Consider the following 57,671-nt stretch of genomic DNA (forward strand, 5'->3'; position numbering starts at 1 on the left):
TCGGCGCCAGGCTGGTGCCGATCAACAGCGCCAGACTGAGGGTAAGCAGACCGGTCAGCAGGGTGCGGAACATATCCCCCCGACACACGGCGGTCACCAGTACAAAGGCAAAAGGCAAGCCGGTAAGAGAAGCGAAGGGCAGGAACTGATTTCCCGGTACGATGGCAGCGAGAACCAGCATCACCGGGATCATCAGCATGGAAACTGACAGCGTTACCGGATGGCCGACGCTAACCGCCGAATCAAGACCAATGGTGATTTTGCCAAAAGATCCTGCCCGTGACTGGGCAATTTCCTGAATTCGCTCACTGATTGGGTAAACCCCTTCCATCAGCATTTTTGCCATGCGAGGAATAATTGTCATCACGGCTGCCATGGTAATGGCAGTTTGCAAAATTAGTTTGACTTCGATACCGGCAATAATACCCAGCAGGGCACCAATGATTGCACCGAGGGACGCAGGATCACCGAGAATTGACAGCCTTTTTTGAATCATTTCGGTATCAATTTTAATATCCCGCACCAGCGGAATACGATCAACGATGGTATTCACCAGCCATGCAGCAGGGACAAAAGAGACTGAAAAACCGTGAGGCACTGAAATAGACGGCAGGTTGAGGTATTTTTCCACATCGCCACTGGTCCGGTCGGCAATGACCATGGTAATGATACAATTTAGCGCTGCGGCAAAAATACCGAGCCACAAATTATTGGTGATAATGGCAACCAGAGAGCCGGTGAAAGCATGATGCCACAGGTTCCAGATGTCTACGTTAAGAATCCGCGTGGTTTTGGTATATAGCATCAGCATATTAATGGCAACGCACACCGGGATAACCAGCGCCCCGACGCGTGTTCCCATGGCCACAGCAGCAGCGGCTGGCCAGCCGACATCCAGAACCGAAAAGTTAAATCCGAAACGGTCAACAATGGCATGACTGACCGGCGTCAGCGAATCAATCATCAGATTGACGGTAATACTCAGACCAATAAAACCAATCCCTACCATCAGTCCGGCTTTAATGGCTCTTGCCAGCGGAATACGTAATATAAGTCCGAGAATGATAAATATCATTGGCATCATCACTGATGCCCCCAGATTGACAATGTAATCGATAATAAACATTGCTTAGCCCCCGGCGAGAATTAATTCTTTTACGTTACTGAATACTTTATCTGCGCCGATGCCAGTTAACAGTGGCAGTGCGTTTACTACCGGAATAGTAAGTGAAACTGGCGAGGTGGAAACGATAAAGTCGACATCATCACGGGTTTTTGCTTCCGCTACGGTTCCCTGAGAAATACGTACCTGACTGAGTAAGTTTTCTTTTTTTAGAAAGTCCTGCAGTTTATTGAGTGCAATGGTACTGGTCGCTACGCCGGCGCCACAACAAATCATAATATGTTTCATATTGGTATCCCCTGGTGTTTGTTGCACAGATTAAAGCATGCAAATGAAAAGCGAAGTGTGATCTATGTGTAATATTACACACTGAGTGCACAATCAGAGTTGGATGCTTTATCGGTAAAGAGGCGGTGTGCGTAATTTTTAGTGATGCCGCAGCTGGGAGCTCGATGTATCTGCATCCTGCATATGGTTGTTGTCCGGGACGGATGTCAGCAGCTTGCAGTGGTGAGCCAGTAGCGACAATCTGCCTTATTCTGACCCGCCGCGCGACAGAAAAGCGCGCCTGAAGAAACCCTGATCAGGCGCTTTACTCAATACCAGGATGACCATGCCGGAGCCTGTTACTGACCGGGTCCGGCAGCGACTCCCCTGTAGTGGCTGTGGCGCCGGCTAAATCACGCCCTGTGCCAGCATGGCATCTGCTACTTTAACAAAGCCGGCGATATTTGCGCCCTTAACATAGTGGGTCTGTTTGTCGCTACCGCCATGTTCGACGCAGGCCTGGTGAATATCCAGCATGATATGTTGCAGCCGGCTATCCACCTGATCCGACGTCCAGCTCAGGCGGGTGGCGTTTTGCGCCATTTCAAGACCAGAAGTCGCGACGCCGCCGGCATTGGCGGCTTTCCCCGGTGCGAACAGGATCCCTGCTTCGAGAAAAGCCTCGGTTGCCAGAATGGTTGTTGGCATATTGGCACCTTCTGCCACCGCCTTTACCCCGTTGGAAATCAGCAATTGTGCTGCAGGCAGGTCCAGTTCATTTTGTGTGGCGCAAGGCAGAGCGATATCGACCGGAACATGCCATGGTTGTTGTCCGGCCAGATAGGTGAGCTGACGCTCGCGTGCGTACTCCTGTAGCGTGCCGTGCTGCTGATTTTTTATTTGTGCAAGATGGGCAAGTTTTTCTGGCGTAAATCCAGCCTCATCTACCACCGTGCCGCCAGAGTCTGAGGCGGTAATCACGCGGGCTCCCAGTTCGGTTGCTTTTTCGATAGCGAACTGTGCCACGTTACCCGCACCGGAAACGGCAACACGGCTGCCTGCAAAACTATTGCCATGCCGGTTTAACATCGCTTCGGTAAAATAAATCAGTCCATAACCGGTTGCTTCCGGGCGGATCAAACTGCCGCCAAAGGATAATCCTTTACCTGTGAAGACGCAGGCTGTGTTGTTGGTCAGTTTTTTCATCATGCCGGCCATAAAACCCACTTCACGGCTACCCACGCCAATGTCTCCGGCAGGGACATCGGTATCCGGACCAAGGTGACGATGCAATTCACTCATTAGCGCCTGGCAAAAGCGCATCACTTCAGCGTCACTTTTTCCTTTTGGATTAAAGTCTGAACCGCCTTTTCCACCCCCCATGGGTAAGGTGGTCAGGGCATTCTTAAAGGTTTGCTCAAAACCGAGGAATTTGAGTATCGATAAATTAACTGAAGGGTGAAAACGCATGCCCCCTTTGAAAGGGCCGATTGCTGAATTGAACTGTACGCGCCAGGCCCGGTTTACCTGTACCTGACCATGATCATCAGTCCAGGCAACCCGAAACTGAATGAGGCGCTCTGGCTCTATTATTCTCTCCAGTAACGCTTGTTGTTGATATTTTGGGTGCTGCTGCAGGAATGGCCACAGCGAGGTAAATACCTCGCTGACGGCTTGTTGAAATTCAACCTGGTGTGGATCCCGCTGCAGGATGGTGTCTAAAAAAGACGCCATAGAGGTAAAGTCTGTCATGACAAAGTCCTTATGTTAGTCAGAGTAATCCTGACATTAAGCAGGTGTTTTTTTATAGTCAGGATTAGATGTTGTGTCTTTCTGACTATATCATCGCTGCCTGATGTGACAATAGGGAAATGAAAATATGACTTCCTTAAATTTCATTGTTATTCACCTGATTATTGAAATAATTCCCTCTTATTTTTCCTGAATTGGTTATTGCAGGGGTGTTATTTGTATCTAATTGACAAGTAATGTTTTATTGTTTTATATGCATATCGGTTTTATTTAAATTCCGTTATTTTATGGAACTGGTCTGCGGTTATTTATTTGTTATCCGGTGTGATTTTTCTTAATTAAAAAAGAATGTTCAGTTTTTTCTGTTAAAGCCAACAAAAAAGCCACCCGGGAAGGGTGGCTTTTTCTGCGATTAACAAGCTTAAATCTGGTGGCCCCTGCTGGACTTGAACCAGCGACCAAGCGATTATGAGTCGCCTGCTCTAACCACTGAGCTAAGGGGCCGAGGCGCGGGATTATAAGATAACTGTGCCATGCAATCCAGCATGCTGCAGACTGGTTGCTGTTTTTTCAGGCAGATGGCCGCATTTTATTCGCATAATATGCGGCAACATACCAAAAGCAGAACAACGCTGGCGTGTTGGATATCGTCACTGACACGCTGGTCGGCCAGCTCCCTTCAGGAGGGTTTCCGGGCTGAGGGGCTGCAGGGATAGCGGCCAGTCATTACCTGGGACCGGAATAAGGTGCTTCACGGTTTTGTCTGGCGGGGCCAGCACTTCCTGTGTTTATCCCGAACGCGGGATCGGTGTATCTGTGTCATTTTACTGACATTATGGGCAGTTATAACCCTGGTTGACCCGGCATTTCAGTAGCAGGCGCTATGGTTTAGCCCGTAAGCAATGTAAAGGTAGATGCATTATTTTCGAGATTTTCTTGATAAATCTACGCGCGTAGATATAATTACAGATAAGCAATCATTGCGGATCTACGCTGCTTGCGTGACTGATTCATGTTTTACATACTCTGTGTATTGATAAGAAAAGTTACTAATTAGACGGGAAGTTAACGTCATTTCATACAGAGTATGCGCGGATACCAACACCAGGGAATCCTCTTCTGAACCATCAGTCGGGTCAGTAAGCACATGTTTGCCGCGATGTTTGCTCCCTATTCAAATGGGACATGACCAGCGCAATACATACACGTATGCCTAAATGCAGGGATTGTTATCATGTCTGAAACACACTATTCAGGTGGCTCGGTATCTGACGCTGCCGCCGATGTTCAATTAACTACACCCCAAGGCCACAAAGACTTTTTACGTGCCACCTTCTCATGTTGGTTAGGTACGGCGATGGAATACGCCGATTTTGCCTTGTACGGATTGGCTGCCGGTATCATTTTTGGCGATGTATTTTTCCCCGACGCGTCACCGGCAATGGCCTTGCTGTCCAGCTTTGCGACCTGGTCGGTAGGCTTTATTGCCCGGCCTATTGGTGCGTTGTTTTTTGGCTGGTTAGGGGATCGTAAAGGGCGCAAGGTTGTGATGGTTGCCACCATTATATTAATGGGGCTGTCCACCATGCTGATTGGCGTGATTCCCAGCTATCATTCAATCGGTATCTGGGCACCGGTTTGTCTGGTGCTACTGCGCTTTAGCCAGGGTTTTGGTGCTGGAGCCGAACTTTCCGGTGGTACGGTCACCCTGGCAGAGTATGCGCCGACCAGACAACGCGGACTGGTATCCTCGGTGATTGCACTTGGTTCTAACAGCGGCACGTTGCTGGCTTCATTAGTCTGGCTGCTGGTGGTGCAAATGGACCCGCAACAGCTGGTTGATTGGGGCTGGCGTATCCCCTTTTTATGCAGTGCGCTAATAGCGCTGGTGGCAGTATGGATCCGCCGCCATCTGCGAGAGACCCCGGTATTTGAACGTAAAAAACGTCAGGTCGAAGCCCTGCGTAGTGATTTACAGGCGCGACAGGATCATCAGGTGGACGATGTTAACTGGTGGAAAAATAAAGCATTTTGGGTAATGATTGGCCTGCGTATTGGTGAGAATGGCCCCTCTTATCTGGCGCAGGGCTTTATCATAGGTTATGTGGTGAAGGTATTGTCTGTAGATAAATCCGTTGCCACGACAGCAGTTTTTATCGCCTCATTACTGGGCTTTGCGATTATTCCTTTTGCTGGCTGGCTTTCCGACCGTGTTGGCCGCCGTATTACTTATCGCGGCTTCTGTCTGCTGCTGATGCTTTATGCTTTCCCTGCTTTTATGTTGTTAGATTCCCGGGAGCCGGCAATTGTTATTCCCACCATTGTTGTTGGCATGGCATTGGCTTCTCTCGGCATCTTTGGCGTACAGGCCGCCTGGGGCGTTGAATTATTTGGCGTAACCCATCGCTACACCAGGATGGCGACAGCCAAGGAGCTGGGATCGATTCTATCAGGAGGAACGGCACCGTTGATAGCGGCCGCATTGCTTTCATGGAGTGGCCACTGGTGGAGTATTGCCAGCTATTTCGTTGTTATGGCCGCCATTGGCTTTCTGACTACTTTCGTCGCGCCGGAAACCCGTGGACGGGATCTCAACTTACCTGAGGACGCAATATAGCCGCAGGCTGATTAGCGATAAGGCAGACAGAGATTGGCGAAACAGGGTTCAGGGCGGGCAACGCGCGCCGATGTTGCAAGAGAGGCCGGTACTTCGGTTGCCGTGGTCAGTTATGTAATAAATAACGGCCCGCGTCCGGTGGCGAAAGCAACGCGTGAAAAAGTATTACAGGCAATAAAAAAGACGGGTTATCGTCCTAACAGCGTTGCCCGTGCACTGGCCTCCGGCACCACCAAGACTTTTGGCCTGGTGGTGCCGAATATTTCCAATGTGTTTGTGGCGTCACTGGCGCATGCGCTACAGCAGGAAGTGCTGGCAAAAGGGCAGGTGATGTTGCTTGGCGATGCGGGTGACAGTCGCCAGCGTGAATTCGAACTTATCAATAATTTGCTGGAAAGACAGGTCGACGGGATTATTTATATCAGCGTGGATCGTCACCCTTATATCGACCTGATTCAGCAGACCGGCACGCCGCTGGTGATGCTGGATCGGATAAATCCTGGTGAGCATCAGGTCAGCGTGTTGCGGGTTGATGAACGCGCGGCGGCCTGTCAGGTGACAGACCATTTGCTAAGTCATGGTTATCAGCAGGTTGGCATCATCAGCGGACCACCGGAGATGTTGAATGCACAGGACCGTGTAAAAGGCTGGTGTGATGCCATGAAGGCGAATGATTTGTCTGTGAATGAAAACTGGATTTTTCCGGCCCCTTATACCCGGGCTGGCGGCTATCAGGCAACGAAAAAGATGCTGATGCTGAAACACGCTCCGCGGGCACTGTTTGCCAGCAACGAGCTACAGGCAATTGGCTGTGTGCGGGCGCTTGCGGAGGCCGGACTTCGTGTGCCGGAAGACGTTGCGCTGGTTTGTTTTAACGGGACCGAACAGTCAGCCTTCCACGTACCTTCGTTAACCACGGTGCGTCAACCGGTGGTGGCGATGGCGCGTGCAGCGTTTGAAATGTTACAAAACTGGACGGCTGAGCCGATGCTTCGTGAATTTGCTCATCGTCTTGAGATCGGGGAATCCTGCGGCTGTTTCGCGAAGAAATCAGCCCAGCAACAGCCAGATAATTAATCTAATAGCTAAAGATGAAAAGAATTATTATTGATTGCGATCCGGGAAACGGTATTGCGGGTTCCAATGTGGATGACGGTCTTGCGTTAGCCCTCGCTATTGCTGCGCCAGAAATTTCACTCGATCTGATTACCGTTGTCGCCGGCAACACCCCGGTTACAACCGGCTATAGTGTCATTAAAGATTTATTATCCCGCCTTAAACTGGATATTCCAGTGGTTCGGGGGGCCAGCTGTGCTGAGGTTGAACCTGCCGCGCCCTGGCGTGAAATTCTGGATAATCGTCTGCTGGACCCGGCCTTAAAACAATTGTGGCAGGGTGTGCGCCAGCCGCAGCAATTTACCGCCGGAGAAGATACTGCCGCCGATGCGATTGGTCAGCTTATTTGTGCAAATCCTGGCGAAATAACGCTGGTCGCCATTGGTCCATTAACCAATGTGGCGGCGGCGCTGGCAAAATACCCACTAATGGCGCATGCAGTGAAAGAAATCGCCATTATGGGCGGTGTTTTTGCCCTTGATGGTTACATCAAGGACACCAATTTTGGTTTCGACCCGGAGGCGGCATGGAAGGTGCTACACAGCGGTGCCAATATTACGCTGGTGCCTATGGATGTCACTACCCGCACGCTGATGACGCATCAGGATTTGCAAAGGCTGGCCCGTATTGATCATCCGCTTGTACAGTTTGTCTGTGAAACGATGCGGCCCTGGATTGATTATTCGATAGCCCAGCGTCATATTCCAGGCTGCTGGATTCATGATGCGCTGGTGGTTGCCTGGTTGCTGAACCAGCGGGTCGCCACTGCCGCTGATTACTATGTTGATGTTGAACTCCGTCCTGGCCCTACACGAGGAAAATCATGGCGCTACCGTCCACCCTTGCGTCTTAATGTGGGTATTGAAGAGTCGGTCAGCAGCCTGATCCACGTTTTACAGCAGGTTGATAATGGCCAGCTGATTGCCATGCTGGAACACTATTTTTCCGCGCTGGTGCCCGAAAAATAGCGCGCTGAAATAGTTGCTTACTGCTGGAAGCGAACGCTGACAATTGTCTACATTAGCATCTGTTGTTACATGCTATAAGCAAAAGGTTAACATCCTGATGGTTATTGTGCCGGCAATCCCCTGGGGTTTTCGGTCAATGACCTGCCTCGTCGTATAATTAGCCTGTGCCTATGAGTTCAGGCATATAAACAGGACAACCTATGTTTAACTGGACCCCGACTCAACGCAACGTCGCTTCGGCTTGCTTTGCGAGCTGGATGCTGGACGCGTTCGATTTTTTTATTCTGGTGTTTGTATTAAGCGATCTTGCCGATAATTTTCGCACTAATATTCCTCATGTTTCGCTGGCAATTATGTTAACTCTCGCCGTGCGGCCGCTGGGCGCATTATTATTTGGGCGGCTGGCAGAGAAATATGGTCGTCGCCTAATCCTAATCCTGATGCTGAATATTATCTGTTTTACCGTGTTTGAATTGTTATCCGCCTGGTCACCGACCCTGGGCACTTTCTTCGTTTTCCGGATCATTTACGGTATTGCTATGGGGGGCGTGTGGGGAGTGGCGTCATCACTGGCAATGGAAACAATTCCGGATCGTTCCCGCGGGTTGATGTCTGGTATTTTTCAGGCGGGGTATCCTTCCGGCTATCTGCTGGCGTCTATTTGCTACGGCCTGTTTTATACTCTGGTCGGCTGGCGCGGGATGTTTCTTATTGGTGCGTTACCGATTCTGTTGCTGCCGTTTATTTATTTTAAAGTACCCGAATCCCCTGTCTGGCTGGCAGCAAGAGAGCGTAAAGAGAGCGTCGCTCTGATGCCGCTGATCCGTAGTCACTGGAAACTGTGTCTTTACCTGGTCATTCTGATGTGCTGTTTTAACTTTTTCAGCCATGGTACCCAGGATTTATATCCTACTTTCCTGAAAGTTCAGCATCAGTTTGATCCCCATACGGTCAGCCTGATTGCCATTGCCTACAATATTGCGGCAATGCTTGGCGGCATATTGTTCGGGGCGTTATCGGAGAAAATTGGCCGCAAAAAAGCCATCATTCTGGCATCGGCGCTGGCTCTGCCGGTTCTGCCGTTGTGGGCATTTTCCAGCGGGTCGCTGATGGTGGGAATTGGCGCGTTTCTGATGCAATTCATGGTACAGGGCGCCTGGGGGGTTATTCCGGGTTATCTTACCGAGCTGGTACCCGCTAACGCCCGCGCGGTATTACCGGGATTTGTCTATCAGCTAGGGAACTTGCTGGCTTCAGTTAATGCGACGCTTCAGTCCACGGTCGCGCAAAATCATAACGGTGACTATGGTCTGGCGCTGGCGCTGGTTGCCGGCACGGTGGCAATACTTATCTGTATTATCACGTATTTCGGACGTGAAACCCGTGGCGTAACGATATCCGGTCAGTCTGCCGGCTAAGTCTATGATGCCCGGCATCGGGCCGGGCATGGTTTTAGCGGCTGCTAAATTCAACTGACTGGCAAACGTCAACCCAGCGAGCGTGGGTAAGTTCAGCCAGCCGCTGCGGGCTGATACGCACTGCGCTATTCACTGAACCGGCAGCAGGCAGGACTTCATCAAAGGCTTGCAGCGAAAGATCACAGAGGACACTCAGCGGATTTTCCAGGCCAAAAGGACATACGCCGCCGACCGGATGGCCGGTCCAGTTAACCACTTCATCTACGGTCAGCATACGGGCTTTTGCCCCCAACACGTCTTTTAATTTGCGATTATCCAGGCGGGCATCGCCACGGGTGACCACCAGGACCACGCTATTTTTTACTTTTAGCGACAGGGTCTTGGCTATCTGGCCTGGGGAAACACCATGCGCGCGGGCCGCCATATCGACCGTTGCCGTACTTTCATTCAGTTCAATAATGGTAATGTCAGGGGCGTGTTCGGCGAAATAGTCGCGCACAGACTCCAGGCTCATACGGTATTCTCGGCTGTAAAGCTGATAAAAGTGCCACAATGTAAGTAAAGTGTAAATAATTACTCTGTGCCTGCTGATTGCAGGGTGCAGTCGCCACAGCGCTCAATGCCCGGGATGCGGTAGCGCTGGCAGCAGCTGCGTCGCTGCATTATACCCTGGCGTGGAATGACGGTGCGATAAAGCGGGTTGTTGCCACCGCCGGGTAACGTAGTACAGAAGAACAGCATATGTTCCAGCTCAGCACGTTGCGTCGCGTCAGTCGGTGCCAGTATGTCAGCCAGCAACCAGTGCATCAGAAACCCGGTATTATTCCAGATTAGCCTGGCATTAATATCCCCCAGACGCTCAATGGCCTTGATGACCGGCATCAGATGGCGCTCAATCAGGCGCCCGAGGCGACAGGCGGGACTCATAAAGCGGGCAGTCTGGTCTTCCTGTACCTGACACCAGAACGCCTGTGGACGCCCGGTTTCATGAAATGTCAGATGCAGACATCCTGGGTGGCAGTCAATGGCGCGTTCTTCCTGCAATAGCATCAGCATCAGCGGTGGCAGGCAAAGGCCAAAATACCACTGTGCCCAGAGTGATTGCAGGGGTTTTGCCTGTTGCTGAGCCTGCGGATGATGACGATAGAGAAAGTCAGCATACCGCTGACAGTGATGGCGGAAAGTGGCCGGTTGTGACCAGTGCGCCAGCGTCATGCAACCCTGTGGCACCGCCTCGCAGAACCTGAAGGTGTCCAGCATTGATGGTTGTTGTGATTTAAGTTTTTGGTGTAATGACGCCGCCAGCACCGGATCATGCTGAACAAAAATCAACGAATCGTTATGCTGATTAAGCTGTTTTTGGTTGACGATAGCCATATGACCCTGTGTTATCCGGCAGGTAAGATAAAGATAAACGTAAAAAGAATGATAATCGTTATTGATTCTATCTAAGGGTTGCGATGGCAACAAGCACAAACATCTGCGGGCAAATCAGCGGCAGCATGATGTGCCTTAACGCAATGACCGGTTTCAGAGTGAGCCCGCTGTTTCCGGCTGACGCAGACTGGTGAGTTCCAGCTCGCTGGCGCATAGGATAGTGTTGCGTCCGCGGCTTTTTGCCTGGTATAGCGCCCGGTCGGCATGGGTTACGGCGGCATCAAAGTCATCGGCCAGCATGGGTGCAAAGCCTGCACTGACCGTCACCTGGGTGGAGACTTCTTTATTATTCCGATGGGGGATTTCCAGTGCCAGCACTGATTCGCGAATGCGTTCGGCCAGCTTGCGGGCAATAGCTTCATTGACGTTAGTGAGCAGCACCAGAAATTCCTCGCCGCCATAGCGGGCGACAATATCACGTGAACGCACGGCGTCACGAATTGCTGCAGAGACCCGAATAAGCGCCTGATCGCCCATCGCATGCCCATAGCTGTCGTTATAAGCTTTAAAGTGGTCGATATCCAGCAGTAGCACAAAGTGACTGCCACTGTGATTTTCGAGGATATTATTCAGGCGATTTTTCAGGCCACGGCGGTTGTACAACCCGGTTAGCGGATCAAGCATGCTTAAATCACTGAGGGTTTCTTTTTCCCGGTAAAGCTGGCGTAGCAGCTGGCGGGTAAACTGGTCGCGGCGGCGCAGCATGACGTGGTGTAGTGCAAAACCAATCAGCGGCATGATAATGATAAATAGCAGCATCGCCATGTCATTTCCGTTGTCCAGCAGCAGGGCAGTGACGGAAGCTGGCGTGATGTGCAGGCAAAAAGCCAGCAGGTGATCTCCCAGCGCAATCGCAACGATAAAGAACACGCTGAGTAAACTAATCAGTAAAAAGCTGCCGTCAAAATAAAAGGCCAAATCATTTTTGAGATAAATCTGCCATGCCCAAAGCAAACCGATAATAAAAGCAACAATATTTAATAACGGAAATTTCCATTGCGGCAATAAAATCATCCATAAAAGCAGGCCGCAGCATATAACACTTATCAGTAAAACCGGCTGTGTCAGTGAAATATGCAGCGTACTGTGCAAACGCAGCATACTAAATAAAGAGGTGGCAAGATTCAAAAAGAGAAATAGCATCAGCGATAGCCGATGCTTGCTATGCAGCAATTCATCGTAACTTTGTATTTTCATTTTATTTCTCATGGCTACTTTGAAAAATCAAAGCATTACGCCCGGCCGGTTAAAATATAAATTCGGCTGGAAAGTTTAGTGACGTAATTATTTAAAGCAGTAAGTGCAATACTGGTTAAATTTAACACTTTCATGACGGGCTGTCATCAGTCAGCCACGCGCTTCACCTGCTGGTAGCTAAATGATATAAATTAGCATATGCTTATGGTAATCATTATCATTTTGGTGCATGTCAGACACTGATGAATGTCCGGTCAGAGGGGGAGCGCAATGCTGGCAAAAACGCTGGAAAGTGGCTGGGGGGTGATTGTACCGCTGCTGGCTGTACCTTTACTTGCTTTGCTGGAGATCTCTTTTGAAACCTGGCGGCTGTTGATTGGTCTGGGGTTGCTGATGACCGCTGGCATGCTTTTCCACCCGCGCTTGCGTCATTATATGCTGTTGCCTTCGTGTATGGCACTTGGTGGGGGATTACTGACTATTACGCTTCACGCCGCTTCACTGTAACCGGTACTCGTCGGACGGGCGCTGGCATAAGGGATGATGCTGAGGGAAATCACAGCCTGTCACGCGAACAAACAAGCCGTGGTGCGAGGGGGGGGACTTGAACCCCCACGTCCGTAAGGACACTAACACCTGAAGCTAGCGCGTCTACCAATTCCGCCACCTTCGCACTGTTCTGTAATTTAAGATTGTATCGCCGTCTGGTGCGAGGGGGGGGACTTGAACCCCCACGTCCGAAAGGACACTAACACCTGAAGCTAGCGCGTCTACCAATTCCGCCACCTTCGCACAGGTGCAAAGCGATAGCAATCTGCGTGGTTTTGGTGCGAGGGGGGGGACTTGAACCCCCACGTCCGTAAGGACACTAACACCTGAAGCTAGCGCGTCTACCAATTCCGCCACCTTCGCTTACCGGCAATATTTCAGTATTGCAACCACGGAGGCGCATTCTAGTGTTTTTACCGGGCGCGTCAATGATTATTTCGTTATGGCGATGAGAACGCCGCAAAAAACATCAGGGTAACAGAATGGCAGCATGGCATTATCTGCGCCGGATGCTGGCGTGGTTGTCATCAGGTTTCTGGCCGGTGGTACGGGCTTTTTTTGCCGCCGCGCCATAGATGGCACTGTACACTTTAAAACGTCCGGTTTGCGCCAGCACCTGATGCTGACCAAAGGTTTCATCCAGCAACTGTGCATAGGGCAAAAAGGCGTTAGCGACAATACGCAGTTCGCCGCCGCTATTAAGGTGTTTTACTGCGCCGCTGATAAGGGTTTGTGCAGCGTCAAGACTGGTCTTAAGCCCATCATGAAACGGTGGATTTGATAAAATCAGGTCAAAGCGGCCGGAAACGTCACTGAATACATTGCTGGCAAATACTTCGCCTTCAATTCCGTTTGCCGCCAGGGTCGCTTTGCTGGCACTGAGGGCCATTGCACTGACATCGCACAACCATAAACGTACTTTCGGTGAATGGCTGGCGAGAACCGCCGGCAGTACACCGGCACCGCAGCCGACATCCAGCACCTTACCTTTGGTATGTGGCCGCAGCGTTGAAAGTAGCAGCGCACTGCCGCTATCAATCCCATCGTGGCTGAATACCCCCGGCAGCGTGTTAATCGTCAGGCCATTGAGCGTGTAGTTATGCCACCATGCATCAGCGTCGAAGGTTGCCTGTTTTTCCAGCCTGCCATGGTACAGTCCGCAACGGCGGGCGCCGTCAATTTTAACCAGGGGTGCAAAAGGTGAGCACAGCTGTTCAGCGCTGCGCACGCCGCTACGATTTTCGCCAACGATAAAAATATCACTGCCGATCGGCAGCAGTGATAGCAGATTATGCAGCTGATATTGTGCTTCGGGTTTATTTTTCGGCCAGTAATAGATAAGCGTATCACAGTCGCTGAGGGTTCCGGCATTGGCTGTCAGGCCATATTGTGCATGTTCACCCATCAGGCGGTTCAGTCTCTGCCAGTGATGATATTGTTGGCTGTATGCCCGGCTTAGCGTGGTGGTTAGTTCGCCGGGCAGGCTATCTTGTAAATCGCCGGCAAATAAAACGCGGCGTCCGGTAAATTCATCACTATGGCGCAGGATCACTTCACTGGCCGGGGAATATGCTGACATCAATGGCTCCTGTGTAATCAGAGCGGCGATTATAGTGGTTTGTTGGCACAGATTCGACGGGTTTGCTAGCATAGCCTCGCATTCGTTGTTTGGGCAGGAGAGATTGTGTCGGTAAGACGAGACTGGTTATTACAGCAGATGGGGATAACCCAGTACCGCCTGCGTCGCCCTCAGGCGTTGCAGGGTGATATCGTTGTGACAATTCCGCCTGCAACCCGGCTGCTTATTGTCGCCTCAGTCCCGCCTGCGCAAAGTGAGCCGCTGGTGGCTGATGTGCTGAAAAGCCTGATGCTGACGCCACAGCAGGTATTCACGCTGACGCCAGATCAGCTGGCGATGGTAAACGACATCAACGACTGCCCGCGCTGGTATCTGGGTATCCAGGCGACAGAAAACCACAAGGTAGCGCTGCTCACGCCGGCGCTGGACACGCTTTATTACGATGCCGGCGCCAAACGGGCGCTCTGGCAGCAAATTTGCCAATATGAACAGCATTTCTTTACTGACAGCCGCCGATCTATCGCGGGCGTTTGACATTGAACAACGCAGCCATGCTTTTCCCTGGAGTGCGCAAACCCTGCAGGCTAATCAGGGGGAACGTTTTATGAATTTTCGCCTGGATTGTGATGGCGAGATGGCTGCATTTGCCATTACGCAAGTGGTCCTTGATGAGGCCACGTTATTCAATCTGGCCGTGGACCCGGTCTACCAGCGCCGTGGTTTTGGCCGCCAGCTGTTGAGTCACCTGGTTTGCGAGCTGGAAAAGCACAATGTGATGACCTTGTGGCTTGAGGTCCGGGCTTCGAACCTGGCCGCTCTGGCACTTTACCGCCAGCAGGGGTTCAATGAAGTGTCGTTGCGACGCCATTATTATCCGTCTGCAAACGGGCGTGAAGACGCCGTTGTCATGGCGCTGACATTGTAATTATTGACCGACAGGATATAAGCCATGCTGACAAACTGGGACTGGATCCTTTTTGATGCTGACGACACGCTGTTTCATTTTGATGCTTATGCCGGTCTTCGGCAGATGTTTCTCCGCTATAAAATCGATTTTACCCGCGAAGATTACAGTGCCTATCAGGCGGTAAATAAACCACTCTGGGTTGAGTACCAGAACGGTGCCATCACCGCACTACAGTTGCAACATCGCCGCTTTGCCGGTTGGGCAGAAAAGTTGCGTGTCGAACCACAAGAACTGAATCAACGCTTTCTTGAGGCGATGGCAGAAATTTGTCACCCGTTGCCGGGCGCAATTAGTTTACTTAACGCATTAAAAGATAAAGTAGAAATGGGTATTATTACCAACGGTTTTAGTGCGTTGCAGCAGGCGCGACTGGCGCGTACTGGCCTGCTCAGTCATTTTAAATTTGTGGTGATCTCTGAACAGGTTGGAGTGGCAAAACCACATCCGGCTATTTTTGATCATGCGCTTGAGTTAATGGGGCACCCACCACGTCAGCGGGTCATGATGGTAGGTGATAATCCTGACTCCGATATTCTCGGGGCAATGAATGCCGGTTTTGCCAGCTGCTGGCTGAATGCGACCGGGCAGCCAGCGCCTGAGGGGATACGTTGCGACTGGGAAGTCTCATCGTTGTCGGATTTACACCGCCGCCTGTTGCCGGATAGTCCTGGGCAGGGCTGACGCCCTGATGACTAACAGCAACGGCCAGCAAAACAGCAACCGGACAATAACACTGCTGCTGTTGCTCCGCATAGAAACATAAAAAGGGTGGCGCCAGGGCGTCTTTTCAGGCAAAAATTTGCCAACGTGTCATCAACAGGAACCGGGCATGAACGGCTTTCGTCCCTTTTCTTTGCTTTTTCTCAGCGTTTTTTTTATGACCACGGCTGCTGGTGCGGCTGAAACTTACCATTATCAACCTGAAGTAGTGACACTGAGTGGCCAGGTTTCCCTGCAGACCTTTGATGGTCCGCCGGGATATGGTGACGGACCGGATGATCAGCAGGTAAAAGTGGCAGTACTGGAACTGGATAAACCTATTACGGTAATGCCGGTACCGGGAGTTGATATTAACGATCCCAACGCTCAGCAGGAAGATAACGTCAGTGATATGCAGATTGTGAATCGTAACAAGATTAATTTGCCGGAAGGCTGTTATGTCCTGACGGGGACATTAATGCATCAGGTTAATGCTAATCATTATACGCCGGTACTGCTGCAGGTAACTTCCGCCAAGCCAGCCAGCAGCTGTCATTAAATGTGCGGGAGCGTTAACATGATGAATAAAATTGTGGTTCTGGCTCTGACTGCCACGGGACTGGCTGGCTGGCCGGCAAGAATGATCAAAGCCTCTGAGCTAGCATCTGCGCCAACCCAACGCCTGATCACAGAGCAGGCTGCATTGCCGTTAAATCGCGCTGATTTTACGGTGATCATTAACCAGCACAAGGTGGCGTTAATGGCGTTCTGGGATAGCGCTCTGGCTGAAAAACTCGGTCCTGCCAGCCACAGCGATTATGTTGGCTCATCTCCGGAAGAGGGAGGGGGGTATAAATTTTATCGTTATCAGTATGATAGCTTTACCCTCTACACCTCTAATCTCGACTGGGAAAAACAGCGTCAGGAAATCGACAGCTACCGTATCGCACAAATTACTCTCCACTCGCCCGTACTGCGCACCGCGCGCGGTATCCATATTGGTTCGACAGAGCAGGCGGTTTTGCAAGCTTATGGCACCGGCGTGTATGAGAGCTATCAGGATATTCAGCGGCGTTGTTACCGCTTTCAGGGAATGGAGCTGGTTTTCACGCTGCAACACAACGATGTCAATGCAATTACGCTGGTCTGGTCCGGGCGACACTGAACCCTGACCGGTCAATCCTTTCTTTGACAATGATTGTTTCTCAGTGGCCAATCGGCGAAAATGCCGGCCATTGTTATTAACAAGGTGCTGTATTGCGGCTGAAAAGCCAGCAATGCAGCCTGATTGAGCGAATCAAACCAATATGTCTAATGCGCCATTTATGCAAGAAGTTGCGCGCCGCCGCACCTTTGCCATTATTTCCCACCCCGACGCCGGTAAAACCACGATCACTGAAAAAGTGTTGCTGTTTGGCCAGGCGATCCAGACTGCCGGAACGGTTAAGGGGCGAGGTTCCAGCCAGCATGCAAAATCTGACTGGATGGAAATGGAGAAGCAGCGCGGTATTTCTATTACCACCTCGGTGATGCAGTTTCCCTATCGTGAGGCGCTGGTTAACCTGCTTGATACCCCCGGCCATGAAGATTTCTCCGAAGACACATACCGCACTCTGACTGCGGTTGACTGTTGTCTGATGGTGATTGATGCGGCAAAAGGGGTTGAGGATCGCACCCGTAAACTGATGGAAGTGACGCGCCTGCGCGACACGCCGATTCTGACGTTTATGAACAAGCTTGACCGTGATATCCGCGATCCGATGGCGCTGCTTGATGAAGTGGAAAACGAACTGAAAATTGCCTGTGCGCCTGTCACCTGGCCAATTGGTTGCGGCAAATTGTTTAAAGGGGTTTATCACCTCTATAACGATGAAACCTATCTTTATCAGTCGGGTATGGGACATACCATTCAGGCCACGCGCATTGTGAAAGGGCTGCACAATCCGGAACTGGATGATGCTGTTGGTGAAGACCTCGCCAGTCAGCTGCGTGATGAACTGGAACTGGTAAAAGGGGCCTCTAATGAATTTGATCACGCGGCGTTTCTTGCGGGCATACTGACGCCGGTATTTTTTGGCACTGCGCTGGGTAACTTTGGCGTCGACCATATGCTTGATGGCCTGATCAGCTGGGCCCCGGCACCCATGCCGAGGGTTTCCGATACCCGTCGCGTTGAAGCATCTGAAGAAAAATTCAGCGGGTTTATTTTTAAAATCCAGGCCAATATGGATCCCAAACACCGTGACCGGGTGGCTTTCATGCGTGTGGTTTCCGGTAAGTATGAAAAAGGCATGAAGTTACGTCAGGTTCGAACCGGCAAAGACGTAGTGATTTCTGACGCGCTGACGTTTATGGCCGGCGACCGGGCGCATGTCGAAGAGGCTTATCCGGGCGATATCATTGGATTACACAACCATGGCACCATTCAGATAGGAGACACCTTTACCCAGGGTGAAACCATGAAGTTTACGGGGATACCGAACTTTGCGCCGGAACTTTTTCGCCGTATCCGGCTGCGCGATCCGCTGAAACAAAAACAGTTGCTTAAGGGATTAGTCCAGCTTTCAGAAGAGGGCGCCGTGCAGGTTTTCCGCCCGGTTGCCAATAACGATCTGATTGTCGGTGCGGTGGGGGTGCTGCAGTTCGATGTGGTTGTGGCGCGCCTGAAAAGCGAATACAACGTGGAGGCGATCTATGAATCGGTCAATGTGGCTACCGCGCGCTGGGTGGAAAGTGGTGACGCGAAAAAATTTGACGAGTTTCAGCGCAAGAATGAAGTTAATCTGGCGCTGGATGGCGGCAACAACCTTACCTATATCGCGCCGACTATGGTTAACCTCAATCTGACCCAGGAGCGTTTTCCTGAGATAAATTTCCGGAAAACCCGCGAGCATTGATCGAGGAGTCCCCGGTGAGTTTCTTTTTACTCAATAATCTGGCCCGTTAGCGGGTCAGCAACCGGTCGGCATTGTGCCGCAATATGTTGCAGAACCCTCCTAAAAACGCTGCGTTATGTCGCTTTTCTGCGCAAATCTGCCGTCGGAGCAGGTGATATTCCATAAACACACTATATTTATTAACACCCGGCACTGATTAATTCGGTATCAGAGGCCCGGTATTCGCCGGCTGCCACGCCGTTTGTGGCTTACAGGCTCACTGTGTGGATGGACTCAGCAAGAAGGACGCGAATAATGAATCAATCGCAGAAGATAAAAAACCTGCTGGCAATAATGGCTGGCATGCTATTGCTAACGGGGGTGGCGTCTGCCGATGACAGCCTCAGCGGTAAAGTGAAAAGCGCGGCCAGTGATGCAGGGGCAAAAATTGATAGTTCGATGAAAAAAGTCGACAGCTATATGGACGATAGTGGTATTACGGCTAAAGTTAAAGCGGCGTTAGTTAACGACAGTGCGATAAAAAGCACAGATATTTCGGTGAAAACCCAAAAAGGGGTGGTAACGCTCAGCGGTTTTGTTGCCGACCGGCAGCAGGCTGATAACGCGCTGGCGCTGGCCCGCAGCGTAGCCGGTGTGAAGTCTGTCACTGACCAGCTGCAGCTAAAAGAGAGCAAGGGGCAGACGCTGAAAGGGTATGCGGGTGATACCGCAACGACCAGTGAAATAAAAGCTAAACTGTTAGCTGATGACATTGTTCCGTCGCGGAAAGTGAAGGTGACTACCACCAGTGGCGTGGTGCAACTTTCCGGTACGGTAGATAACCAGGCGCAGTCTCAGCGCGCCGAAGGAATCGCCAAAGCCATTGAAGGCGTCAAGAGCGTGAAAAACGATCTTACAGTCAAACCGTAAGATATTCAGGTCGGGTAAAACAGCAAGCCAGACTTAAATTAATCCAGAAGAGAGAGACTCAGTGGCTATTGAGTGCTGAGGGATAATACAAAGCAATTCGATTATCACCATGGTTAAGGAGAGGCTTATGTTACGTTGGGGTATTATTTTTCTGATTATTGCGATTATTGCAGCGGCTCTTGGCTTCGGAAGCCTGGCAGGTACCGCCGCGATGGCAGCAAAAATCGTCTTTGTTGTGGCTATTATTATTTTCCTTGTCAGCCTGTTTACCGGCCGCAAACGGTTATAAGTCGGATGTCATTGTGGTTCCTCAGGTCATGATAATACGCTGATCTCATCAGATCGGATGTAAAAAAGGCATTCCTTTGGGAATGCCTTTTTGTCTGGTCAAAACGCTTTTTAAGTACAATCTGAAGTGCCAAAGGTTTGCTATGCTTCGTCTGTTTTTTGTACGGGGGCAAAGGCGTGGGCGAATATATTCCCATAACATTGGGTACCGGTGAGCCGTTGGCGCTGCAGCCTTTCCGTCCGGGCAAACTGGCTCTGGTGTGCGAAGGCGGCGGACAACGGGGGATTTTTACCGCAGGCGTGCTGGATGAATTCCAGCGGGCGCGCTTTGATCCGTTTGATCTTTACCTTGGCACGTCGGCTGGGGCGCAAAATCTTTCTGCTTTTGTCTGTGACCAACCCGGTTATGCCCGGCGAGTGATCACGCGTTACACCACCAGCAAACGCTTTTTTAATCCGCTACGCTTTGTGCGCGGCGGGCATTTGATTGACCTCGACTGGCTGGTGGATATCACCAGGGCTGAGTTGCCGCTGGCGATGCACGTTGCCGGCCAGCGCTTTGACAACGGCCGGGATTTTTATATGTGTGCCTGTCGCAGCGATGATTACCGGCCTTTTTACTTTAAACCGACCCCGGAAAACTGGCTGGATATTATTCGCGCATCCAGCGCCATACCGGGATTTTACCGTCCTGGCGTGATGCTGGAAGGCGTCAGCTATCTGGATGGAGGAATTACCGACGCGATACCGGTACGCCAGGCCGCACAGCTGGGGGCGCAAACGATCGTGGTGATCAGGACCGTACCCTCGCAGATGGTGTACAGCTCGCAGTGGGTAAAACGCATCGAACGCTGGCTCAGTGACAGCGCTTTACAGCCGCTGATAAACCTGTTGCAGGTGCATGAAGCAAGCTACCGCGAGATCCAGCACTATATTGATAATCCGCCGGCAGGATTACGCATTATCGAGATTTTTCCATCACAGCCATTAATGAGTATGGCCCTTGGCAGCCGTATTACTTCCCTCAATCAGGACTATCATCTGGGCCGGCGTTGTGGTCGTTATTTCCTCTCCACCATCGGACGCTGGCTGAGTGGCAATGATGCTTGTGGCCGTCCGCAGCGGGTGACGCCACCGGCAGCGGTGGCCAATTCCGCCGTCTGCCGCCAGCTCCTTGCGCCGGAAATGATGCCCGTTATGATGAGGACTCGCTGGCGTGAGCGCGCTGTTTGTCGATACCCACTGTCATTTTGATTTTCCGCCGTTCAGTGGTGATGAAGCCGACAGCCTGGCGCGTGCCGCCGCGGCAGGCATTGAAAAAATTATCGTGCCGGCGACCGTCGCTGCCCGCTTCCCCGCCGTGCTGGCGCTGGCCCAACGCTGGCAGCCGCTTCACGCTGCACTGGGACTGCATCCGGTCTTCATTGACCATCATCAGCAGGATGCCGATATAGCCACGCTGGAACAGATTGTGCGGCAACGCCCGGCCAGCCTGGTGGCAATTGGCGAAATTGGGCTGGATTTATACATTGATACGCCGCAATTTGAACGTCAGCAGGCATTACTGGAAGCGCAGTTGCGGCTGGCACGTGATTACGATTTACCGGTTATTCTCCACTCACGGCGGACCCATGACAAGCTCGCCTGGCACCTGCGCCGTTTTCCGCTGACGCGCTGCGGGGTGATACACGGTTTTGCCGGCAGCCTGTCACAGGCTGAAGCCTTTGTCCGGCTCGGTTATAAAATTGGTGTGGGTGGCACCATTAGCTGGCCGCGGGCCAGTAAGACCCGTCAGACCATTGCCCGGTTGCCACTTTCCGCGCTGCTGCTGGAAACCGATGCACCGGATATGCCCTTGCAGGGCTATCAGGGGCAACCTAACCGGCCGGAACGCATTGCCGACGTCTGGCGCGTTTTGTGTGAGCTGCGCAGTGAATCCCCGCAGCATATTGCGGCAACCATCCGGGCCAATACCCGCGAACTTTTTGCTATCTGAATCCGCTGAGCCGGCAGCGGATAAAAATTCATAACATGAATGTTAAAATAATAACATTTTTCGCTGTGCGATCCGTACCGGGGTTGTGCTTGTTTTTGTGACTTATGTTCGTTTTTTATTGTTTTTATAACCATTTTTATTTGGCTATGCCCCGGCAGATCATACCTTTCTTCAGTCAGGGTTGTTATGATAGTAACATTGCAGGCCACGATAATGGTATCGGACTGTTAACCGGAGCAATGACAGAATGACCGACAAAGCAGTAACCGCTGTAAGAGCGTTAAAACTGATGGACCTGACCACCCTCAATGATGACGATAACGATGAAAAGGTTATCGCATTATGCAAACAGGCCAAAACTGCGCTGGGAAATACGGCGGCCATCTGCATCTACCCGCGTTTTATCCCGGTTGCGCGCAAAGCGCTGCGTGAACAGGGTACACCGGAGGTACGTATTGCTACGGTCACCAATTTTCCGCATGGTAACGACGATGTTGATATTGCACTGGCCGAAACCCGTGCCGCCATTGCCTATGGTGCCGATGAAGTTGATGTGGTATTTCCTTATCGCGCGCTGATGGCAGGTAACTCAGAGGTTGGTTTTGAACTGGTTAAAGCCTGTAAAACGGTTTGTCACCAGGCCGGGGTATTATTAAAAGTCATTATCGAAAGCGGAGAGTTGCAGCAGCCATCGCTAATACGTCAGGCCTCGCAGATCGCGATTGACGCTGGCGCAGATTTTATCAAAACCTCCACCGGTAAAGTGGCGGTTAACGCCACGCCGCAGTCTGCCGAAATCATGCTGCGCGTCATCAAAGAACAAGGCGTCGCAGAGCGGGTGGGTTTTAAGCCGGCAGGAGGCGTACGCACGGTGGATGACGCGGCGGTCTATTTGCAGCTGGCAGATGATATTCTGGGCACAGATTGGGCGGATGCCCGTCATTTTCGCTTCGGGGCATCCAGCCTGTTAACCAGCCTGTTGCACGCCTGTGGTTATCACAACACAAACAGCGACAGTCACTATTAATCAGCCGGGCCGGGCTGGGAACACCCGGTTTTTATCTGCATCACAGGCAGCGGCCCTTTCTTTTTTCAACAACAGTCAGTGGTGCTGGCGGTAAGCTGCTGCGATGGCAGGGTATGCGATCACAATTCGTGATAAACCGGCGGCTAAAATGCCACTTATTTATCGCACAGTGAGTGAAGAAACGGCATACTGATCTGATCGCTTAATTTTACCTGTCGCGTATGCACGCAGGAGGCTTGTATGAAACGTGCGTTTATTATGGTGCTTGATTCGTTTGGTATTGGTGCCAGTAAAGATGCCGATAAATTCGGTGACGCCGGCTCCGATACGCTGGGGCATATTGCTGAAGCCTGTTTCCGGGGCGAGGCGGATAAAGGACGTAAAGGCCCGCTCCATTTGCCGAATCTGACTGCGTTGGGGTTGGGTAAAGCGGCGGAAGCTTCTAGCGGACGTTTTCCACCGGGACTGGACAGTAACGCAGAAATTATTGGTGCTTATGGCTATGCCAGCGAACTCTCTTCAGGCAAGGATACGCCCTCCGGCCACTGGGAAATCGCGGGTGTACCGGTGCTGTTTGACTGGGGATATTTCACTGAGACAGAAAACAGTTTCCCCCAGGCGCTGCTCGACACCTTGGTTAAAAAGGCGGATTTGCCAGGTTATCTTGGAAACTGCCATGCCTCGGGTACGGTGATTCTTGATAAGCTGGGTGAAGAGCATATGAGAACCGGTAAACCGATTTTCTATACCTCTGCTGACTCGGTATTCCAGATTGCCTGTCATGAGGAAACCTTTGGTCTTGAACGTCTGTATACCCTTTGCGAAATTGCCCGTGAAGCTCTGACCGAGGGGGGATACAACATTGGCCGCGTTATTGCCCGCCCGTTCATTGGTAAAAAAGCCGGGGAGTTTGCCCGCACCGGTAATCGCCATGACCTGGCGGTTGAACCGCCGGCCCCCACTATTTTGCAAAAGCTGGTGGAGGAGCAGGGCGGTGAGGTGATATCTGTCGGTAAAATTGCTGATATCTATGCCCAGGTCGGGATTACTAAAAAAGTCAAAGCGACCGGTCTTGACGCGTTGTTTGACGCAACGGTCAGGGAAATACAGCAAGCCCCGGACAACAGCATTGTATTTACAAATTTTGTTGATTTTGACTCGGCCTGGGGCCACCGGCGTGATGTAGCCGGTTACGCCGCCGGTCTGGAACTGTTCGACCGCCGATTGCCGGAACTGATGGCCGGGATGAAAGAGAACGATATGCTGATTCTGACGGCCGATCACGGTTGTGATCCCACCTGGCAGGGGACCGACCATACCCGCGAACATATTCCGGTTCTGATCTATGGCCAGCATATTAAGCCTGGCTCATTCGGTCAGCGCAATACCTTTGCGGATATCGGTCAGACGGTGGCGAAATATTTTGGTTTATCGGCGATGGAATACGGTAAATCTATTTTTTAATCTGATGATTATCACGTCGGGTGATTGCCCGGCTAAAGCAATTAAGGAAGAAAAATGGCAACACCACATATTAATGCTGAATTGGGCGACTTTGCCGATGTTGTACTGATGCCAGGTGACCCGCTGAGAGCCAAACATATTGCGGAAACTTTTCTGGAAAACCCGCGCGAAGTTAACAATGTGCGCGGTATGCTGGGTTACACCGGCAATTATAAAGGCCGGGCGATCTCGGTGATGGGACACGGCATGGGGATTCCTTCCTGTTCCATCTACACCAAAGAGCTGATTACCGATTTTGGCGTCAAAAAAATTATTCGTATCGGTTCCTGTGGCGCGGTGCGTAGCGATGTCAAATTGCGTGAAGTGGTGATTGGGATGGGAGCCAGTACCGATTCCAGGGTTAACCGTATGCGCTTTAAAGATCATGATTTTGCCGCGATTGCCGATTTTGACATGGTGCGTAATGCGGTTGATGCGGCAAAAGCATTGGGGATTGAGGCCAAGGTCGGTAATTTATTTTCCGCCGACTTGTTTTACAGCCCGGACCCGGAAATGTTCGACGTTATGGAGAAGTACGGTATTCTTGGCGTGGAAATGGAAGCTGCCGGCATCTACGGTGTCGCTGCTGAATTCGGCGCCAAAGCGCTGGCTATCTGCACCGTATCTGACCATATTCGTACCCACGAGCAAACTACGGCGGCTGAACGGCAGACAACCTTCAACGACATGGTGAAAATCGCGCTTGAATCGGTTCTGTTAGCAGATTAAGCCTGATTCCACCGAGGGCTGGCATGTGCCAGCCCGGTTTTGTTGTGGTTCTGCGCGTTTTCTGTTTAACGCCCCCAGAGTTTTTTACTGGCCAGTTCGGCACCGGCGCGCATGGCGCGAAACTTTTCCCTGACCACCGTTGGATGGACTTCAGGGCGATAGGTTGCCTGCGAGGAGAAACCACAGTCGGCGCCTGCCAGCACATTTTCACGTCCTACCCGTTCGGCAAACCGGATCAGGCGTTCGGCGATCAGTTCCGGATGCTCAACGGTGTTGCTGGCGTGACAAATTACCCCGGGTATTAAACGTTTACCAGCAGGTAATTTCAGCTGCTCCCAGATATGGTATTCATGCTCGTGGCGCACGTTACCGGCTTCAAACGAATAATCAGCGGCGTTGATTGCCAGCATATAGCGGACAAATTCAATAAAGGGAACGTCATGAATGCGTGGGCCTTCATTGATGCTATAGCAGGTGTGGTAACGGATTTTTTCCTGCGGCAGACCACGCAGTGCGTGGTTGAGTATCGTGACGTACTCCGCTGCTTTCTGCCGGATAGTCTGACTATCTGCGTGGCGGTCGGCAAATAAATCCGGCAGAAAAGGATCGTCAATTTGCATACTGAAACCCGCATCAATAATGGCTTTATACTCAACGCGCAGCGCTTCGGCGACCGCTTGCAGATACTCGCCTTCACTGGCATAAAACGCATTAGTGCCGACCCCGGTGGGGGCCACTGAAGGAACAAAGGCGCTGTGTGCCGGTGTTTTATTCAGCGCCTGGCGCAGGTTATCAAGGTCTCGTTGTAGCTGGGCAGTACCGTAATAACTGACCGGCCCGGTGCAGGCAACCGGGACAAAAGGCACCAGATTGCCACCCAGCATCGCTTCGCCAAAATAGTGTTGATAATATTCCGGAAAGGCCTCGACTTCGGCATCAAAGGCGGTGTATCGCTGGCCAGGACGGGGTGAAAATCCGGTCATACGATCGCGTACATAGGCAAAAAAACCAACTTTCGACATTTCGCCATCGGTGACAATATCAATGCCGTCAGCGACCTGTTGGGCGACGGATTCTTCCACCGCGTCAGTAATGCAGGCATCAAGCTGAGCCTGATTTTCTGCACCTTCAATATTTGCTTTCATCAGGTCGAGCAGGTGAGGCGGGCGAGCCAGACTGCCAACATGGGTGGTCAGAATACGTGCATTTTCCTGGGGCATAAAAAGACTCCACGGTGAAGGGGATAACACTATGTTTATTTTTTGTTTAAACATAGTGACTAATGCACCAAGCGGAGTCACGCAAATCTGTCAGGGGTTAACCGGATGTTTTTTCATCTTTCGGGGTGGGCGGGTCTGATGATGAAGTTTCTTCATTTTCCTCATCATCAACCACCGGCGTACTGGCGGTGAGCAGAAACGGCGATTGCTGCCAGCGGGTGCGGCGATCGCGCAGCAGCGATCGGGTCAGAATGATGCCGATTGCCAGCGCCAGTAACATCATCAGTCGCAGAACATTGGTGGTGTTATCCACCTGGCGTGATTCGGTAGCCAGTACGTGTGTATCCAGAGTCAGGCGTAAAAAACCCTGCGGCCCTTCTTTATTTTCCAGCGGCTGTACAATCTGGTGATTGAAATAGCTTCCCGCGCGTTTGCCGTCCAGCGACAGACGGTCACGCACGCTGATATTCTGGCCACTATGGGCCACCAGCGTGCCGCCATTGTCATACACGGCGGCATCAAGAATACGGCTGTTATCGGTTAATGCGTCGAGAATTCCGGCAATTTTTGTCTGATTATCCTGTGGATTACTCATCAGAGGCGTCAGGCTCCAGGCCACCTGCCGGGTCAGGGTGCGTGCCAGCTCTTCGCTCTGCTGCGACTGCGCGCGCTGATGCCCGAGACTGAACCAGGAGGCACCCTGCATCAGGGCCACCAGTAACGCCAGGCAGATCAGTACGATCACCGTACGGTGCAGGCGAAATTTAAGTTTGGCTTTAGCCATAGCGAACCTTCATATTTTGTACCGGCTTTCGACGCTTTATGTTGCCAGAAGCGCCGCTGACAGGGTAGCCTCTTGCGTGGTTAAAATATCCCCTTTACAGGAGTTGTGATGCCAAATCGTCTTACCTGGCGCGACCTGCCTGCCGATGTTTCTCTCTGGCCGGGACTGCCGCTGTCACTCAGTGGTGATGAGGTCATGCCGCTGGATTATCATGCCGGACGCTCAGGCTGGCTGCTCTATGGGCGTGAACTGGATAAAGCACGTCTGGCCCTGTTCCAGCATAAACTGGGGGCCGCCATGGTGATAGTCAGCGCCTGGAGTATTGGGGAGTATAAAGTGATTCGTCTCGCCGGGGCCTTAACACCGGCGGCGACTCTGCTGGCGCACGCTGAAAAGTTTGATGTGGCGCCGCTGGGTAAAATACCCAGCCTGCGCAATCCCGGTCTGCTGGTGATGGATATGGATTCGACGGCGATCGACATTGAGTGTATTGATGAAATTGCCCGGCTGGCCGGCTGTGGTGAGCAGGTGGCGGCGGTAACGGAACGGGCCATGCGCGGTGATCTTGATTTTGCCACCAGCCTGCGTGAACGCGTCGCGGCGCTGGCCGGCGCTGATGCTAAGATATTAGATCGGGTGCGGGAAACACTGCCGCTGATGCCGGGATTAACCCAGCTGGTTAGCGCCTTGCACGACTATGGCTGGCATGTCGCTATCGCGTCAGGGGGCTTTACCTGGTTTGCCGATTATTTACGCGACAAGCTGCGTTTGTCGGCGGCGGTGGCCAATCAGCTGGAAATTAAAGCGGGTAAGCTGACCGGTAAGGTGATTGGCGATATCGTTGATGCCCGCTATAAAGCAAATACGCTGCAGAAGCTGGCGGAGCAGTTTACGGTGCCGGCAGAGCAAACCGTGGCCATCGGCGATGGTGCTAACGATCTGCTGATGATGAAAGCGGCGGCATTGGGGATTGCTTATCATGCTAAGCCCAAAGTGAATGAAAAGGCGAAAGTGTCTATCCGTCACGCCGATCTGATGGGCGTCTGGTGTATGCTGAGCTGTACGCTGAGTAACGATGAAAGATAACTGAGGTTAAATTGGCCAAAGGGGCAAAACGCGCATTTGTCTGTAATGAATGCGGTGCAGATTATCCACGCTGGCAGGGGCAATGCAGCGCCTGCCATGCCTGGAATACCATTACCGAAGTGCGGCTGGCGGCCTCACCCACGGCGAGCCGTAATGAGCGTCTGAGCGGATATGCCGGCAGCGCCGGCACCAGTCGTGTACAGAAACTCTCAGAGATCAGTCTTGAAGCGTTGCCACGGTTTTCCACTGGCTTTAAAGAATTTGACCGGGTACTGGGGGGCGGTGTGGTGCCCGGCAGCGCCATTCTGATTGGCGGTAACCCCGGCGCCGGAAAAAGTACGCTGCTGCTGCAGACGCTGTGTAAGATCTCCACGCAGATGAAAACCCTGTATGTCACCGGGGAAGAGTCTCTGCAACAGGTCGCAATGCGGGCTCACCGGCTGGGACTTCCGACGGATAACCTGAATATGCTGTCGGAAACCAGTATCGAACAGATCTGTCTGATTGCCGGGCAGGAACAGCCAAAACTGATGGTGATCGACTCCATTCAGGTGATGCACATGGCGGATATCCAGTCATCGCCAGGCAGTGTGGCTCAGGTTCGTGAAACCGCCGCCTGGCTGACCCGCTTTGCGAAAACCCAGGGCGTGGCAATCGTGATGGTAGGCCATGTGACCAAAGATGGCTCGCTGGCCGGGCCAAAAGTGCTGGAACATTGTATCGACTGTTCTGTGCTGCTGGATGGTGATGCGGATTCACGTTTTCGCACGCTGCGGAGCCATAAAAATCGTTTCGGCGCGGTGAATGAACTGGGGGTTTTCGCGATGACCGGGCAGGGATTGCGCGAAGTGAATAATCCTTCGGCAATTTTTCTCAGTCGTGGCGATGAGGTGACGTCGGGCAGTTCGGTGATGGTGGTCTGGGAAGGTACCCGGCCGCTGCTGGTGGAGATTCAGGCGCTGGTGGATCACTCCATGATGGCCAATCCACGTCGGGTGGCCGTTGGGCTTGAACAAAACCGGCTGGCGATTCTGCTGGCGGTGTTACACCGGCATGGCGGCTTGCAGATGGCCGACCAGGATGTGTTTGTTAATGTGGTCGGCGGGGTCAAGGTAACGGAAACCAGTGCCGATCTGGCTTTGTTGTTGTCGATGGTGTCCAGTCTGCGTGACCGGCCGTTACCCCAGGACCTGGTGGTCTTTGGTGAGGTCGGACTGGCTGGGGAAATTCGTCCGGTACCTAGTGGCCAGGAGCGTATTGCCGAAGCGGCTAAGCATGGCTTCCGTCGGGCGATTGTCCCACAGGCCAATGTTCCGAAAAAAGCGCCGGAGAATATGCAGGTATTCGGGGTGAAAAAACTCATGGATGCGCTGACGATTCTTGATGATTTCTGACTTTTATCAATTATTGCCATACTGAAAGATAACGCTTTATTGAGCAAGGGGCATAGGGTGTCATCGTTTGATTATCTGAAAACGGCTATTCGTCAGCAGGGGCACACGCTGCAGCAGGTGGCGGATGCCAGCGGGATGACCAAAGGTTATCTGAGCCAGCTTCTCAACGCGAAAATTAAAAGCCCCAGTGCACAAAAGCTGGAAGCGTTACATCGCTTTCTCGGGCTGGAATTTCCGCGTCGCGAAAAGACGGTCGGGGTGGTATTCGGCAAGTTTTATCCGCTTCATACTGGCCATGTATACCTGATTCAGCGCGCCTGTAGTCAGGTTGATGAGTTACATATCATTATGGGTTATGACGACGTGCGTGATTTACAGCTGTTTGAAAACAGCGCGATGTCACAGCAGCCAACCATTAGCGACCGGCTGCGCTGGTTGCTGCAAACCTTCAAGTATCAGAAAAATATTCATATTCATGCTTTTAACGAGCAGGGGATGGAGCCATATCCCCACGGCTGGGATGTCTGGAGCAAAGGGATCGGCGTTTTTATGGCGGAGAAAGGTATTACTGCCGATCGGGTGTATACCAGTGAAGAAGGCGATGCGCCGCAGTTTCGTCGCTGGCTGGGTATTGACGCGCGGGTTATTGATCCGCGACGCTCATTTATGAATATCAGCGGTGCCCAGATTCGCCGCAATCCTTTTCGTTACTGGGAGTATATTCCTACCGAGGTTAAGCCATTTTTTGCCCGGACTGTGGCAATTCTGGGCGGTGAATCGAGCGGTAAGTCGACGTTGGTCAACAAACTAGCCACTATTTTTAATACCACCAGCGCCTGGGAATATGGCCGTGATTATGTCTTCTCTCATCTTGGTGGCGATGAGATGGCATTGCAATATTCGGATTATGACAAAATTGCATTGGGCCAGGCTCAGTATATTGATTTTGCAGTAAAATATGCGAATCGCGTGGCGTTTATCGATACCGATTTTGTTACCACCCAGGCATTCTGTAAGCAATACGAAGGGCGGGAGCATCCTTTTGTTCAGGCGCTGATTGATGAGTATCGTTTTGATCTGGTCATCCTGGTGGAAAACAATGTGCCCTGGGTAGCGGACGGGTTGCGCAGCCTTGGCAGTTCAGTTGACCGTAAGGCGTTTCAGGCACTGCTGGTCAGCCTGCTGAAGGAAAATAACATCGCTTATAAACATGTTACCGAGGACGACTATGATTTACGCTTTATGCGTTGTGTCGAACTGGTGCGTGAAATGCTCGGTGACTCTGTCGGGCAGTAAATCAGCCCATAACAAGGGGGAAATGGCGGGTATGCCACCCGCCATTTTTTCTTTACTTGGTAATACGTTTGTATTTCATGCGCTTAGGCTGCAGCGCCTCCGCACCAAAGGTGCGTTTTTTGTACTCTTCATACTCGGTAAAGTTACCTTCGAAGAATTCGACTTTGCCTTCATCCTGATAGTCAATAATGTGGGTAGCGATACGGTCAAGGAACCAGCGGTCATGGGAAATAACCATCGCACATCCCGGGAACTCCAGCAGCGCGGTTTCCAGTGCGCGCAGGGTTTCCACATCAAGGTCATTGGTTGGTTCATCGAGCAGCAGCAGGTTACCACCTACCTGCAGCAGCTTGGCCAGATGCAGGCGACCACGTTCACCGCCGGAAAGCTCGCCAACGCGTTTACCCTGGTCGGTGCCTTTAAAGTTAAAGCGGCCGACATAGGCCCGGCTGGGCATTTCAAAATTGCCGATACGCATAATGTCCTGGCCGCCAGAGACTTCTTCCCAGACGGTTTTTTTATCGTCCATGGCATCGCGGAACTGATCCACCGATGCCAGCTTCACGGTATCGCCCAGCTCGATTGAGCCGGAATCCGGCTGTTCCTGACCGGACAACATACGGAACAGGGTGGATTTACCGGCACCGTTAGGGCCGATAATGCCCACAATGGCACCTTTCGGCAGCGAAAAGGTGAGGTTGTCGATCAGCAGCCGGTCGCCATAGGATTTGCTCAGTCCCTGAACCTCAACTACCTTGTCTCCCAGGCGCGGACCGGGTGGAATAAACAGCTCGTTGGTTTCATTACGTTTCTGATAATCGGTACTGTTGAGTTCTTCAAAGCGGGCCAGGCGCGCCTTGCCCTTAGACTGACGTCCTTTAGCGCCCTGACGGACCCATTCCAGCTCTTTCTCAATTGATTTGCGGCGGGCGGCTTCGGCAGAGGCTTCCTGGGCAAGACGCTGATCTTTCTGTTCCAGCCATGAGGAGTAGTTGCCTTCCCAGGGAATGCCCTCACCACGGTCAAGTTCGAGGATCCAGCCGGCAACGTTATCAAGAAAGTAACGGTCATGGGTGATGGCGACCACGGTACCTTCAAAATCATGCAGAAAACGTTCCAGCCAGCCGACCGACTCAGCATCCAGATGGTTCGTCGGTTCGTCGAGCAGTAACATATCCGGCTTTTCCAGAAGCAGGCGGCAGATGGCGACGCGACGACGTTCTCCCCCGGACAAATTTTCAATTTTCGCCTCCCAGTCTGGCAGACGCAGCGCATCGGCGGCACGTTCCAGCTGGTTGTTGAGGTTATGCCCATCATGCGCCTGGATAATCTCTTCCAGCTTGCCCTGTTCGGCCGCCAGTTTATCGAAATCTGCTTCCGGTTCGGCATACAGCGCATATACTTCATCAAGACGTTTCAGCGCGTTAACAACGTCAGCCACGGCTTCTTCCACCGATTCACGCACGCTATGAGCCGGATTCAGTTTTGGTTCCTGCGGCAGGTAGCCAATCTTGATACCGGGTTGAGGACGCGCCTCGCCTTCGATATCTTTATCAATGCCTGCCATAATACGTAGCAGGGTGGATTTACCGGCACCGTTCAGGCCAAGTACGCCGATTTTGGCGCCGGGGAAAAAACTCAGCGAGATATTTTTCAGAATATGACGCTTCGGCGGAACAACCTTTCCGACGCGATGCATGCTATAGACAAATTGAGCCACGTTGCTACAAGCCTCTTAATCATGGGGTGGGTGGGGCGACGCAGGCCCACTCTGAACCCGAAGTTTAGCCGTTTTCGCCGCGTAAGCACAGCGATGTGCCTAACGTTCGCTGCGATCCTGCGTAGACTTTAGCGTTGTTTGCTTGTTGTTCATTTAGCTGACTATGCTGATTTTTATCTTTTAAACCAGGGAGATAGCCATGAAAGTATTGATTGGTGCTGAAGAAACCGCCTGGGGCGGCATGATCCAGCAGTTCCGTCAGACGTTACCAGACGTGGAATTCATTGCGTCGGCCGGACATGCAGCAAGCAGTCTGGCCGGGTTTGATGCGCTTATCCCAGGCATGGCGTATGTCACTGAAACACTGCTTAATACCGCCGACAGGCTGCAGCTTATTCAGCAGGCTGGCGCCGGGCTGGAGCGTGTCGATTTACAGGCCGCCAGACAGCGTGGTATCGCGGTGGCAAATGTACCTTCTGATAGCTCCGGTAATGCTGATTCAGTAGCCGAGCTGGGAATCTGGATGATGCTGGGACTGGCACGACGCAGTCATGAGATTGCCGCTGCAATTGCCGGCGGGCAGCTTGGTATTCCGGTAGGCATGGCGCTGAAGGGCAAAACCGTCGGACTGGTAGGACTGGGGGGAATAGGCAAAGCGCTCAGCCGCCGGCTGGCGGGGTTTGAGATGCAGTTAATTGGGGTGAAACGCCGCGCTGACCAGCAGTTTGCCCGTGACCATGGTCTGGCCTGGCTGGGAACGATGGATCAGCTTCCTGAATTGCTGGCTGCCGCCGATTTTGTGATACTCAGCCTGCCGGATAATGCAGAAACGCACCATATCATTGATGAAACCGCACTGGCGCAAATGAAAACCGGCAGCTTTCTGATTAATCTTGGCCGCGGCGGCCTGATTGATAAGACCCCTTTTCTTGCCGCACTGGAAGTCGGCCATCTTGCCGGCGCCGGACTGGACGTGTTCTGGCAGGAACCGGTTGCTGCCGATGATGAACTGTTTCAGTACAACATTATTGCTACCCCGCACCTCGGCGGCGTCACCGATATTTCTCTGGCGGGTAATGTCAAAGGCGTCTGCGATAATCTCCGGCGTCTGCGCGATGGTGAAGCTGTGCAGCATCGCTGGGTCTGAGCGCTGAATTCAGTCGCCGGCAACCTGCAGTTGAACCTGATTTTTTATCAGCTGGCGGCTTAATTCTGCCGCCGGCGGCCGGTCGCTTATCAGCATATCGAATAGCGACAGATCGCCAATTCGGGCGGGTAGCACTTTATTGTATTTGGTACTGTCGGCAACCAGAATGTTGCATCCGGCGCGTTGCAATGCCTGATGTTTTATCGCTAGCTCATTGAGGTTATAACAGGTCACTCCCTGACGTGCATCAATCCCTGCAGCGGAGATAAAGGCTTTGTCAGGGCACAGGGTTTCCAGCAGGCTGACGCGACCAAGCGGCATGAAAATGGCGTTGTCGGCGGAAAACTCGCCGCCACTGAGTAACAGCCGGCAGGCCGGTTTTTCTTTCAGCGCAACAAAGGTATTCATTGCGCAGCAGATGGCGGTAAAAGGCAAATTATCCGGAATAGCCTCAATAATCCAGGGCATAGTGGTACCACAATCGAAGAACAGAATGTCTTCTGCTTCAATCAGGCGCGCTGCGACAGTCGCCAGCTGACGTTTCCGCGCCACATTCTGCGATTGCTGGTCGGAAACGAAGTAGTGATGAGGAGAATGGCGCAAATGACTGACGATGTAACCACCCAGCAGTACTACGCCGTGGTGCGCTTCGCTCAGATCGCGGCGAATCGTCATTTCCGAGACGCCAAGCAGACGGGCCGCTTCTTTCAGATGTATTTTATCCGTGCGTCTGAGGGCCTGTATCAGTTTGCTAATGCGCTCATCGCGCCGGTTTTCCATAATAGTGCCGCCCGGTGACCGGTTTGTCAGGATGTGACGTCACTATACAGTGAACCTCGTCAGCCGCAAACCGCTCTGCCAGGTGACGCCGATCAGACTTCCGCCCGGTGTTTAGCATCCCGTGGTGAACCTCAGTTGCCGGCCGGGGTCAATCACCTGTAGCGGACAAATTTTGTCATCGTCATAGCAACCTGGCCGTCGCCTGGTTAGCATGGGATAAGGTTATCCAAACGTTAACCCTATTTCGTGAGCAGCATAAGAGGAACGTCATGGTCGACAAATGGCAGTGGTGGATGGCTGGCGCCTGCATGGCGCTGGTAGTTGGCGTTGCCCGGGCAGATTCGCTTGAGGCACAGCGCGATCGTTATCAGCAGATTAAACAGGCCTGGGACAGCAACCAGATGGACAGGGTGCAACAGCTGATGCCGGCTCTGCGGGACTATCCGCTGTACCCCTATCTGGAATACCGGATGCTGTCGCAGAATCTGCAAAATGAAACCCGTGCTGCGGTGCAACAGTTTATTCAGCACTACCCGACGCTTCCTCCGGCGCGTACTCTTGAGACGCGTTTTATTAATGAACTGGCACGGCGACAGGACTGGCAGGGACTGCTCAGCTTCAGTCCGCAAGAGCCAAAGCCGGTTGCCGCGCGCTGTAACTGGAACTATGCCATGTGGGCGACCGGTCAGCAGCAGGTAGCCTGGCGTGGCGCGAAAGATATCTGGCTGCGGGGGACCTCATTACCGGCGGTGTGTGACGATCTCTTCCGTGTCTGGCAAAACGCAGGTCAGCAAAGTCCTGATACCACGCTTGAGCGTATCCGTCTTGCCATGAAGGCCGGCAATGGCAGTCTGGTGAATTATCTCGCCAGATTGCTGCCCGATAACTATAAAACCACGGCAGATGCGATTATGGCCTTGCAGAACGATCCGGCTACCGTGGAAAATTTTGCCGCTAGCGCCGGCCCAACCGACTTTACCCGCCAGATGACCGGTTTCGCCTTTAGCCGTATGGCTCGCCAGGATGCGGAATATGCCCGAGCCATGATCCCAACGCTGGCACGACTGCAAAAAATGGATGACGGCGACATTCAGCAGCTGAAAGAGACGGTTGCCTGGCGTCTGATGGCAACAGATGTGACGTCGGAGCAGGCACGCTGGCGTGATGGGGTGGTGATGGACAGCGAGTCGGTCTCCTTGATCGAGCGACGGATACGTCTGGCGCTGGCTGATAACGATCGTCGGGGTCTGAATACCTGGCTTGCCCGCTTACCGGTGGAAGCGAAAGAGAAGGACGAATGGCAGTACTGGCAGGCCGATTTACTGTTAACACAGGGGCGTAAAGAGGAAGCCCTGGCTATATTGCGCAAGCTGATGCAGGGGCGTGGTTTTTATCCGATGGTGGCCGCCCGGCGGCTTGAGGTAACCTATCCACTGCGTATTGATCAGGCCCCACCCACCAGTGACGAGGTTAGCCAGGGGACCGCACTGGCCCGCGTCCGGGAACTGATGTACTGGGGAATGGATAACCTGGCGCGCAGCGAATGGAGTGCCCTGGTGGCCAGTAAACCGGCGTTGCAACAGCAACAGCTGGCAAGCTATGCCCTGAAACAGGGCTGGTGGGATCTGAGTGTGCAGGCGACCATCACCGGGAAATTGTGGAATAACCTGACCGAGCGATTCCCGCTGGCCTGGCGTGATGAATTCAGCCGTTATACCCGCGATAAATCGATTCCGCAAAGCTACGCAATGGCGATAGCCCGTCAGGAGAGTGCCTGGAACCCTAAAGCCCGTTCACCGGTGGGCGCGTCGGGTCTGATGCAGCTGATGCCGGCAACGGCTGCACATACGGTGAAAATGTTCAGTATCACGGATTACCTGAACAGCAGTCAGCTGTTTGATCCGCAAACCAACATAGAAATTGGCACACAATATCTGGATTACGTCTACCGTCAGTTTGGCAATAACCGAATCTTCTCTTCCGCTGCCTATAATGCCGGGCCAGGCAGAGTGCGTAACTGGCTGAATGCCAGCGCCGGGCGTTTAGATCCGGTAGCTTTCATCGAAACCGTTCCTTTTGCTGAAACCCGGCTTTATGTGAAAAACGTACTGGCTTATGACGCTTACTACCGGCACTTTATGAAGCAATCCGATGATCTGTTTACTGCAGAAGAGTGGCAACGCCATTACTGACGACTGAAACTGTGCTATGCTGCCGTACTAGTTAATGAGTATGGCAGCGTAATTATGTCTCAGCATCCGGCTTTTCCCGTTACTGACGAGCGGCAACATGAAGACTGGCTTCGCTTTGTTGCGTTACTGCAGCAGGCTTACGAACAGGGGTTACATCTGCCTTTGTTACAGCTGATGATGACGCCAGATGAACGCGAGGCGCTGGGCACCCGGTTGCGTATTGTCGAAGAATTAATGCGCGGTGAGATGAGCCAGCGCGAATTGAAGAATGAACTGGGTGTGGGCATTGCAACCATTACCCGTGGTTCTAACAGCCTGAAAAGCGCCCCGCAGGCGCTAACAAGCTGGCTGGAATCCTGTCTGCTCAATCGATGAGTCAGTCAGCCACCTTTTGCTGGTAAATCGGGTTGTGGAAGGGGCAAAGGGCTAGTACCACCGCCTGATAATAGACGCTGCTGCGACTGAGAACGCCAGCGGTAAAGGCGCCGATTGCGCCACCTTTCTGCCTGATATTATCAATTCCCGTGAGACGGGCCATTTCTTCTCCCAGTTCGTGACCCGCCACAATGCGTTGCATCACCGCTTGTGGCAACATAAAGCTGGCTGAGCGTGATTCGCCGCGCTGGTGCTGGTTTTCCACCACCACCCAGGCGAAAGCATTATTTCCTTCGATACCGGCTTCAATGGCCACCCAAAAGCTGGCATCCGGACGCAGCTGACGTGCATGGGCCACGCGCTGACGTGCGCCGGTTAACGTTTCCAGGTTTGTCATCGGCTGGGCGGCTACGCCACTGTCGACCTTTACCCCTTCAATATGGCAGGATTGCGATGTAAACAGGTCGCTGAACCCTTGCAGAATAGCCTGAATTTTAGCCGGGTTAGTGGTGGCGGCGATGATATGGTACATAATAGTTTCAATTTAATGATGTCATTTTCTTGCAGTATAACGGAAAAAAAACATGTTACAGGTTTATCTCGTTCGCCATGGAGAAACAGTGTGGAATGCGGAAAGGCGCCTGCAAGGTCAGTCAGACAGTCCGCTGACCGTGAATGGTGAACGCCAGGCACGCCAGGTCGCAGAACGCGCCCGCGAGTTAGCTATCACGCATATTATCACCAGTGATTTGGGCCGCACCCGCCGTACGGCTGAAATTATTGCCGACGTCTGTCAATGTGAGGTGCGTGAAGATCCACGATTACGTGAACTTAATATGGGAATACTCGAGCAGCGTCCTATTGCTTCTCTTACGGCAGAAGAAGAAGGCTGGCGACGCACGCTGGTGGATGGCACGGTTGACGGCCGTATTCCGCAGGGCGAATCGATGGCGGAAATGGCCGCAAGAATGCATGCTGCCCTCACCAGCTGCCTGCAACTGCCGCAAGGTAGCCGTCCGCTGTTAGTCAGCCATGGTATGGCGCTGGGGGTGCTGATTGGCACTATCCTTGGGCTGGCGCCTTCAGCCGAGCGCCGTCTGCGTCTGCGCAACTGTTCACTTTCCCGGGTTGATTATCAGCAAAGTCCCTGGCTGGCACCCGGTTGGGTAGTTGAAACCGCCGGTGAAGTGAGCCATCTGGATGGTCCGGCTCTTGATGAGCTGCAGCGTTAGTTGTACAGGTTGTAACGGGGAAAATACCTGAGTGGAAAGAGGAGGGTGGGGTGCACCCTCTTGCTAGCGGCAACATGGCCGGCGTGCGGCTATCAACCCAGTAATGTCTGTCGTCGGATAGGGATCAGGTATTCGCAGCGGATTTCGCGAGGCGGCTCATGACGTTTTTTACCGCCGTGGGTGTAAAACAGTTCGATATCCTGGCCAAAACGGCGCGTCAGCCCCAGCGTGGGCATGCAGGTCCCGTATACCAGCAGGATAAATTCCTGCAGGGCGCTGGTCGGGCCGTCATAGCTAAACTGCACATATTCTCCCGCTTCCAGCTGGATAGGCTGGCTGGATTGCAGATATTGTGCAATCTGGTTATCAGGCACAGCCGTCGTATAGAGAATTTCCTGCTCGTCATCTTTATCTTTGCTTGGCCGTACCTGATGCAGGCCATATAACACCGGCGGTATCGTATCGGTTTCCTGTAAAAACTGTTTCCAGAAATGCATGCGCATTTCATCCCGGTAACCTGAAATTTGTTCCAGTGTGCAGCTGTAGCTTTGTGTCTGACCAATCAGCTGTATTTCCGGCAGGGTGACATAAACCGGTTCAGGCAGCTTAACCTCACCCAGTTGAATCGGCGGGCGTAAGCCGAATGAATTCCAGTCTGATGCGCGGCGATACCACGCCGGGGTCTGATTAAATTGTTTTTTAAATGCGCGGGTAAACGTTTGTTGCGAATCAAAGCGATATTGCAGCGCGATATCCAGTATTGGCCGGCTGGTAAGTCGTAAAGCCACGGCGGCTTTAGACAGTCGCCGCGCCCGGATATAGGCGCCAATGGCATGGCCTGTTACGTCTTTGAACATCCGCTGTAAATGCCATTTTGAATAACCTGCTTTCGCTGCAACGTTATCAAGCGATAAGGGCAGATCTAAATGGCCTTCCAGCCACACAAGTAAATCATGAATGATACTGGCCTGATCCATAATCGTCCTCAATTTTTTGATCCTGGCGTGCCTGATGTAACTTGCCGGAATAATAGCATTGTTCGTAAAAAACGCGTCACTGGCGAGTATTACCGAATGTTTTTACTGTCTGCTTATGTTATTAATCCGGCTGACAAGAGTTGCAATCTGGTTGTACTCAGGTGGCTAACTTACAATGATGTTAGTTTTACTGGCAATGGTAAGGTTATGAAAATATTCAAAAGTATAATAATTTCGCTGTTTAAAAGTATAATGGTTGCGTTATCACTGCTGGGTGGCGTTGTCCATGCGGAGCAAATTGGCTCGGTTGACACCGTATTTAAGCTGTTCGGACCGGATCATAAAATCATTGTGGAAGCGTTTGATGATCCTGACGTGAAAAATGTAACCTGTTATATCAGCCGGGCAAAAACCGGCGGTATTAAGGGGGGACTGGGTCTTGCAGAAGATACGTCTGACGCAGCCATTTCCTGTCAGCAGGTGGGGCCTGTCAGTTTATCGGATAATATCATCCACGGTAAAGCACAGGGAGACGTGGTATTTCGTCAGCGTACTTCACTGATTTTTAAAAAGTTACAGGTTGTGCGCTTCTATGATGCCAGACGGCGTGCGCTGATTTATTTGAGCTATTCCGATAAAGTGGTAGAGGGTTCGCCGAAAAATGCCCTGAGTGCGGTGCCTATTATGCCGTGGCATGAATAATTAAACGGCAGGCCGGTTTTAATCAGCCTGCCGTTTACAGTTATTCCTGCAGATCGCCGCAGAAACGGTAACCTTCGCCATGGATGGTGGCGATAATTTCCGGGGTATCCGGCGTTGATTCGAAATGTTTACGAATACGGCGAATAGTCACATCAACCGTACGATCGTGCGGTTTCAGCTCGCGGCCGGTCATTTTTTTCAGTAAATCAGCGCGGGTCTGAATTTTTCCTGGGTTTTCACAGAAGTGCAGCATGGCACGGAATTCACTGCGCGGTAACTTGTACTGCTCACCCTGTGGGCTGACCAGTGACCGGCTGTTGATATCCAGTTCCCAGCCGTTAAACCGGTAGCTTTCAACCAGTTTGCGTTCTTCGCTACTGGCCGCCAGATTCATCGTACGCGACAGCAGGTTGCGGGCGCGGATGGTGAGTTCACGCGGGTTAAACGGTTTGGTGATATAGTCATCGGCACCGATTTCCAGACCGAGAATTTTGTCCACTTCGTTATCACGACCGGTCAGGAACATCAGGGCAACATTCGCTTGTTCACGCAGTTCACGTGCCAGTAATAAGCCATTTTTTCCTGGCAGATTAATGTCCATAATCACCAGGTTCACGTCATTTTCCGTCAAAATATGATGCATTTCGGCACCATCCGTAGCTTCATACACCATGTAGCCTTCGGCCTCAAAAATACTTTTGAGTGTGTTACGAGTGACTAACTCGTCTTCAACGATCAGAATGTGCGGGGTCTGCATGAGTTCGCTACCTAAAATTGCCAACAAAAACGATACCAGAGAATCCGTCGCCTGCCGGGTGCCGTGCACTTGAGCGACGAAGCGATTTATATTGCGAGTTATAACATTTGGATCGCCAACATCTGCTTAACGATGTTGCTGAAAGATTCCAGAACATGATTATTCATCTGGCGAGTATCCTATCCTATTAACAGCAATATAACAGCAGTGACAACATCCATTAAGTACAAAAACAACGCTCAGTTGACTTATATCAAACCAATTGTAGCATGTTAATATCGGCATGAAAAATGCTTAGCATAATGCTAGCTTAGCTCACAAAAGTGCCTATTTATTGCCGTTTTTTTTATCACGGTAAACACCTCAGCTTTCCATTATTTAACAAAAGCTATCCTTATGAAAAAAAGAGATGTATTATGCTTCTTTGAGAAAATAACCGGGCAAGCATAGTTAAGTTAATCCTGTTGGTTAATTTAAGCTATTTAACCTGATGTTTTTTGACGTTAATTTAATGTAAAAGTCGCAGTGCGGATTATTCAGAAAATTCTGTCATTGTATAATATTCGTTTATGTCTGAGCAGGTCATCTATGCAGATCTCCCTTATTCTTGTCTCTCCGGCCAGAGCAGAAAATGTCGGCGCTGCCGCCCGTGCAATGAAAACCATGGGATTTAGCGATTTGCGGCTGGTGGATAGTCAGGTACACCTGACGACGGCCGCCCGTGCCGTCGCGCATGGTGCTGGCGATATTCTGGATACGGTTTCCTGCTGGCCAACTCTTGACGCCGCGCTGGCGGATGTTGACTTCAGTATTGCAACAACGGCGCGCAGTCGGGCGAAATTCCATTACTACGCGACACCGCAGCAAGTGACGGCCATTCTGACTGAAAAGCAGGACTGGGTTGAGCGCGCCGCACTGGTTTTTGGGCGGGAAGACAGCGGACTGACCAATGAAGAACTGGCGCGGGTCGACTTGCTGACCGGCGTGCCAATGGCACAGGATTATCCCTCACTGAATCTTGGTCAGGCGGTCATGGTCTATTGCTACCAGCTTTCGGCGCTGATTCTGACCTCTGCTGATTACCATGAAAAGTCTGATCGGCAACAACTGGCGGCACTGCGTCAGCGTAGCCAGCGGCTGATCGATCGCCTTGGCATCCGCGGGGACAGCAAACTGATTGAGTGGCTGGATCAGCGAATCGGCTATCTGCAGCAAAGAGACACCGCCATGTTACATCGTTTGCTGCATGATATAGAAAAAAAACTTATAGATGAAAATGTCGGATGAACGCTTTTTTTGTGGTTAATTGTTCTGGTAAAACACGGTATCTTGCCATATCCGCTTTGTCCGTTTTCCCGCCGCGCTAAGGCCTGCGGTTGCGTGGAATGAGCCGTTGGAATAAAAAAATTGACTTCAGAGGCCGATTGCTTTACTTCTGAAAGCCGACAGATTTCATAGCAGACAAATAAATCTACAGCCCATGCGTAATCATAGCCTGACCATTACAACCATTATTATTACCACCATTACTACAGGTAACGGTGCGGGCTAACGCATAGAGAAAAAATAAAAAATTAAGCCCGCACCTCAACAGTGCGGGCTTTTTTTTTCGATTAAATTCAGGAGATTCAACAAATGAGAGTGCTGAAGTTCGGCGGGACGTCGGTGGCAAATGCGCAGCGATTTTTGCTGGTTGCCAATATTCTGGAAAATAACGCACGCCAGGGACAGGTTGCAACGGTGCTCTCCGCCCCGGCTAAAATCACCAACCTCCTGGTGGCGATGATTGAAAAAACCATCAGTGGTCAGGATGCTCTGCCGAACATCAGCGATGCCGAACGTATCTTTAGCGACCTGTTAAATGGTCTGGCGCAGGCTGAGCCAGCGTTTGATCTGCCGCGGCTTAAAACCCTGGTGGAGCAGGAGTTTGCGCAGCTCAGGCAGGTATTACATGGCATTAGTCTGCTGGGGCAGTGTCCGGACAGTATCAATGCCAGCATTATTTGCCGTGGAGAAAAGCTTTCCATCGCGATCATGGAGGCGTTACTGCAGGCGCGTGGCCACGCGGTCAGCGTGATTGATCCGGTGAGTAAGCTGCTGGCCGTTGGTCACTACCTCGAGTCCACCGTTGATATTGCTGAATCAACCCGTCGTATCGCTGCCAGCCAGATTCCACCACAGAATATGATTCTGATGGCCGGGTTCACCGCCGGCAACGAGCAAGGGGAACTGGTGGCGCTGGGACGTAATGGTTCTGACTATTCGGCGGCGGTGCTGGCAGCCTGCCTGCGCGCCGATTGCTGTGAAATCTGGACCGATGTTGACGGCGTCTATACTTGCGATCCGCGTCAGGTCCCGGATGCCCGCTTGTTGAAATCCATGTCTTACCAGGAAGCGATGGAGCTGTCTTATTTCGGTGCCAAAGTCCTTCATCCTCGTACTATCAGCCCGATTGCCCAGTTTCAGATCCCGTGTCTGATTAAAAATACGGCCAACCCACAGGCGCCAGGTACGCTGATTGGGGGGGACAGTCACGATGATGAAAATCCGGTTAAAGGCATCACCAATCTGAATAATATGGCGATGTTTAACGTTTCTGGCCCCGGTATGAAAGGCATGATTGGTATGGCGGCACGTGTGTTCGCCGCTATGTCCCGGGCCGGCATTTCGGTGGTACTGATTACACAGTCTTCATCAGAATACAGCATCAGCTTCTGCGTACCGCAAAGTGAACAAAAGCGGGCAAAGCGTATTCTGGAAGATGAATTTTATCTTGAACTGAAAGATGGCCTGCTGGAGCCGCTGGATGTGATGGAGAGGCTGGCGATTATTTCGGTCGTGGGTGACGGCATGCGGACCCTGCGCGGCCTGTCGGCCCGTTTTTTTGCCGCGCTGGCACGCGCTAATATCAATATTGTGGCCATTGCTCAGGGGTCGTCGGAGCGATCTATCTCGGTTGTCGTGAATAATGATGATGCGACTACCGGCGTGCGCGTGGTGCATCAGATGCTGTTTAACACCGATCAGGTCATTGAGGTGTTTGTTGTTGGCGTTGGCGGTGTTGGGAGTGCGTTGCTCGAACAGCTGCAGCGTCAGCAGCCCTGGCTTAAAAACAAGCATATTGACCTGCGGGTATGCGGAATCGCCAATTCCCGCGCGCTGCTGACCAATGTTCATGGTATTAATCTGAGCAACTGGCAGGCCGCATTAAGCGAAGTCAAGGAGCCGTTTAATCTTGGGCGGCTGATTCGCCTGGTGAAAGAGTACCATTTGCTTAACCCGGTGATCGTGGACTGTACCTCCAGCCAGGCCGTGGCCGACCAGTATGCCGATTTTCTGGCAAACGGTTTTCATGTCGTGACCCCCAATAAAAAGGCCAATACATCCAGCAGGAACTACTATCAACAAATGCGGGCAGCGGCGGCTAAATCCCGGCGCAAATTTCTTTACGACACCAATGTAGGCGCCGGCCTGCCGGTCATTGAAAACCTGCAGAATCTGCTGAGTGCCGGTGATGAACTGCTGCGTTTTTCCGGTATCCTTTCCGGATCGCTATCGTTTATTTTCGGCAAGCTTGATGAAGGCATTTCATTGTCAGAAGCGACCCGTATGGCCCGTGAACTGGGCTACACTGAACCCGACCCGCGTGATGATCTGTCTGGTATGGATGTGGCGCGTAAAGTGTTGATTCTGGCGCGTGAGGCTGGCTATCAGCTGGAGCTGGAAGATATTGAAATGGAGCCGCTGTTGCCGCAGGCATTCATTGATATTGCCGATGTTGATACCTTTATGGCGCGCCTTCCGCAACTGGACGATACCTTTGCTGCGCGTATCGCTACCGCCCGCGATGCCGGTCAGGTATTACGGTTTGTTGGCGAAATCGAGCAGGGCGGGCGCTGTAGCGTGAAAATAGCCGCGGTTGACGGCAATCATCCATTGTATAAAGTGAAAGACGGTGAGAACGCGCTGGCCTTTTACAGTCGTTATTACCAGCCCATCCCGCTGGTGCTGCGTGGTTATGGTGCTGGCAACGATGTGACGGCAGCCGGGGTGTTTGCTGACCTGCTGCGGACCCTTTCCTGGAAGCTGGGAGTATGAACATGGTAAAAATTTATGCCCCGGCATCAATCGGTAACGTCAGCGTCGGATTTGATGTGCTGGGGGCGGCGGTTTCACCGGTTGATGGCAGCCTGCTGGGCGATTGTGTGACCGCTGAACCGGCGGCGAGCTTCCGTCTTGAGAATCGTGGTCGTTTTGTCAGCAAGTTACCCGACAACCCACAGGACAATATTGTCTGGCAGTGCTGGGATCGCTTTTGCCAGGAAATGGGTGAACAGGTTCCGGTAGCCCTGACGCTGGAAAAGAATATGCCAATTGGCTCCGGACTTGGCTCCAGTGCCTGTTCAGTGGTTGCCGGCCTGATGGCAATGAATGAGTTTTGTGCTAAGCCGTTAAGTGATACTCAGCTGCTGGCGTTGATGGGGGAACTGGAAGGGCGCATCTCCGGCAGCGTGCATTATGATAACGTTGCCCCCTGTTTTCTTGGCGGTATGCAGTTGATGCTGGAAGAAAACGGGATTATCAGCCAGAACGTGCCGGGTTTTGATGACTGGCTTTGGGTGATGGCGTACCCGGGAATCAAAGTCTCCACGGCGCAAGCGCGCGCGATTTTACCGGCACAATACCGGAAAGAAGATTGTATTCGTCACGGCCGCTATCTGGCTGGTTTTATTCACGCTTGTCACACCGGGCAGCCGCTGCTGGCCGCTACACTCATGAAAGATGTTATTGCTGAGCCGTATCGTACCCGGTTGTTACCTGGTTTTGCTGCAGCGCGCCAGGCGGCGGTGGAAATTGGGGCATTGGCCTGCGGTATTTCCGGCTCCGGACCCACATTGTTCGCTGTCTGCCAGCAGGCGGAGACCGCGCGCAGAATGGCTGACTGGCTCAGTCAGCATTATGTACAAAACGAAGAAGGCTTCGTCCATATCTGCCGCTTAGATACGGCTGGCGCTCGAAAACTGGGATAATGCATGAAACTGTATAATTTAAAGGATCACAACCAACAGGTTAGCTTCAGCCAGGCCGTAAAGCAGGGACTGGGTAAACAGCAGGGACTTTTTTTTCCGCTGGAGTTGCCGGAGTTTGAGCTCACAGACATCGATGCGATGCTGGAAATGGATTTTGTCAGCCGCAGTAGCAAAATTCTTTCGGCGTTTATCGGTGATGAAATTCCGCCGCATCAGCTGACTGAACGAATTGCCGCCGCTTTTACTTTTCCGGCACCGGTTAGCCGGGTGACGGATGATATCGCCTGTCTTGAATTATTCCATGGTCCGACGCTGGCCTTTAAAGACTTCGGTGGCCGCTTTATGGCGCAAATGCTGCAGTATGTCAGTGACAGTGCAGAACCCATCACTATTCTGACGGCGACCTCCGGTGATACCGGTGCCGCAGTGGCCCATGCTTTTTACGGCATGGAAAACGTGCGGGTGGTTATTCTTTATCCGCAGGGCAAAATCAGTCCTCTACAGGAAAAGTTGTTCTGTACCCTGGGCGGTAATATTCAGACGCTGGCGATTGACGGTGATTTTGACGCCTGCCAGTCACTGGTTAAACAGGCGTTCGACGATGAACATCTGCGTAAAGCGGTCGGTCTGAACTCCGCTAACTCTATCAATATCAGCCGGTTATTGGCACAGATTTGTTATTATTTTGAAGCTGTCGCGCAGCTGCCGCAGTCGCAGCGTAACCAGCTGGTTATTTCAGTGCCAAGCGGTAACTTCGGTGACTTAACGGCGGGCCTGCTGGCAAAATCTTTAGGGCTGCCGGTAAAACGCTTTATTGCTGCCACCAATGCTAATGATACCGTCCCGCGTTTTCTGCAGAATAATCTCTGGCAGCCGAATAAGACGCGCGCGACCCTCTCTAATGCTATGGACGTTAGCCAGCCGAATAACTGGCCGCGGGTTGAAGAGTTGTATCGCCGTAAAACCTGGCCGTTGCGCGAGCTGGTTAGCGGAGCGGTGGATGATGAAACCACCCGTCAGGCAATGTGTGAGCTGCGCGATCTTGGTTATATTTCTGAACCGCATGCGGCGATTGCCTGGCGTTTGTTGCGTGATAATTTGCAGGACGGCGAGTTCGGCCTGTTTCTTGGCACCGCCCATCCGGCTAAGTTCAAAGAGAGTGTGGAAGCTATCCTCGGCCAGACGCTGCCTTTACCAAAAGCGCTGGCTGACCGTGCCTCGTTGCCACTGCTTTCGCACACAATGGCGGCGGACTTTGCCAGCCTGCGTGATTTTTTGCTGCAAAAATAGGGTGACAGGCGCCCCGGTTTTGCCGGGGCGTCATTGCTCAGTCTGATTCGCGGCGTCTGAAGATAAGTTCATCGTCTGTGCTGCCTGAGGCATCAAAACGGTAGCCCTCGAGATCAAATGTCTGCAGCTGTTCTACCTGACTGATTTTGTGCTGGATAATAAAACGGCTCATCAGGCCACGGGCTTTTTTGGCGTAAAAGCTGATTACTTTAAACTTGCCATTTTTTTCATCAAGAAATACCGGCTTAATGATTCGGGCCTGTAGCTTTGCCGTTCTCACCGCTTTGAAATATTCGTCGGAGGCCAGGTTTACCAGGATATCGTCTCCCTGACGGGCCAGCGCGTCGTTGAGCTTGTTGGTGATGATATCGCCCCAGAAGCTGTAGAGATCGTTGCCGGCCGGATTTTTTAACCGGATGCCCATTTCCAGCCGATAGGGTTGCATCAGATCGAGCGGACGTAGCACACCATACAGGCCTGACAGCATCCGCAAATGCTGCTGAGCAAAATCAAAGTCGTCGTCGCTGAAGGTTTCAGCCTGCAGACCGGTATAAACATCGCCCTTAAACGCCAGCACCGCCTGACGGGCATTTTCTGGCGAAAAGTCGGGCTGCCAGTCGTTAAAGCGGTTCGCATTCAGGAGTGCCAGCTTATCGCTGATATGCATCAGCGAGGCAATTTCCGCAGGTGTCAGGCGGCGGGCCACCTTGATCAGCTTCTGCGACTGGTCGAGCAGTTCAGGCTGGGTAAAGCGGCTGGTGGCCAGTGGCGATTCATAATCCAGCGTTTTCGCCGGCGAAATAACCAGTAACATGGTTGCATCCTCTAACAATAGCTGCCGCAGGCAGCAAATTCGGCACGCCGCTACTCTAGCAAAAAACCATCCTGTCGGCTGTAATTGCTGTAATAAGTGGTGCCGGGCGTACTGTCCGGTGAATACTGTCTGATAGCCATGTAGCCTTACCTTGCGCCATCAGGCTTAAGTGATATTATCCCCACAGACCTTTCAATACTTCCGACGTATCAACTTTGATGAGAATGACAACGATGACGGACAAATTGACTTCTTTACGCCAGCTAACCACGGTTGTTGCCGATACCGGTGATATCGCCGCCATGAAACTGTATAAACCACAGGATGCAACCACAAACCCTTCGCTTATTCTTAACGCAGCGCAGATCCCTGAATATCGTAAGCTTATAGATGAAGCGGTGGCATGGGCTCGTGACCAGAGCAGCAGCAAAGACGCACAAATTCAGCATGCTTCTGACAAGCTGGCAGTAAATATCGGTCTGGAAATTCTTAAGCTGATCCCCGGCCGTATCTCCACAGAGGTGGATGCCCGCCTTTCTTACGACACCGAAGGCAGTATTAATAAAGCGCGCAGCCTGATTAAACTGTATAACGATGCCGGTATCAGCAACGATCGTATCCTGATCAAACTGGCTTCCACCTGGCAGGGTATCCGTGCGGCTGAGCAGCTGGAAAAAGAAGGCATTAACTGTAATCTGACGCTGCTGTTTTCCTTTGCCCAGGCTCGCGCCTGTGCCGAAGCCGGCGTGTTCTTAATTTCTCCATTCGTTGGCCGTATCCTCGACTGGTACAAAGCCAACAGCGATAAGAAAGAGTATGCTGCCCATGAAGATCCGGGCGTGGTCTCTGTCACCGAAATCTACAATTACTATAAACAACACGGTTACGAAACGGTGGTTATGGGCGCAAGCTTCCGCAACGTTGGCGAAATTCTTGAGCTGGCAGGTTGTGACCGTCTGACAATCTCCCCGGCCTTATTGAAAGAGCTGGCGGAAAGTGAAGGGACCCTTGAGCGTAAACTGAACTATCAAGGTGAAGTGAAAGCGCGTCCCGCCAGGATGACAGAAGCCGAGTTTCTCTGGCAGCATCATCAGGATCCGATGGCGGTGGATAAACTGGCGCAGGGTATCCGTAATTTTGCTGTTGATCAGGGCAAGCTTGAGAAGATGATTGCCGATCTGCTGTAATCTGTATCAGGCGGCCTGCCAACCGGTCGCCTGATTTATCTGTTATTCCTGCAGAACACGTTATCCTCCAGGCTTGATGCCTTGTTTACATTATATTGCCCGTGCTGGTGATGACCGGCGGGATATTGCGGTAACGCCATGACAAAATTACGCATAGGATTGATTTCGGTTTCGGACCGCGCGGCACACGGTGTTTATCAGGATAAAGGGCTGCCGGCGCTGGAAAGCTGGTTAGCAAAAGCCTTGACCACTCCGTTTGAAACAGAAAAAAGGCTGATTCCGGATGAACAGCCAATGATTGAACAGGCACTGCGTGAGCTGGTGGACGAGCATTTTTGTCACCTGGTATTGACCACCGGCGGCACCGGACCGGCGCGGCGTGATGTAACCCCGGATGCGACGCTGGCGATTGCCGATCGTGAAATGCCGGGTTTTGGTGAGCAGATGCGTCAAATCAGCCTTCATTTTGTGCCAACCGCCATCCTGTCGCGTCAGGCGGCTGTTATCCGCAAACAGTCATTGATTATTAACCTTCCTGGTCAGCCCGCTGCTATCGAGCAAACGCTGGAAGGATTAAAAGCCAGCGCTGAACATAAAGCGGTAACGGGAATTTTTGCCAGCGTGCCTTATTGCATTCAGCTGCTGGAAGGCCCCTATATTGAAACCGATCCGCAAGTCGTAGCGGCTTTTCGTCCTAAAAGTGCAATTCGCCAGACAAATAGCTGAATATCAGCATCATTCAGGCATAACATGCAGCGGCTATGGTGTGTAAGAAAATTGCCGTTATAGTAAGGTCAGCTTTACAGTTGTAACGTCAATTTTTTTAGCTTCCGGATAAATTGCCCGCTATGCAGCCTGAAAATACTCGTCGCCTGAATCTGCAGGATTATAAAACGTTGTCCCTGGCGGCGCTTGGCGGCGCGCTGGAATTTTATGACTTCATTATTTTTATCTTCTTTGCCAACGTTATCGGCCAGCTATTTTTTCCGGCCGATATCCCGGACTGGCTGCGTCAGGTACAAACGTTTGGCATATTTGCTGCAGGTTACCTCGCCCGGCCATTGGGCGGATTAATCATGGCGCATTTTGGCGATAGCCAGGGGCGCAAGAAAATGTTTAACCTCAGCATTCTGCTGATGGCGTTGCCTACCCTGGCCATGGGCATGTTGCCAGACTATGCCAGCATTGGCATTTCCGCACCTATACTGCTGCTGCTATTGCGTATTTTGCAGGGGGCCGCCATCGGTGGTGAGGTGCCGGGTGCCTGGGTGTTTGTCGCTGAGCATGTACCTGAAAAGCGTATTGGTTTTGCCTGTGGTACGCTGACTGCCGGCTTAACCGCCGGCATTCTGCTAGGGTCGGTGGTGGCGACAGTAATGAATACTCACCTCAGCGTCGGGCAGATGAGCGCCTGGGGCTGGCGTATTCCGTTTTTCCTCGGCGGGGCATTCGGTCTGGTTGCCCTCTATTTACGGCGCTGGTTGCATGAAACCCCGGTGTTCCAGCAGATGCAGCAACAAAAAACTCTGTCGGCGCTGCTGCCGTTAAAAGCCGTGATTCTTAATCATCAGCGCAGCGTGATTATTGCCATGTTACTGACCTGGTTACTTTCTGCCTGCATCGTGGTGGTGTTGTTAATGGCTCCCGCACTGTTGCAAAAGCTCTACGGTTTGCCGGCGGCACTGACGCTGAAAGCCAATACTCTGGCCACCATCATGCTCCTGATGGGGTGTATTATTGCTGGCGCGCTGGTGGATCGCTTCGGTGCGCCAAAAGTGCTTATCGTCGGCAGTGTACTGCTGGCCGCTGCCAGCTGGAGTTTTTTTCAGGCAGCAACCTTATCGGCAGGCTGGCTCTATTCTGCTTACGCGGCTGCCGGCCTCAGCGTTGGCGTAGTGGGTGTGGTGCCCTTTATTATGGTGGGGCAGTTTCCGGCAGCGGTGCGTTTTACCGGTATCTCTTTTTCTTACAATGTTGCTTACGCGATTTTTGGCGGCCTGACGCCAATGGTGGTCAGTCTGTCGATGCGAGTGACCCCGCTGGCACCGGCCTGGTATGTTTTGGCGTTATCAGTACTGGGTCTGCTGCTGGGCATTTATCTGCGGCGTGACGCCGGCAACCGCCGGCTAGCCAGCCGGCTGGATAGCCTGAGCTGAAAGTTGCCTGTGCCGGTACACGGCCAGCCTGTTCGGCTGATGTGATAAGCCGTGGGATGTCTTTAGTCAGCCGGTGTTGTCAGGCACCAGGTCGAAAAAACAGCTAAATTTTCATTATTTGCAGCGGAAAATGAAAATTTTTTATCTTCCCCCCTTGATGCTGTCTAACCTGGCCCCATCTTATTTGGCATCTGAGAGCCTGAACCCTAAAAAAAGCCGGACGCAGGCGGTTGAAACCGCAAATTTAGCCCGCACTTAAGGTTCATAACCTGATTAAAACCGAATTTCAGTAGGAGACGTTTAGATGGGTAAAATTATTGGTATTGACCTGGGTACGACTAACTCTTGTGTCGCAATTATGGACGGCGCTAAAGCCCGCGTGCTGGAAAATGCAGAAGGCGATCGCACCACGCCTTCAATTATTGCTTATGCCCAGGACGGTGAAACGCTGGTAGGTCAGCCTGCTAAACGTCAGGCCGTCACTAACCCTGAAAATACCCTGTTTGCGATCAAGCGTCTGATTGGCCGTCGCTTCCAGGATGAAGAAGTGCAGCGTGATATCAAAATCATGCCATACAGAATCACTCAGGCAGATAACGGTGATGCCTGGCTGGATGTAAAGGGCCAGAAAATGGCGCCGCCGCAGATTTCTGCCGAAGTGCTGAAGAAAATGAAAAAAACGGCGGAAGATTATCTTGGTGAAGCCGTTACCGAGGCGGTTATTACAGTACCGGCCTACTTTAACGATGCTCAGCGTCAGGCAACCAAAGATGCGGGTCGTATCGCCGGACTGGACGTTAAACGTATTATTAACGAACCGACAGCGGCTGCGCTGGCATATGGCCTCGATAAAGGTCAGGGCAACCGTACTATTGCGGTTTATGACCTCGGCGGCGGTACTTTTGATATCTCCATTATTGAGATTGATGAAGTGGAAGGTGAAAAAACCTTTGAAGTGCTGGCTACCAACGGTGATACCCACCTTGGGGGTGAAGACTTCGACAGCCGTTTAATCAACTATCTGGTTGCCGAATTTAAGAAAGATCAGGGCATTGACCTGCACAACGATCCGCTGGCGATGCAGCGCCTGAAAGAAGCGGCCGAGAAAGCTAAAATCGAGCTGTCTTCTGCGCAGCAGACGGATGTTAACCTGCCGTATATTACGGCGGATGCCACGGGTCCTAAACACCTGAACATCAAAGTCACCCGCGCTAAACTGGAATCGCTGGTGGAAGATCTGGTGGCCCGTTCCATTGAACCACTGAAAGTGGCTCTGCAGGATGCCGGACTGTCGGTTTCTGATATTAACGATATCATCCTGGTGGGTGGTCAGACGCGTATGCCGATGGTACAGGCTAAAGTGGCTGAGTTCTTCGGTAAGGAACCGCGTAAAGACGTTAACCCTGATGAAGCGGTTGCGGTCGGTGCGGCAGTGCAGGGCGGTGTACTGGCTGGTGACGTGAAAGACGTGCTGTTGCTTGACGTCACGCCGCTGTCACTGGGTATCGAAACTATGGGTGGTGTGATGACGCCGCTGATCAGCAAAAATACCACCATACCAACCAAACACAGCCAGGTGTTCTCGACAGCAGAAGATAACCAGTCTGCGGTGACCATCCATGTGCTGCAGGGTGAACGTAAGCGTTCTTCTGATAACAAATCGCTGGGACAGTTTAACCTTGATGGCATTCAGCCGGCACCGCGCGGTATGCCACAGATTGAGGTAACTTTTGATATTGATGCCGATGGTATTCTGCACGTATCAGCGAAAGACAAAAACAGCGGTAAAGAACAGAAGATTACCATTAAAGCCTCTTCAGGTCTGAGCGATGATGAAGTGGAAAAAATGGTGCGCGATGCTGAAGCTAATGCGGAGTCGGATCGTAAGTTTGAAGAACTGGTACAAGTACGTAACCAGGGCGATCAGCTATCGCACAGCACCCGTAAGCAGCTGGACGAAGCCGGTGACAAACTGCCTGCCGATGACAAAACCGCGATTGAAACGGCGCTTAATGACCTGAACAGCGCGCTGAAAAGCGAAGATAAGGCGGAGATTGAAGCCAAAATCCAGGCGCTGGTACAGGCTTCCGCTAAGCTGATGGAATTCGCTCAGCAGCAGGCTCAGGCAGGTGCTGCAGAAGCCGGCGCAGGCGCTGATGCCTCGAAGCAGGAAGACGATGTCGTTGACGCCGAATTTGAAGAAGTCAAAGACAAAGACAACAAAAAATAATTGCCCTTAAGCGGGCGCAGATTTTCCCCTTACGGGGATATCTGATAACCAGCACGGGCGGCGGAGTCATCTCCACGCCCGTGCACGCATGTTAAGGGGGCGAAAATAAGCATGGCGAAACAAGACTACTACGAGATTCTCGGTGTTGCGAAGTCTGCCGATGAGAAGGACATCAAAAAGGCCTATAAGCGCCTGGCGATGAAGTATCATCCGGATCGTAACCCCGGCGACAAAGAAGCAGAAAATAAATTTAAAGAAATTAAAGAAGCCTACGAGATCCTGACGGACGCACAGAAACGTGCGGCATACGATCAGTATGGCCACGCGGCGTTTGAACAGGGCGGCATGGGCGGTGCAGGTGGCTTCGGCGGTTTTGGGGGCGGCGGCGGGGCTGATTTCAGCGATATCTTTGGCGACGTATTTGGCGATATTTTTGGTGGGGGACGCCGTCAGCGTGCCGCACGTGGTGCCGATTTACGCTACAACATGGAGCTGACGCTGGAAGAAGCGGTGCGCGGCGTGACCAAAGAGATCCGCATACCGACACTCCAGGAGTGTGAAGTCTGCCACGGCAGTGGTGCCAGGGCCGGTAGCAAACCGCAAACCTGCCCGACCTGTCACGGTGCCGGCCAGGTACAGATGCGTCAGGGTTTCTTTACCGTACAGCAAGCTTGTCCGACCTGTCACGGACGTGGCTCGGTGATAAAAGATCCGTGCAATGCCTGTCATGGCCACGGTCGGGTCGAACGCTCAAAAACGCTGTCGGTGAAAATTCCGGCAGGCGTGGATACCGGCGATCGCATCCGTCTGAGCGGTGAAGGGGAAGTGGGTGAGCAAGGGGCGCCTGCTGGCGATCTTTACGTGCAGGTGGCGGTTAAAAAGCACCCGATTTTTGAACGTGAAGAGAACAACCTGTATTGTGAAGTGCCGATCAACTTTGCCATGGCGGCGCTCGGTGGTGAAATTGAAGTTCCGACGCTTGACGGCCGCGTGAAGCTGAAAGTGCCGGCGGAAACCCAGACCGGTAAACTGTTCCGCATGCGTGGTAAGGGTGTTAAATCAGTACGCGGTGGCAGTGTGGGTGATTTACTTTGCCGCGTGGTGGTGGAAACGCCGGTCGGTCTTAATGACCGGCAGAAAGCGCTGCTGCAGGAGTTGCGCGAGAGCTTTGGCGGGCCCACCGGTGAAAATAACAGCCCGCGTTCGAAAAGTTTTTTCGACGGCGTGAAGAAGTTCTTTGATGATTTGACGCGCTAAGTCCGGCCATTTGTTATCATAACTTCGCGAACGGGAGCTAATGGCTCCCGTTTTGTTATCTGTCGGGGCAACCCCGCCATCCATAAACAGACGGTCTTTACTGGCGCAGTTACTTGTCACAATAACACCATTGTCAGCATGGCCACCGTCGCTGCGCTGCTGACATCCTATGATAGTCTGTTAACATATGCGGCCAGAATACCTGCAGAACGTCGTTTCGTGCCCCTGATGTGATTTTAACGGGTCACTGATGGTGAAGTAGGTGACTTATTTGTCTCAGGAGGAGCTGTGACGAAAAAAAGAAATTTAAGCCATCTGATAAAAGCGTTTATCAGCAGCGATGTCAGTAATGGCATTGTGCTGATTCTGGCGGCTGTAGCCGCTATTATCCTGGCGAATAACGGCGTCACTGCCGCTGGCTACCAGGCGCTACTGGCACAGCCGGTACAGATTCGCTTTGGCGCGCTGGATATCAGCAAAGACCTGTTGTTGTGGATTAATGATGCGCTGATGGCGCTGTTTTTCCTGCTGATTGGGCTGGAGGTAAAGCGTGAACTGCTGATTGGTGAACTGGCCAGTCGTTCCCGCGCCACTTTCCCGGTGATTGCCGCGCTGGGTGGAATGTTGCTGCCAGGACTGATTTTTTTTGCGTTTAATCATGCCGACCCTATTGCGCGCCGTGGCTGGGCTATTCCGACGGCGACCGATATTGCTTTTGCACTGGGCGTGCTGGCGTTGCTCGGCAGTCGGGTCCCGCCGGCGCTGAAAGTTTTTCTGATGGCGCTGGCGATCATTGATGATCTCGGTGCGATTGTTATTATTGCCCTGTTTTATACCAATGACTTGTCGCTGTTATCACTCGGCGTGGCGGCCGGGGCGATTCTCGTGCTGGTGCTCCTCAATCTGTACCAGGTCCGTAATATTGCCATTTATATGCTGGTCGGCATGATATTGTGGACAGCGGTGCTCAAATCCGGTGTTCATGCCACGCTTGCCGGGGTGATTGTGGGCTTTTTTGTCCCGCTGGCGGAAAAAAATGGCCATTCACCGGCAGAACACCTGGCGCATGGCCTGATGCCCTGGGTTAACTGGTTGATATTACCGCTGTTTGCTTTTGCTAATGCCGGTATTGCGCTGTCGGGGATCAGTCTTTCTGCTGCGCTCTCGCCTGAACCGCTTGGCATTATTCTTGGGTTGCTGCTGGGAAAACCCGTTGGCATTCTGCTATTTTGCTGGCTGGCGGTCAGGCTAAAGCTGGCGGTACTGCCCGCCGGCACCCGATTGACAGACATTGCTGCCATCGGCGCGCTCTGTGGTATTGGTTTTACCATGTCGATTTTTATCAGTTCGCTGGCCTTTGATGCGGCACATGCCCAGCTGATCACTTTATCCAAACTGGGCATCCTGAGCGGCTCACTGTTTTCTGCTGTGATCGGGTATATGTTGCTGCGGATGAAGCTGCGGCACTAGCGTCGTGGTTGGGCGATGGCCAGGCTGGGCAAGGGTGTGTTATTGCGCAGTCTGGTTTCGCACCAGAGTACCCTATGTTTCACTGATAGCGCGGCGTCTGTATCAGTGAATCTCCCTCCTGTTTATTGCTTCTGTTGCTATTCCCTGTTCGCTGCATGCTGTGGCACGGGTAAATACTGGCCTGCGCTACGCGGTTGTATTGTACATTTCGCTATCTGCCCCTGTTTTAGTCTTGCAAGCGCCTGTTTCTTTGGGCCCGCTGAGGCATCCGATCGATAAACTTATGCTTGCGCTTTAGATCCAGGTAATTTTGCGAAACCCGGCTAGAATTGATTAGGGTTTTTTACCAATAAAAAAGGTGCAAGATGAAAAATAATCACTTTGTATGGATTTATTCTTTATTTTTTCTCGTGTTATCTGGTTTTGGATTAGCGAATGCAGCAAGCCATACTTCAAATTTATCAGTAGTATTTGACGCTGGTAGCAGCAAAACCCGGGCCTATTTGTATCAGTTATCGGGTGATGAGGTGAAGCAAATCGCGGTTTCAGATTCAGGCAAGCCACTTTCAGCGTTTGGCAAGACGCCAGACAGTGCCGGTAAAGAAGCTATTGGTCCCTTGCTGAAGCAGCTCAGCAGCAAAATAACCGGCGAGCATAAAAACGTCACGGTCAATGTGCTGGGTACTGCCGGTATGCGGCAGCTCACTGAGGCACAGCAGAACGCGATTTATGCCAATATAAGGCAGGAAATTACACAGGCAGGTTATAGCGTTGGCAGAACTGAAACGATCGCCGGCTGGGAAGAAGGTGCCTATGCCTGGGCACATCTTAATCAGCTGACAGGCAAGGCGGGAACCGATAATACTCAGGGAATTATTGAAGTGGGAGGCGCTTCTGCCCAGATCACCTTTGACGCTAAAGATGCAAATCTTGCCGGCGTCCATAAAGTTGATATGAAAGGCAAAACGTACTATTTATGGAGTGAAAGCCTGTTGGGATTCGGCGCGAATTCCGTGCGTGATTCGATGAATAAAGAAAGCGAGAAAAATAGCTGTTATCCGGCGGGTTTTGAATCATCGACGGGTTTTAAATTCTCCGCCTGTGACAACGCTTACGATAAGGCTATTGCCAGCGATCCTGATGCCAAAGCCTTGCTGGAAAAAACCGCCGCTATTCCGGCGCTAAAACAGACTCACTTCGTTGGTTTGAGTGCACTGAATTACACGCTTGAGTTTTTTGATAATAAAACCCCGCAAAAAGACAGTCTGAAACAGAGTCTGGAAACCAGCTGTAAAAGTTATCAGGAGATTCAGGATTCACTGGCGCGAAATCCCGCGAAAGATCGTTATGATCCGCAGTTCAAATGTGCTAATGGTACTTTTGCCTACAACCTGCTTTACGACTATCTGAAACTGAATGACGGGTCGATTGAGGCAGTGAAAAAAGTGAACAATGTGGATATCCGCTGGACCTCAGGTTTCCTGCTGCTTGATACACATGCAGCGAAAAAGTAATCCTGTGCCGGTTTTTTTGCTGG

General features: G+C 52.0%; 52 protein-coding genes, 4 tRNA genes, 1 pseudogene and 1 other annotated feature (1 of these 58 only partly in view). Of the genes and pseudogenes, 38 read left to right on the forward strand and 19 right to left on the reverse strand.

The genetic code is table 11. From position 1 onward, the window contains the following. From BL249_RS07045 to BL249_RS07060, 4 genes are all read right to left on the reverse strand, one after another. A protein-coding gene (locus BL249_RS07045; protein ID WP_099705945.1) for a PTS galactitol transporter subunit IIC crosses the window boundary here: on the reverse strand, positions 1-1,126 show its 5' portion. It extends 239 nt beyond the left edge of the window; only the first 1,126 of its 1,365 coding nucleotides appear in the window; it begins with the start codon at positions 1,124-1,126; its stop codon lies beyond the left edge, outside the window. A gap of 3 nt (positions 1,127-1,129) precedes the next feature. Then, a complete protein-coding gene (locus tag BL249_RS07050) occupies positions 1,130-1,411 on the reverse strand; it encodes a PTS sugar transporter subunit IIB (RefSeq protein WP_099705946.1) in 282 nt (93 codons plus the stop codon). Between the two features lie 387 nt (positions 1,412-1,798). After that, entirely contained in the window at positions 1,799-3,142 is a 1,344-nt protein-coding gene (gdhA, locus tag BL249_RS07055) for an NADP-specific glutamate dehydrogenase (RefSeq protein WP_099705947.1), read from the reverse strand. Between the two features lie 428 nt (positions 3,143-3,570). Continuing rightward, positions 3,571-3,646, reverse strand: a tRNA-Ile gene (locus BL249_RS07060). A gap of 730 nt (positions 3,647-4,376) precedes the next feature. On the opposite strand from BL249_RS07060, the gene BL249_RS07065 reads away from it, so the two are divergent. The 4 genes from BL249_RS07065 (at position 4,377) to BL249_RS07080 (ending at position 9,261) form a co-directional block, all read left to right on the forward strand. Further along, complete coding sequence (locus BL249_RS07065; protein ID WP_099705948.1) at positions 4,377-5,759, forward strand: MFS transporter; 1,383 nt, start codon at positions 4,377-4,379, stop codon at positions 5,757-5,759. Between the two features lie 33 nt (positions 5,760-5,792). After that, positions 5,793-6,836: a LacI family DNA-binding transcriptional regulator gene (locus BL249_RS07070; protein ID WP_099705949.1), complete on the forward strand. Its 1,044-nt coding sequence runs from the start codon at positions 5,793-5,795 to the stop codon at positions 6,834-6,836. A 14-nt stretch (positions 6,837-6,850) separates the two neighbouring features. Continuing rightward, positions 6,851-7,843 (forward strand): nucleoside hydrolase, encoded by a 993-nt coding sequence (locus tag BL249_RS07075; protein ID WP_099705950.1) that lies wholly within the window; start codon positions 6,851-6,853, stop codon positions 7,841-7,843. A gap of 200 nt (positions 7,844-8,043) precedes the next feature. Further along, positions 8,044-9,261, forward strand: coding sequence for an MFS transporter (locus BL249_RS07080; RefSeq protein ID WP_099705951.1), 1,218 nt, complete (start codon positions 8,044-8,046; stop codon positions 9,259-9,261). 34 nt (positions 9,262-9,295) lie between these two features. On the opposite strand, the gene BL249_RS07085 is transcribed toward BL249_RS07080, so the two are convergent. The 3 genes from BL249_RS07085 to BL249_RS07095 form a co-directional block, all read right to left on the reverse strand. Then, positions 9,296-9,775 carry a YbaK/EbsC family protein gene (locus BL249_RS07085; protein ID WP_099705952.1) on the reverse strand — a complete coding sequence of 160 codons (480 nt, stop codon included), beginning with the start codon at positions 9,773-9,775 and terminating at the stop codon, positions 9,296-9,298. A gap of 59 nt (positions 9,776-9,834) precedes the next feature. Next, positions 9,835-10,638: a siderophore-iron reductase FhuF gene (gene fhuF / locus BL249_RS07090; RefSeq protein ID WP_099705953.1), complete on the reverse strand. Its 804-nt coding sequence runs from the start codon at positions 10,636-10,638 to the stop codon at positions 9,835-9,837. Positions 10,639-10,791: 153 nt separating this feature from the next. Continuing rightward, positions 10,792-11,895: a GGDEF domain-containing protein gene (locus tag BL249_RS07095; RefSeq protein WP_099705954.1), complete on the reverse strand. Its 1,104-nt coding sequence runs from the start codon at positions 11,893-11,895 to the stop codon at positions 10,792-10,794. Between the two features lie 270 nt (positions 11,896-12,165). Between BL249_RS07095 and BL249_RS07100 the strand changes: the two genes are divergently transcribed. After that, a complete protein-coding gene (locus BL249_RS07100) occupies positions 12,166-12,402 on the forward strand; it encodes a DUF1435 family protein (protein ID WP_099705955.1) in 237 nt (78 codons plus the stop codon). A 79-nt stretch (positions 12,403-12,481) separates the two neighbouring features. Here the strand turns inward: BL249_RS07100 and BL249_RS07105 are convergent. From BL249_RS07105 to rsmC, 4 genes are all read right to left on the reverse strand, one after another. Beyond that, positions 12,482-12,568 (reverse strand) — tRNA-Leu (locus BL249_RS07105). 32 nt (positions 12,569-12,600) lie between these two features. After that, positions 12,601-12,687: transfer RNA gene (locus tag BL249_RS07110), tRNA-Leu, on the reverse strand. A 33-nt stretch (positions 12,688-12,720) separates the two neighbouring features. Continuing rightward, a tRNA-Leu gene (locus BL249_RS07115) sits at positions 12,721-12,807 on the reverse strand. Positions 12,808-12,940: 133 nt separating this feature from the next. Further along, on the reverse strand, positions 12,941-14,023 hold the full coding sequence (gene rsmC / locus BL249_RS07120) for a 16S rRNA (guanine(1207)-N(2))-methyltransferase RsmC (RefSeq protein ID WP_099705956.1): 1,083 nt from the start codon (positions 14,021-14,023) through the stop codon (positions 12,941-12,943). A gap of 105 nt (positions 14,024-14,128) precedes the next feature. Here rsmC and BL249_RS07125 point away from each other — a divergent pair, with 105 nt between their 5' ends. From BL249_RS07125 to deoD, 13 genes and pseudogenes are all read left to right on the forward strand, one after another. Continuing rightward, positions 14,129-14,557: a DNA polymerase III subunit psi gene (locus BL249_RS07125; RefSeq protein ID WP_099705957.1), complete on the forward strand. Its 429-nt coding sequence runs from the start codon at positions 14,129-14,131 to the stop codon at positions 14,555-14,557. After that, positions 14,508-14,948: a ribosomal protein S18-alanine N-acetyltransferase gene (rimI, locus tag BL249_RS07130; RefSeq protein WP_168174284.1), complete on the forward strand. Its 441-nt coding sequence runs from the start codon at positions 14,508-14,510 to the stop codon at positions 14,946-14,948. The genes BL249_RS07125 and rimI overlap by 50 nt, the downstream gene beginning before the upstream one ends. Before the next feature lie 24 nt (positions 14,949-14,972). Further along, positions 14,973-15,671 (forward strand): pyrimidine 5'-nucleotidase, encoded by a 699-nt coding sequence (gene yjjG / locus BL249_RS07135; RefSeq protein ID WP_099705959.1) that lies wholly within the window; start codon positions 14,973-14,975, stop codon positions 15,669-15,671. Positions 15,672-15,819: 148 nt separating this feature from the next. After that, complete coding sequence (locus BL249_RS07140) at positions 15,820-16,248, forward strand: DUF4431 domain-containing protein (RefSeq protein WP_099705960.1); 429 nt, start codon at positions 15,820-15,822, stop codon at positions 16,246-16,248. A gap of 18 nt (positions 16,249-16,266) precedes the next feature. After that, a complete protein-coding gene (locus BL249_RS07145) occupies positions 16,267-16,854 on the forward strand; it encodes a hypothetical protein (protein ID WP_143354793.1) in 588 nt (195 codons plus the stop codon). A 142-nt stretch (positions 16,855-16,996) separates the two neighbouring features. Continuing rightward, positions 16,997-18,586, forward strand: coding sequence for a peptide chain release factor 3 (prfC, locus tag BL249_RS07150; RefSeq protein ID WP_099705962.1), 1,590 nt, complete (start codon positions 16,997-16,999; stop codon positions 18,584-18,586). A 294-nt stretch (positions 18,587-18,880) separates the two neighbouring features. Next, positions 18,881-19,495, forward strand: a complete 615-nt coding sequence (gene osmY, locus BL249_RS07155; protein WP_099705963.1) for a molecular chaperone OsmY — start codon at positions 18,881-18,883, stop codon at positions 19,493-19,495. Between the two features lie 127 nt (positions 19,496-19,622). Then, the gene (locus tag BL249_RS07160; protein WP_143354794.1) at positions 19,623-19,784 is read left to right on the forward strand and encodes a DUF1328 family protein; all 162 of its coding nucleotides are present in this window, start codon (positions 19,623-19,625) and stop codon (positions 19,782-19,784) included. Between the two features lie 176 nt (positions 19,785-19,960). After that, positions 19,961-21,003, forward strand: a pseudogene (locus BL249_RS07165) (patatin-like phospholipase family protein). After that, positions 21,000-21,779 carry a TatD family hydrolase gene (locus BL249_RS07170; protein WP_099705966.1) on the forward strand — a complete coding sequence of 260 codons (780 nt, stop codon included), beginning with the start codon at positions 21,000-21,002 and terminating at the stop codon, positions 21,777-21,779. The pseudogene BL249_RS07165 and the gene BL249_RS07170 overlap by 4 nt, the downstream one beginning before the upstream one ends. A 247-nt stretch (positions 21,780-22,026) precedes the next feature. After that, positions 22,027-22,806 carry a deoxyribose-phosphate aldolase gene (gene deoC, locus BL249_RS07175; protein ID WP_099705967.1) on the forward strand — a complete coding sequence of 260 codons (780 nt, stop codon included), beginning with the start codon at positions 22,027-22,029 and terminating at the stop codon, positions 22,804-22,806. A gap of 240 nt (positions 22,807-23,046) precedes the next feature. Beyond that, positions 23,047-24,270, forward strand: a complete 1,224-nt coding sequence (gene deoB / locus BL249_RS07180) for a phosphopentomutase (RefSeq protein WP_099705968.1) — start codon at positions 23,047-23,049, stop codon at positions 24,268-24,270. Positions 24,271-24,324: 54 nt separating this feature from the next. Next, on the forward strand, positions 24,325-25,038 hold the full coding sequence (gene deoD, locus BL249_RS07185; RefSeq protein WP_099705969.1) for a purine-nucleoside phosphorylase: 714 nt from the start codon (positions 24,325-24,327) through the stop codon (positions 25,036-25,038). Positions 25,039-25,103: 65 nt separating this feature from the next. Here the strand turns inward: deoD and BL249_RS07190 are convergent, their stop codons facing one another. Together BL249_RS07190 and BL249_RS07195 are read right to left on the reverse strand one after the other, a co-directional pair. Then, positions 25,104-26,258, reverse strand: coding sequence for a cobalamin-independent methionine synthase II family protein (locus tag BL249_RS07190; protein ID WP_099705970.1), 1,155 nt, complete (start codon positions 26,256-26,258; stop codon positions 25,104-25,106). Between the two features lie 97 nt (positions 26,259-26,355). Next, positions 26,356-27,042: a YtjB family periplasmic protein gene (locus tag BL249_RS07195; RefSeq protein WP_099705971.1), complete on the reverse strand. Its 687-nt coding sequence runs from the start codon at positions 27,040-27,042 to the stop codon at positions 26,356-26,358. Between the two features lie 108 nt (positions 27,043-27,150). Here BL249_RS07195 and serB point away from each other — a divergent pair, with 108 nt between their 5' ends. From serB to nadR, 3 genes are read left to right on the forward strand one after another with little or no spacing between them, the layout of a single operon-like run. Further along, a complete protein-coding gene (gene serB, locus BL249_RS07200) occupies positions 27,151-28,128 on the forward strand; it encodes a phosphoserine phosphatase (RefSeq protein ID WP_099705972.1) in 978 nt (325 codons plus the stop codon). Positions 28,129-28,139: 11 nt separating this feature from the next. Continuing rightward, positions 28,140-29,522, forward strand: coding sequence for a DNA repair protein RadA (radA, locus tag BL249_RS07205; RefSeq protein ID WP_099705973.1), 1,383 nt, complete (start codon positions 28,140-28,142; stop codon positions 29,520-29,522). A 57-nt stretch (positions 29,523-29,579) separates the two neighbouring features. Further along, positions 29,580-30,818, forward strand: coding sequence for a multifunctional transcriptional regulator/nicotinamide-nucleotide adenylyltransferase/ribosylnicotinamide kinase NadR (gene nadR, locus BL249_RS07210; protein WP_099705974.1), 1,239 nt, complete (start codon positions 29,580-29,582; stop codon positions 30,816-30,818). A 52-nt stretch (positions 30,819-30,870) separates the two neighbouring features. Here the strand turns inward: nadR and ettA are convergent, their stop codons facing one another. Beyond that, positions 30,871-32,538 carry an energy-dependent translational throttle protein EttA gene (ettA, locus tag BL249_RS07215; RefSeq protein WP_099705975.1) on the reverse strand — a complete coding sequence of 556 codons (1,668 nt, stop codon included), beginning with the start codon at positions 32,536-32,538 and terminating at the stop codon, positions 30,871-30,873. A gap of 199 nt (positions 32,539-32,737) precedes the next feature. On the opposite strand from ettA, the gene BL249_RS07220 reads away from it, so the two are divergent. Further along, complete coding sequence (locus BL249_RS07220) at positions 32,738-33,685, forward strand: 2-hydroxyacid dehydrogenase (protein ID WP_099705976.1); 948 nt, start codon at positions 32,738-32,740, stop codon at positions 33,683-33,685. A 9-nt stretch (positions 33,686-33,694) separates the two neighbouring features. Here the strand turns inward: BL249_RS07220 and deoR are convergent, their stop codons facing one another. After that, on the reverse strand, positions 33,695-34,465 hold the full coding sequence (deoR, locus tag BL249_RS07225; RefSeq protein ID WP_099705977.1) for a DNA-binding transcriptional repressor DeoR: 771 nt from the start codon (positions 34,463-34,465) through the stop codon (positions 33,695-33,697). 269 nt (positions 34,466-34,734) lie between these two features. Between deoR and sltY the strand changes: the two genes are divergently transcribed. Beyond that, on the forward strand, positions 34,735-36,657 hold the full coding sequence (gene sltY / locus BL249_RS07230; RefSeq protein WP_099705978.1) for a murein transglycosylase: 1,923 nt from the start codon (positions 34,735-34,737) through the stop codon (positions 36,655-36,657). A gap of 54 nt (positions 36,658-36,711) precedes the next feature. Beyond that, positions 36,712-37,032, forward strand: coding sequence for a trp operon repressor (gene trpR / locus BL249_RS07235; RefSeq protein WP_099705979.1), 321 nt, complete (start codon positions 36,712-36,714; stop codon positions 37,030-37,032). A gap of 1 nt (position 37,033) precedes the next feature. Here trpR and yjjX read toward each other — a convergent pair whose 3' ends face one another. Beyond that, positions 37,034-37,564 (reverse strand): inosine/xanthosine triphosphatase, encoded by a 531-nt coding sequence (yjjX, locus tag BL249_RS07240; protein WP_099705980.1) that lies wholly within the window; start codon positions 37,562-37,564, stop codon positions 37,034-37,036. A 52-nt stretch (positions 37,565-37,616) separates the two neighbouring features. Here yjjX and gpmB point away from each other — a divergent pair, with 52 nt between their 5' ends. Further along, positions 37,617-38,264, forward strand: a complete 648-nt coding sequence (gpmB, locus tag BL249_RS07245; protein WP_099705981.1) for a 2,3-diphosphoglycerate-dependent phosphoglycerate mutase GpmB — start codon at positions 37,617-37,619, stop codon at positions 38,262-38,264. Between the two features lie 92 nt (positions 38,265-38,356). Here the strand turns inward: gpmB and robA are convergent, their stop codons facing one another. Beyond that, the gene (gene robA, locus BL249_RS07250) at positions 38,357-39,241 is read right to left on the reverse strand and encodes an MDR efflux pump AcrAB transcriptional activator RobA (protein WP_099705982.1); all 885 of its coding nucleotides are present in this window, start codon (positions 39,239-39,241) and stop codon (positions 38,357-38,359) included. Positions 39,242-39,493: 252 nt separating this feature from the next. Here robA and creA point away from each other — a divergent pair, with 252 nt between their 5' ends. Next, positions 39,494-39,943, forward strand: coding sequence for a protein CreA (gene creA, locus BL249_RS07255; protein ID WP_446717701.1), 450 nt, complete (start codon positions 39,494-39,496; stop codon positions 39,941-39,943). A gap of 40 nt (positions 39,944-39,983) precedes the next feature. On the opposite strand, the gene arcA is transcribed toward creA, so the two are convergent. Continuing rightward, positions 39,984-40,700 carry a two-component system response regulator ArcA gene (gene arcA, locus BL249_RS07260; RefSeq protein ID WP_099705983.1) on the reverse strand — a complete coding sequence of 239 codons (717 nt, stop codon included), beginning with the start codon at positions 40,698-40,700 and terminating at the stop codon, positions 39,984-39,986. A gap of 588 nt (positions 40,701-41,288) precedes the next feature. Between arcA and BL249_RS07265 the strand changes: the two genes are divergently transcribed. The 5 genes from BL249_RS07265 (at position 41,289) to thrC (ending at position 47,020) form a co-directional block, all read left to right on the forward strand. Then, positions 41,289-41,987 carry a tRNA/rRNA methyltransferase gene (locus BL249_RS07265; RefSeq protein WP_099705984.1) on the forward strand — a complete coding sequence of 233 codons (699 nt, stop codon included), beginning with the start codon at positions 41,289-41,291 and terminating at the stop codon, positions 41,985-41,987. Positions 41,988-42,180: 193 nt separating this feature from the next. Next, positions 42,181-42,252 carry a thr operon leader peptide gene (thrL, locus tag BL249_RS19475; RefSeq protein ID WP_099706054.1) on the forward strand — a complete coding sequence of 24 codons (72 nt, stop codon included), beginning with the start codon at positions 42,181-42,183 and terminating at the stop codon, positions 42,250-42,252. Then, positions 42,188-42,310: a sequence feature (Thr leader region), on the forward strand. (Overlaps the previous gene by 65 nt.) Before the next feature lie 25 nt (positions 42,311-42,335). Beyond that, positions 42,336-44,798: a bifunctional aspartate kinase/homoserine dehydrogenase I gene (gene thrA, locus BL249_RS07275; RefSeq protein WP_099705985.1), complete on the forward strand. Its 2,463-nt coding sequence runs from the start codon at positions 42,336-42,338 to the stop codon at positions 44,796-44,798. Positions 44,799-44,800: 2 nt separating this feature from the next. Further along, positions 44,801-45,730 (forward strand): homoserine kinase, encoded by a 930-nt coding sequence (thrB, locus tag BL249_RS07280; RefSeq protein ID WP_099706055.1) that lies wholly within the window; start codon positions 44,801-44,803, stop codon positions 45,728-45,730. Positions 45,731-45,733: 3 nt separating this feature from the next. Next, positions 45,734-47,020 (forward strand): threonine synthase, encoded by a 1,287-nt coding sequence (thrC, locus tag BL249_RS07285; protein WP_099705986.1) that lies wholly within the window; start codon positions 45,734-45,736, stop codon positions 47,018-47,020. 37 nt (positions 47,021-47,057) lie between these two features. Here thrC and yaaA read toward each other — a convergent pair whose 3' ends face one another. After that, positions 47,058-47,834: a peroxide stress protein YaaA gene (gene yaaA / locus BL249_RS07290; RefSeq protein WP_099705987.1), complete on the reverse strand. Its 777-nt coding sequence runs from the start codon at positions 47,832-47,834 to the stop codon at positions 47,058-47,060. A 233-nt stretch (positions 47,835-48,067) separates the two neighbouring features. On the opposite strand from yaaA, the gene tal reads away from it, so the two are divergent. The 7 genes from tal to BL249_RS07325 all read left to right on the forward strand — a co-directional run bounded on the left by tal (position 48,068) and on the right by BL249_RS07325 (position 57,648). Further along, positions 48,068-49,021 carry a transaldolase gene (tal, locus tag BL249_RS07295; protein ID WP_099705988.1) on the forward strand — a complete coding sequence of 318 codons (954 nt, stop codon included), beginning with the start codon at positions 48,068-48,070 and terminating at the stop codon, positions 49,019-49,021. Between the two features lie 138 nt (positions 49,022-49,159). Then, positions 49,160-49,747: a molybdopterin adenylyltransferase gene (gene mog / locus BL249_RS07300; RefSeq protein ID WP_099705989.1), complete on the forward strand. Its 588-nt coding sequence runs from the start codon at positions 49,160-49,162 to the stop codon at positions 49,745-49,747. A 122-nt stretch (positions 49,748-49,869) separates the two neighbouring features. Beyond that, complete coding sequence (locus BL249_RS07305; protein ID WP_099705990.1) at positions 49,870-51,177, forward strand: MFS transporter; 1,308 nt, start codon at positions 49,870-49,872, stop codon at positions 51,175-51,177. Between the two features lie 304 nt (positions 51,178-51,481). Then, a complete protein-coding gene (dnaK, locus tag BL249_RS07310) occupies positions 51,482-53,407 on the forward strand; it encodes a molecular chaperone DnaK (protein ID WP_099705991.1) in 1,926 nt (641 codons plus the stop codon). 111 nt (positions 53,408-53,518) lie between these two features. Then, a complete protein-coding gene (gene dnaJ / locus BL249_RS07315) occupies positions 53,519-54,664 on the forward strand; it encodes a molecular chaperone DnaJ (protein WP_099705992.1) in 1,146 nt (381 codons plus the stop codon). A 288-nt stretch (positions 54,665-54,952) separates the two neighbouring features. Then, on the forward strand, positions 54,953-56,134 hold the full coding sequence (nhaA, locus tag BL249_RS07320) for a Na+/H+ antiporter NhaA (protein WP_099705993.1): 1,182 nt from the start codon (positions 54,953-54,955) through the stop codon (positions 56,132-56,134). A gap of 365 nt (positions 56,135-56,499) precedes the next feature. Then, entirely contained in the window at positions 56,500-57,648 is a 1,149-nt protein-coding gene (locus tag BL249_RS07325) for a hypothetical protein (RefSeq protein WP_099705994.1), read from the forward strand. The last annotated feature ends 23 nt before the right edge of the window (positions 57,649-57,671 follow it).

Source organism: Erwinia sp. OLFS4 (assembly GCF_002752165.1).
Taxonomy (GTDB): domain Bacteria; phylum Pseudomonadota; class Gammaproteobacteria; order Enterobacterales; family Enterobacteriaceae; genus Izhakiella.

Coding starts and splice junctions, on each gene's coding strand:
- BL249_RS07065 (WP_099705948.1), top strand. CDS start 4,377: ATGTCTGAAACACACTATTCAGGTGGCTCGGTATCTGACGCTGCCGCC.
- deoC (WP_099705967.1), top strand. CDS start 22,027: ATGACCGACAAAGCAGTAACCGCTGTAAGAGCGTTAAAACTGATGGAC.
- BL249_RS07050 (WP_099705946.1), bottom strand. CDS start 1,411: ATGAAACATATTATGATTTGTTGTGGCGCCGGCGTAGCGACCAGTACC.
- sltY (WP_099705978.1), top strand. CDS start 34,735: ATGGTCGACAAATGGCAGTGGTGGATGGCTGGCGCCTGCATGGCGCTG.
- deoD (WP_099705969.1), top strand. CDS start 24,325: ATGGCAACACCACATATTAATGCTGAATTGGGCGACTTTGCCGATGTT.
- BL249_RS07145 (WP_143354793.1), top strand. CDS start 16,267: ATGATGAATAAAATTGTGGTTCTGGCTCTGACTGCCACGGGACTGGCT.
- thrA (WP_099705985.1), top strand. CDS start 42,336: ATGAGAGTGCTGAAGTTCGGCGGGACGTCGGTGGCAAATGCGCAGCGA.
- dnaJ (WP_099705992.1), top strand. CDS start 53,519: ATGGCGAAACAAGACTACTACGAGATTCTCGGTGTTGCGAAGTCTGCC.
- BL249_RS07100 (WP_099705955.1), top strand. CDS start 12,166: ATGCTGGCAAAAACGCTGGAAAGTGGCTGGGGGGTGATTGTACCGCTG.
- creA (WP_446717701.1), top strand. CDS start 39,494: ATGGTTGCGTTATCACTGCTGGGTGGCGTTGTCCATGCGGAGCAAATT.
- yaaA (WP_099705987.1), bottom strand. CDS start 47,834: ATGTTACTGGTTATTTCGCCGGCGAAAACGCTGGATTATGAATCGCCA.
- arcA (WP_099705983.1), bottom strand. CDS start 40,700: ATGCAGACCCCGCACATTCTGATCGTTGAAGACGAGTTAGTCACTCGT.
- BL249_RS07195 (WP_099705971.1), bottom strand. CDS start 27,042: ATGGCTAAAGCCAAACTTAAATTTCGCCTGCACCGTACGGTGATCGTA.
- thrC (WP_099705986.1), top strand. CDS start 45,734: ATGAAACTGTATAATTTAAAGGATCACAACCAACAGGTTAGCTTCAGC.
- dnaK (WP_099705991.1), top strand. CDS start 51,482: ATGGGTAAAATTATTGGTATTGACCTGGGTACGACTAACTCTTGTGTC.
- tal (WP_099705988.1), top strand. CDS start 48,068: ATGACGGACAAATTGACTTCTTTACGCCAGCTAACCACGGTTGTTGCC.
- BL249_RS07080 (WP_099705951.1), top strand. CDS start 8,044: ATGTTTAACTGGACCCCGACTCAACGCAACGTCGCTTCGGCTTGCTTT.
- rimI (WP_168174284.1), top strand. CDS start 14,508: ATGAACAGCATTTCTTTACTGACAGCCGCCGATCTATCGCGGGCGTTT.
- fhuF (WP_099705953.1), bottom strand. CDS start 10,638: ATGGCTATCGTCAACCAAAAACAGCTTAATCAGCATAACGATTCGTTG.
- BL249_RS07160 (WP_143354794.1), top strand. CDS start 19,623: ATGTTACGTTGGGGTATTATTTTTCTGATTATTGCGATTATTGCAGCG.
- thrB (WP_099706055.1), top strand. CDS start 44,801: ATGGTAAAAATTTATGCCCCGGCATCAATCGGTAACGTCAGCGTCGGA.
- deoB (WP_099705968.1), top strand. CDS start 23,047: ATGAAACGTGCGTTTATTATGGTGCTTGATTCGTTTGGTATTGGTGCC.
- BL249_RS07265 (WP_099705984.1), top strand. CDS start 41,289: ATGCAGATCTCCCTTATTCTTGTCTCTCCGGCCAGAGCAGAAAATGTC.
- BL249_RS07190 (WP_099705970.1), bottom strand. CDS start 26,258: ATGCCCCAGGAAAATGCACGTATTCTGACCACCCATGTTGGCAGTCTG.
- mog (WP_099705989.1), top strand. CDS start 49,160: ATGACAAAATTACGCATAGGATTGATTTCGGTTTCGGACCGCGCGGCA.
- BL249_RS07305 (WP_099705990.1), top strand. CDS start 49,870: ATGCAGCCTGAAAATACTCGTCGCCTGAATCTGCAGGATTATAAAACG.
- yjjG (WP_099705959.1), top strand. CDS start 14,973: ATGCTGACAAACTGGGACTGGATCCTTTTTGATGCTGACGACACGCTG.
- rsmC (WP_099705956.1), bottom strand. CDS start 14,023: ATGTCAGCATATTCCCCGGCCAGTGAAGTGATCCTGCGCCATAGTGAT.
- BL249_RS07085 (WP_099705952.1), bottom strand. CDS start 9,775: ATGAGCCTGGAGTCTGTGCGCGACTATTTCGCCGAACACGCCCCTGAC.
- gpmB (WP_099705981.1), top strand. CDS start 37,617: ATGTTACAGGTTTATCTCGTTCGCCATGGAGAAACAGTGTGGAATGCG.
- gdhA (WP_099705947.1), bottom strand. CDS start 3,142: ATGACAGACTTTACCTCTATGGCGTCTTTTTTAGACACCATCCTGCAG.
- deoR (WP_099705977.1), bottom strand. CDS start 34,465: ATGGAAAACCGGCGCGATGAGCGCATTAGCAAACTGATACAGGCCCTC.
- robA (WP_099705982.1), bottom strand. CDS start 39,241: ATGGATCAGGCCAGTATCATTCATGATTTACTTGTGTGGCTGGAAGGC.
- BL249_RS07325 (WP_099705994.1), top strand. CDS start 56,500: ATGAAAAATAATCACTTTGTATGGATTTATTCTTTATTTTTTCTCGTG.
- prfC (WP_099705962.1), top strand. CDS start 16,997: ATGTCTAATGCGCCATTTATGCAAGAAGTTGCGCGCCGCCGCACCTTT.
- trpR (WP_099705979.1), top strand. CDS start 36,712: ATGTCTCAGCATCCGGCTTTTCCCGTTACTGACGAGCGGCAACATGAA.
- BL249_RS07140 (WP_099705960.1), top strand. CDS start 15,820: ATGAACGGCTTTCGTCCCTTTTCTTTGCTTTTTCTCAGCGTTTTTTTT.
- osmY (WP_099705963.1), top strand. CDS start 18,881: ATGAATCAATCGCAGAAGATAAAAAACCTGCTGGCAATAATGGCTGGC.
- BL249_RS07075 (WP_099705950.1), top strand. CDS start 6,851: ATGAAAAGAATTATTATTGATTGCGATCCGGGAAACGGTATTGCGGGT.
- BL249_RS07220 (WP_099705976.1), top strand. CDS start 32,738: ATGAAAGTATTGATTGGTGCTGAAGAAACCGCCTGGGGCGGCATGATC.
- BL249_RS07095 (WP_099705954.1), bottom strand. CDS start 11,895: ATGAAAATACAAAGTTACGATGAATTGCTGCATAGCAAGCATCGGCTA.
- yjjX (WP_099705980.1), bottom strand. CDS start 37,564: ATGTACCATATCATCGCCGCCACCACTAACCCGGCTAAAATTCAGGCT.
- serB (WP_099705972.1), top strand. CDS start 27,151: ATGCCAAATCGTCTTACCTGGCGCGACCTGCCTGCCGATGTTTCTCTC.